Source organism: Prevotella sp. AGR2160, from assembly GCF_000424185.1.
Classification (GTDB): Bacteria; Bacteroidota; Bacteroidia; order Bacteroidales; family Bacteroidaceae; genus Prevotella.
Genome location: NZ_AUJK01000009.1, coordinates 1 through 56,579 on the forward strand (window position 1 = coordinate 1; position 56,579 = coordinate 56,579).

Here is a 56,579-nt window from a genome sequence, read left to right on the forward strand (position 1 = left end):
GAACAGGGAAGTCGTATATCATCCTCTCTTCACCGAAGCCGTTTGACTTGACGCCATCAAAGCCCTCTGGACGATTGTCCTTCTCATCAAGATATATGTGAAGCTCGGTCTTGTAAAGCTTCCCGTGATCTTTGGCTGGCTGCTCGTTGAAGTCCACCACGTCAAAGTAGTTAGTCACGCCCTCGGGGAGGATATATATCGCTAAACCTTTGTAGAAGTCTATCTTTTCTTGTTCCATGACCGCAAAGGTAAGCAAAAAAAATAGTTTTAGCACGCTATCATATCAAGTTCTTTGGTTAGGCAGCGGCATCCGCCTGCCACGGACAATCCCCCTTGGGCCGACAAAGGGACGTATTTCCATTCTCGTCTTTCCACAACTTGAATCCCGATCCGAACAGCCCGTCTATAAACTCGCCCGCACTCCTGAGGATGTCCGTCTCTATAGAACCGAAGGCAACATCATCTTTTCTTCGTACGGGCTGATCCATACAGTCGTCAAAATGATGGCTGTCCCATTTGTCCGCGTTGTCAGCCTCTTTGGAGTGGTCAGCCTCAAGTGCATGACCTGCCTCGTCCGCATATTCTGCTTTCGTGGCGCCACCCGCCTCGTCTGCTTTTTTCGCATGGTCAGCCTCCTTGGCATGGTCAGCTTCCTTGGCCTCGTCGGCCAGATCAGCCCGGCCGGCATGGGCTGCCTCTGTCACGGCCATGCTGCTATAAGAGGTACTGCCTGTGCCAATGGCAGCCGTACCGCCTGTATTCTTGGGTTTGCTCAGTATCTTTACTTCTATCATTAGTCTGTCTCTTTTAGGTTCAACTCGGCCGATCCCTCCTCAAGGTTACGGCTCACTCCCTGTACAAAGAAAGTCCTTCCCATAGCAGGATGACGGTAAAGCGCGAATGCGTCGATCAGCCCGTTGTCTCTGTCTTCCATCGTTTGCGTCATGAGGATGTGAGGAGAATGGAACTCTGTGTAGTAGCTGTCTACATAAAACTGTTCCGCCTTTGCGCTCGTGCCTCGGTTGTAATCATATATTTGGAGCACCGGCTCACTTGTCGTAGTGTTTACCGGAGTGCTCATTTTCACGCTTTCCGTTATGCCCAGGGCATGGCATTCGTCTGTTGTCAGATCTGAGCTGATCTTGAATTCTATATCGTCCTTTCGGTTCACGAATGTCTCCTTCGTGTCGCTCATATAGACAAGATCCTTGTCACCCGTATTGTTCACCAGTCCATTGTCACTGTAAACCTTCATCTCAAACTGCTCTATGATGATGTCGCTCACATGAGGCAGAAGGGGAACGCTCGTACTTCCCCATTTCGTATGCCGAAAAAAGGTCGGATGCCGTCTCGTTACCACGTCCCATACCGTATTCACCGGACCGAGTATCATAAATCTTACTTTGCCGTTCACCTTGTCACTCTTCTTGATAGGTATGGCTATGCCCTCGGCATCCACGCCCATCTTATAGGTGATATTGTTCTGCAGGCTGAATAGCGTGCCGATGAGCTTGTCTCCGATCTTGGGGTCAAAGCCGATCGTAAAGCACTGTTGGTAATACTCATCATCACTACTGCATTTGTCACGCTCCTTAAACTTGCGCCACTGGAAATCCTGAGGCTGGCCGCTCGTGCCCGTCTCCACAACACACTGGTCGCCGATGATCAGCATGCATGCCAGCACGGCCACCTTGGAGATCTGGTCGCTACTGTCGCCGATGGCACTGTATTGAAACTCATATTCCTGAGGGCCTTTGTCCGTGAAAGGCATCAAGCCAACATCAGTCGACTGATCCCATACAGGTTCAGAACCGGGGGTGGACGCCTTCCACCATTTTCTTGTATAATACCGGCCATCGCTGTTGTCACGGCTCGGTACGGTATCATGCCACCATTGCCTGATACCGGTCTTATAGATCGGCAGCGAGATAACTCCCGCCGATGGCTTATAGTCATATATCGCTTTGTAGGTATCCGTCTCTGCCATCACCGGGTTCAGGGCAATCTTTCCGCTCAGTACGATGTAGTTCGTTGTCTGGTCGTCGGTAGGAGAGAATACGCCGCCCGTCGTCTGCCCCGTGTATATGGCGCAGGGTATGCCGGCCTTGATGCTTTCCGTGTTGGGATAGCTCTTGCTCTCATCATTGTCTACTCCGTTTCCGTTGATGCTTACCACCAGACAGTTCGTCATCTCCACCTTTGACACGGGAGCGTTGTCCTTGCCGTCCGTCTGCCGCTCTACCTTTCCAAATGAGAGGATGGCTGCTCCGGGTTGTTTCGCGAGCTGGTTGGGCAAGGCCTGCTGGTTGGTGTTGTCCTGACAGTATTTCTCCATAAGGCTGCCGCTACCACGATCCGGGAATGACCATTCTGGATTATTCATCACCTGCAAGTACCAGTCTGTAATGCGCCCTCCTTCAAAATCAGTCTCTCTTCCATGAGTCATGGCGTCAAAGGCATCTATGGCCTTGTTGCCCTCGCCGTCACTACTGTATTCCGTCATGTATTTCTGTTTGTTCGAATAAGGGCTCGTCAGCAGGTCATCGTCGAGGGGGCTCTTGATCATGCTCTCTATCTTCTTGATGTCGCACGTAAGCAGGATCTGGCTGAATGTCTCCCCGACACTGATACTCGTGTCGGTGCCTATCACGTTCTCAGTCTTGATGTCTATCGTCTTGCGTATGGTTGTCAGACGGTCGCTCGTTATCAAGTCCCGCCAGTAGATGTCCTTTCCTCCCTTTATGCTTTCCCATGAGAATATATAGCAGTCCAGTCCTTCCTGAACGATATGGAGGTTCAGATATTTCAGGATCTCCTCCAGCACGTCATCCTGCTGCCACACGTCGTCCTCTTCCTCACCGAGGAAAAGAAGCTCGTTGATGGATAGCTGGCCGAAGATCGCATGGCGGTTCGCCGTCAGGTTATCCACTGCCTTGCTTCCGTCATACCAGTAGTGGCAGCTCTCCTTACCGGATATATCCAGCCCCGTCATCACACCGCCTAACAGTTCCTTCATAATATCCAGGAAAGTACGCTGCATCGCCTCTCCCTTCACCGCGGCATATATCACGCCTTTGGCGCCGATACTGCGGTATTTCGCATACTTCAGCGCCGTCAGCGCGTCTATGCAACTCAGCTCCACCTCGTCAAGATCCTCGTTGTAATCCTGCGAGTAGGTCTGAGGCTCTATATATCCCGCGAACAGGCAACGGCCACCTCTGCGTATATTGATCACCGCATCCTTGCACGATGCGCAGAAAAAATCCTGCACAAAGTTGCTGGTCAGCAGCCTCACCGTCGCCTGGTGATACAGAAGATGGTCAAAGGTATCGTTCACCTCGCTCGTTATGTCCACAGGATCGTCGGTAAAGTATATGCCGGAGCCCGCAGCGCCGATTTCCGTCTCTGTGCCGCGGTCCCCGTGGGTCAGGATGCTCACCTCCACCACTTCGTCATGCTCGTTGTAAAAGCTTCCGTGTATGTACATCGTTCAGAGTCTTATGTTCGTTTTCCGTCTGTTGATGCGTGTCTCGTTGGCCATGGCCATCACGATGTCACGGCCACGCACCTTCGCTTCCAGCCTGCCTCCGAATGTTCCGCCCGTATCACCTATCAGGCTTTTCAGCTTGTCAAGGGGAGCTACAACCTCAGGATTCGATTTAGCGCCCGCATACTCGCCCATAAGGGCCAGTGTCGGACCATACAGAATACCGCCGTTCGCAAATGGTGTCACAGCAACAGCACCTACCAGAGCCTGCATTGTAGCTATAAAACCTGCGGCAATGCCAGCGCCCGCAAAGGGTATGTAGGCGTGCGCTGCCATAAACTCGCTCGCCGCCAGTTCCCTGTAAGCCATGGCTTCTGCCTTCGTGGCGATGGTCGAGGCTGTCGCTGCCGCCACTTCCTCCGGAGCTGCCGCCACCTTGGCTGCTGCCGCTTCCGTTGTCGTCACCGAACTGACGACTGTTGCTGCGTTGCTCGCATGGGTCACGGCCGTCAACGCCTCTATGATCTGGATCACTGAATTGATACCGTGGTAGATCTGTATTGCCGCATCTACTACCCCGGTTACCGTCTCCCATGCTCCGCGGTTGCCCTCAAGGGCATCTGTCATGGAATTGATGCCACTGCCAATCCCCTTCATAGAACTCCAGGACTTCTCTAATGTCACATCGTTCTTCCTCAGTACCTTCTGATAGTCCTCATAACTTGCTATCAGTTTGTTAACTTCAGCACGTTGGGTGATGCTCATAGGGTTCTTGGTATCTGCCAACATGTCCTGCAGTTGCTTAATACGCTTTCTGATACCGTCGAAACCGATGGCCTTGAGTTCCACCTTCAGTTCCTGATGGTCCATTTGTCCGAGTTTCCCAACTTCCTCCTGCATCTCCGGGATCTTAGCCAGGGATTTCATCGCGTCCCGTTTCTTTTCCAATTCCTGGATCGTCTCCTCTATGTCCGTAATCTCAGAGGCACTTGCTTTCTTCTGCTTTGACTCGTAATAGCTGATGGCTTTATCCAGAGCGTCTATCGTATTCAAGCGTGATATGTCCTCGGGCATTTTCAGATCATCCAACGCTTCATCCCAATTGGCACGTAACTCGTTAAGCGCGTTGATCTGCTTCTGGATCTCAATTCTTTCGCTGGCCGTCGCCGTTTTCAGCAGATCACTGTAATACTGGAGTTCCTCGTCCAATTGCCTGTAGGTCTTGATTTGGTCAATTCCGATACTGACATGAGCACTGCGTTCAAACGCTGTTTTAAGGTCGTTCAAACGCCGTATTTCTTTATCAATACCCGATATGTTCGAGGCTGTCGCTCGTTTACGCAAGTCCTGTTGATAGGAAATTTCCGCATCGATAGCCTCAAGGGTATTCAACTCTTTTGGCCGTGAAGCGGCATCCTGCAACTCGGTAATGGCATTCTGCTGTTCCTTCAACTGTTGTATCTTTCGGGCATAGAGAGCGATGGTGGCTGTCTCGGCTCCTTTTGTAGTTTCCAGTTTGTTCTGATAATACTGGATATTATTGCCAAGCTCCTTATATGAGGTCGCATTGGCAATGAGAGTCTTGCCGCCGTATTTATCCGCCGTTGTATTACCGGTCCTCTTAGGTGTGCCGCTCTTAGTCCCGGATGAAGAAGTTGAAGTCGAATCTGGCGCGTTTTGCTTTTTATTGAGCTTCAATGCTTCTACAGCATTCTGGGTCTTTGCCTTCGTGTTGGCTTTCACGGCCTTCGTGTTCTTGTCAACGTCGGCAGTCTGCTTGCTGATGCCACTATCACCTATGCCAAAGAACTTTTTCACCCACTCCCAGGCTTTCTTGATAACTTCTGAGGCTTTCTCGAAAGCTTTGACCAGATACCCCCAGATGGCAGAGGCAACATTCTTTACCACACTCCATACCTTATCACAGATATTCCTGAAGGTCTCACAATGATTATAAGCCGTAATAAGTACGGTGACTAAGGCTGCTATGGCCATGATGACAATGCCAATAGGATTGGCACTGAGCACGAAATTAAGGGCAATCTGGGCGACTTTCCATGCATTGGAGGCTATGGCAACGATTTTAGATGCTGCTGCCTGGGCAAGGGTGGCCACTTTTACGGCCTTCAGGCCGGTGATAACTGTCATCAATCCGGTTCTGAACTGCGTAAGGCTCGTAATAGCCAAACCTGTGTTGGCAATCAGTTCGATATATGGAGCCGAGGTGCTTGCAATAGATCCGGCCCAGTCCATCATGGATGCAACCTGGTTCTTCAGCATCTGAGAAACACTTTCCCCGGTACTTGACATCTCGTTGAAAGCATTGTCTATCGTTCCGGCACTATCTGCCATGGCACCGATATTCTCAGCGAACTTGTCTTTCTGTTCTCCTGTCAGACTGCCCAGTAAGCGCAGGGCCTCCGCGCTTCCGAACAATTGGCCGTAGATGGTCTGCTTCAGCTGTCCGGTTTTCGCAGAGTACTCACTGATGCTCTGGTCCAAACCGAGCAGGAAATTCTGCAAGCCACCGGCAGCCTGTACACTGGCGGCATTAAAGCCGATACCCATCTCGTTGGCCGCCTTGGTGGCCTCGGCGCTTGGCTTGATGAGGGCATTTAACACTGCTGCCAACTGTGTGGAGACCTCTGCCGTGTTACCAGTTACTCCAGTCGTCGTTGCGAATACCGCCATCAACTCATCCATCGACACGCCCAGCTGTGACGCGCTTCCACTTACCATGGGGAGTGCCTGACCAAGTTGTTCGAAACTGGTAACGCCATTTTTAGCGGTCATCTGTATCTTATCCTGGATGGCACCAGCCTGGTCCCAGCTAAGGCCATAGTTCTTGATAAGGGTGGAGGTAACGGTTACAGTTTGTCCAAGATCGGCAAGACCGCCTACTGCGGATTTGCTCGACTGCTCCAGGAACTGCATCCAGTTACCTTCCGGCACGCCGTTAGAGATAACCTGATAAAGACCATTGGCCAACTCTTCTCTTGCGAGAGGAATATTCTTGCTGAGTTCTTTGACCTGATCGGTCATTGCCTCAAAGTCCTCACCGCCTTTTCCGGCCATGGTGTTGACACTGCGCATGGACTTCTCGAAGCTGTCAAATGGAGCGACTATACTGCCAACAATTCCCTTCAGGTTATTCAGGGAGCTGATAATGCCATCGAAAACCATACTCTTGGCTGCCATCTCCTTAATCCGGTTTCCAGCCTCTCCGGCGTTTTTGCCGACCTTGGCAATGACGTCTTCAAGGTCGGAGGATTCGACGATGAGATCCTGAAGGACATTACCTCCATCATTCTTTATCTTGATATGAAATTCTACCGCATTTGACATTGTACAGTCTATTTTAATCCGTTTCTTTTCTTTGCCGCAGCATAGCGTTCCATCACCTCAGCTCGGCTCAGCCGATGGCTCTCGCTGCTGTTCTCCTCTTTGTCCCACGGGAAGGGTAAGAGCTCGTGGGCCGTAAGACCATGCTTCGTATAGGGCTGAATGAAGCCAAATAGCAATGTCCGCGTCCGCTCCCATTCCCCTTGCATGTCACGCTCTGTCAGGTCATGCCATTGTCTCCACGTCTCGTAAAACTCTGATGGGGTGCAGCGTTCAAAGTCGTCACGGCTCATTCCGATGCACCCCACCGCTATGCCGATGAGCTCTTCTATGCTTGCTTCCTTACCGCTGCCGGTCCCGTTTTTTTTTCATCAACGGCCGCCTGGGCATAGAAGGCATTCATACTCTCCGGCTCCATGCTGTCCGCGAACGTCTCAAAGTCCATGTCGAAGGGCTCCTTGTCCGCGTTGCAGGCGCTCTTCACGCAGCAATAGATGAAGAGCACAAGTTCAGATATGTCGCTTTGGTCCAGTTTGCTCACATCTTTGCCGCTCGCGTTCTTGAAACGCGTCATAGCGCCCATTGTCACACGGCAGGGATATTCCTTATCCCCGATCCGTAGTCTCATGAGTTTCTTTCCTTCCATATTATGATCCTGCCTGAGTTGTTGATCCCTCTGTCAGGCCCGTTCCCTGCTTCGTCACGGCACCGCTGTTCTGGAGGGTAATTGAGTACTTAGCGTCGTCACCGGCCTGGCCATCAAGCTCAAGACTGGTAATGATATACTTGCCACTGTAGCCGCCTGCAGACTTGCCAGTTCGCTTGTCGCCGTCGCGAAGGTTATAGGCCACGTCGATGGGCTCTGCTTTCAGCATTGCGTCTTTCAGCTGGTCGTAGGTCGGCACTTCGCTCGTTCCGTCAGTCAGAACGAGGCCGTCAGCCGTGATCTGCTCCGAGAAGGTCTTTACATACTGCTCCTTCCATTTACCGGTGCTCGCCTCCTTCGTCTTGCGCTCGCCGGTCTCCGCAGAAGTAGACACCTTGCATCCCGTAGAGAAGCCGAGGGCTGAGCCCATGGCTGAAAGGATAAGATCTGTTCCGTCTAATACACTGTTTGCCATATTTTCCTGATTAAAATTGTTGTTATGATTCCGGTTATAAGACCGGCAATGAAGATTTGGAGGGTCGTCCAAAGCGTGTTCGAATGCTGTTCTTTCTCCGTTTGGACGGTGCTTTCTAAGTGAGAGTTGGCCACCGACAAACGCTCATTTTCTTTACTGTAGTAAAGACACAGCCTTTCCAGAGAGTCACATTCGCTCTCCACCACGATCACAGGTGTCTTGCCCGGGCTCTTCGTCAGGCTCATCCGCGTTCTCGATCTGCCTTGAGAGGCCGTATATGTCGCACCTTGGGGAAGTTTCAGCAGAGAGTCAAGCGGCACCGCCAGCCTCACGCTGTCCTTCCTCACCGGCTCCTGCCATACAAGGCTTAGTCCGCTCTGCCTCTCTGCGGTGCTGTCTACGCTCCTTGCGCTCACTGACCGGCTTTCCGTCGTCACCGTCTTCGCTGAGCGACAGCTCACTGCTGACAGGACAATTGCCAGCATGAGGACAAAGCTGAATGGCCTCGATAGCACGCGAAAGACGGTTGAGGGCCCTACGAGTGAGATTGTTTTCGGAGACAAGTTTCTCCGTGAGTTTTGTCGATTCGTCATATTTTGTCTGTGTCTCTACCAACAACCGCGAAATATCCTCGTACATCACCTTGTAGGTGTCGTGTACGCTCTTGGCTTGTTTGGCGTCGTTGGCCTTTCTGTTGGCGACCCAGGCGATGGCTGCGCCTATGCCACCCGAGGGGATCGCCCACTGGAGTATCTGTAAGATCGTGTCCATCGTCTGGGTCTTTATGGTTTGATTACTATTGTCTGATACCGATGGAGCGCAGCCAGGCAGCTACGTCAAAACTCGGACATGCCTTCCCGGGATTCAGTTCATGGTGTCCCACGATCTTTACCTGGGGGAAACGCTCATGGAAGTCTCTCACATAGCGTTTCAGAGCTTCCTTCTGAGCCTCCGTACGTGTATCCTTCGGCTTCATATGCTTGTCACATCCGCCTACATACACGATATGACGGCTGACGCTGTTATAACCGGCGGCACCATTGGTCACCTCCCACGGATCCACGTTCGCGTCCTCGTTGTTGTCAACCATGCGCTCCACACGGCCGTCAAGATGGATCATGTCCGTATAACCCACCTGCTTCCAGCCGCGACCTGATGGAGGTGGGGAGGTATGCCACCGACGTATCTCAGAGCTGCTTACTTCCCTGCCTTCAGGCGTTGCCGTGCAGTGGATAACGAGATATTTCATTGGCTTTCCCATCATACTGTCTCCTTATATCCGCTTCTCATCACAACTCCTGCGTCTTCCTTTTTGGGCATGCAGATGAAGTAGTGGCGGAAGTTGATCAGGTTACGCTGATACTCCGGGTCGGTCTCGGCCAAACGGTAATACATCTTGGTAGAACCCGTTGCCTTGAAAACACGAGGAGTGTAGAATGCAAAGGAACAGTTGAACTCGCCCTTGCTGGCGGCGGTGCCAAGATCCTTCTTCACTCCGGCTGCCGTATACAGAGGAGTATTGACAAACTCGTAAATATCGAAGCCGTACAGTGAGCCTACCTTGCCGGTGTTGCGGTCAATGTTGTACTGCTCGCGGAAGTTCTGGCTTGCAAGCAGCAGATCGTTCGCATGGTCCGGGCATAGCACCAGGCGGCGGTTCACAGCCGGTACCTTCAGCTTATCAAGAGAACGCTTCATCTCCACGAGATCCTCCGGTCTCAGGCGCAGACGGCCTGTTTCTGAGTCACGCTCGCCGGTGGTGGTCAGTACTGGCGTGGTCTTGGAGTCCTGCTTAGCGCAAAGGGAGTGCGCTGCCTTGGCAAACTTCGAATCGTTGATGGCGTTGGCATGGCTCTCTTTCACACGGGCCATCTTATCATAGCTCAGCGCAAAAAGCTCGTCATCCGTAATGGGTGTCGGTTTGCTCTGGAACTTGTCAAGACTGATGGTCAGGTCCTTGTCGTCAAGCGCCTGGAGGGGGATGGGATAGGTAGTATTGTTCACCAATACGTCAGGGTCAACGCCCACCTCTACCAGATGGATCACGTCATTGTCCACAATGCTGCTTTGGTCGGGCACTCCGTCCAGCCAGCTGCCTTCCAGACCACTGCGCAGAGCTTTCACGAGCTCGCCGGTCCATACTTCCTTCAGCACGCCGGCGTTCAGTGCCTCCTTGGGCATGAAGCCACCGGCAAGCAGGGCAATCACATTGGCGCCCACAGCTCCCATGATGGGAGAAAAACCGAGCACTAAGGCGGCCGTCACGCCCATCAGGCTGTTGAACAATACGGCCATGAGGCTCTTCGTCATTTCTTTTCTCATTCTTTTGTCGTTTTTATTGGGTTATTCGTTCTATTCCTCCGGCAGTTCCATGCCGTATTCGGCCTTGTAAAGGCGGGCATATTCCTCGCGGTGGTTGTCCCGAAGCTCCAGCATCTGAGACGCAGGGACCTCACTCAGTTTCTTGTAGGCAGCATAGCCCTGCTGCGAAGGGGCGCCGCCCTGATGGCCGACAATGGCCGACAGCTTAACCTTCGGTGTCATCGCCTTAAGTGTCTTGTCGAGATCCTCGGCTCCGATCTTCTTGCCAAGGCTAATAAACTGTTCCTTACTTTCCGCGCCTAAGCGGTGGTCGGCGATGGCACCTTCCACAAGGCCGGTAATCTGAGACAGCTCCAGGGCTGCCTTCTCTTGCTGCAGATGCTCGTTCTCTGTCTTTGCCGACTGGAGCTCTTTCAGCTTCAGGGTGATCATCTCATCCGTTGCCGTCTCCGGAAGCCCTAACTGAAGGGCAATGGCTTTCTGTTCCATGTTCTCGTTCTTTTTGTTGTTATTGTTTTTATTGAGCAGGGGCAGAGGGCAATAGCCGTCTGTGCCCAGATTGATCTTCTTTCCTTCATAGTGCAGCACAAGGGCGTCGTCATTGGCACCGATGTCTGCCACGCTGACCTCACGCAGGATGCTTTTCGTTATCGTCGGACGCGTCTGGCCCTCCACGAGCAGCTCTTTCTTGTCGCTCGTTCCCACCACGTCAAGACCCGCGCTTACCATCCGCAGACTGCCAAACTCAAACTGTTTCTTGCAGCGGGAGCTCAGCTCGCTCGCGTCGTCAAACATGAGCTCGCCCGTCACCTCGCCGTTCTCTGCCTTCACGTTTTTCACGTAGCCGATCACGTTGCCGCGTTCGTGCATATAAAGCAGTACGGGGTTACGCGCATACTGGCTGATGTCCATACCGTCCGTAAGCACCCGGGTGCCGTAGCTGTTCAGACGGTCATTGCTGATTCTTACTCTTTTTCCCATTGTCGTCGTTGATGTGATTTCGGCTGCAATATTACAGGTTTATTCGCTGACCTCCAAAAAAGTGTGCAATCCTTGCAGACATGTCTGCAACCATTGCACACTTTTTTTGTAGACCCGACAAAAACTGCCAATTTTGCAACATAATATTTATTTTTCATTTATGACAAAAGCAGATACTGAGAAAAAGAAGAGCCTGGCACGCACCCTTTATCTTGCCGGCATGGAACAGGGAGAGATCGCCGAGAAAGTCGACGTCTCACGAGTCACCATCTCCAAGTGGTGCACCGCTGGCGGATGGAAAGAGGCACGAGCGGCCAAGAACGTCACGAGACCCGAACTCGTCAACAAGCTCCTTCTTACCATCGATACGTTGATCACGCAGGTCAATGAGTCGGGCGATCCGGATTTGATGGCAGGGTTGGGCGACAAGCTCGCTAAGCTATCTTCAGTCATCGAGAAGCTTGACAAGAAAGCCAATGTAGTAGACACCATAGAGGTATTCATGGCTTTCTCCAAATGGCTCGAATACCGCTCACAGACCGACCCGGACGTTACGCCGGAGCTTATGAAGGTCTTCAACAAGTACCAGGATATGTATATCACTGAACAGATGGGAATCAAGTAGTATGGCAACAGCAGCAGAAAAGAAACAGGCGTATGAGCTTTGGCGCGAACGGTGCAAGCAGGTTCAGGCCGTCACGGATGTGGCCTTGCTCAAGCCGGAGTCTAAAGAGGAGAGGGAACGGCGAAAGAAAAGGCTGCTCTCCAACTATGCTGCATTCTGCGAGTACTACTTCCCGCACTTCCTGCAGCTGCGCGACAAGACTACGGGAGAGGTCTTGCGTACCATTCATAATGCGCCCTTCCATAACGATGCCGCACGGAAGGTCAGGAATACGCCAAACCTCAAGGCCGTATTCATGTGGCCGCGTGGACATGCCAAGTCCACACATTTCGACATCTTTATGCCGCTATGGCTCATGTTCCAGCCTAAGAGGCTCATCAATTTCATGGTCATTGTCGGCAAGTCGGAGGATTCTGCCAACCGCCTCCTTGGCGACATCCAGGCTGAGTTGGAATACAACCAGCGTATTATAGCCGACTTCGGTGAGCAGCAGTCCGATGGTGATTGGCAGGGGGGTGAGTTCAAGACCAAGTCGGGGGTTAAGTTCCTCGCTTGTGGACGCGGACAGTCGCCGCGTGGTCTTCGTGACCGTGAGGCAAGACCGGACTATATCGTTATCGACGACCTCGACGATGATGAGCTCTGCCGCAACGAGAAGCGTGTGCACGATCTGACCGACTGGGTCAAGGAAGCGCTCTTCGGCTCGCTTGATGTCGGCCGCGGACGATTCATCATGGTCGGAAACCTTATCTCAAAGAATTCCGTCCTCTACAATCTCGCCCATACTCGGGGCGTATATCTCTCCAAGATCCAGGCCGTCGACAAGGACGGCAATCCTGTATGGAAAGATAAATGGACCAGGGAGGAAGCCAAGGAGTATGCCGATTTTGTCGGCTATAGGGCATGGAACAAGGAGATGATGCACAACCCCATCGTCGACGGCACCATCTTCCGCGCTGAATGGATCCGGTTCAAGAGGCTGCCGCCTCTACGCAAGTACGATGAGCTCATCTGCTATACCGACCCGTCCTTCAAGTCCACCACGGCAAACGACTACAAGGCTTCCAGACTTTGGGGAAAGATCGGGCCAGAACTCCATCTCATAGATTGCTATGTCCGGCAAGACACGGTCTCGGGAATGGTCAGGTGGCTCTACGATCTTTATGAACGTACATGTGATCAGGCATCCGTGCAGTTCTTCATGGAGGCGAACTTCATGCAGGACATCATTCTCGACGAATTCGAGGCTGAGGGAAACATCCGTGGATATCAGTTGCCGATCATGCCTGACAAACGGAAGAAACCGGAAAAGATCCAGCGCATCGAGGCGGTAAGCCCGCTGTGGGAAAGGGGATTCGTTTTCTACAATGAGAAGCTGAAAGATTCGCCTGATATGCAGGTGGGCATCGAACAAACGCTCGCCCTGGAGCGTGGCAGCCGGGTACATGATGATGCGCCGGATGCTGATGAGGGAGCTATCTGGATGCTGCAGCGCAACTCAAGGCAGGAGAGCATCCAGCCCGTAATAGGCAGACGGCCAACCGCCAAAAATTCATGGTAATTCAATTTCAAAATCGCATAGCTTATGTTTATCACAGATGAAGACTATCGGGTAGTCATTGGAGACAGCGCCCTGAAGGTCGTTTCGCAGACGTCGGACGAAAACCGGTCTAACGCAGAGGCTGAGGCGCAGGAGGAGATCGCGTCCTATCTGCGGCCTGTCTACGACTGTAAAAGCATTTTCTCCGCTGAGGGTGCCGCGCGCAACAGGCTTATTGTCATGTATACTTGTGACATCGCACTCTACCACATGGTTTCCGCAATGCCGCAGAAGCTTGGGTCGGAAATCCGTAAGGAGAGGTATGAAAGGGCTGTCAAATGGCTCGAAGGCGTACAGGCCGGTAAAATCGTGCCGGATCTTCCTTTGACCGTCAATGAGGATGGAGAAACAGTTTCTCCGGGAATAATCCTCTCCTCACAGAAACCGTTAAGACATAATTGGTGAGCAAATGAGAGCAGAGACAAAATTCATTTTGGCTATGCCGAGTGCAGCCACCATTCAACAAAGTTAATTGGTAAGAAAGATGAATATAAAAGGCATTTTCAATAAGATCAGAGGGCAGCAGGACTATGTGCTGCGTACCCCTTATGGCAATTTCAACCTGGCTAAGGCCAGTAATCCAAAGCAGGTCAAACATGTCATCATTGATCTGCAGCGTACCACCGACGCCCTCACGCGCAAGGACATCGCCGACTGGAGAGCGGCTTGGCAGATGGCCATCAATGTTGACAGTCCCAACAGACAGAGACTCTATGACATCTATCGGGACACCGAGGTGGACGGTCACCTCTCTGGATGTGTCGCTCAGCGGGAAGGCTTCGTTATGGCGAAATCCTTTAAGCTCGTGGATGCTTCCGGAAAGGAAGACGAGGATGCTCATCACTATTTCGACCAGGCTTGGTTCAAGCACCTTTGCCGCCTTTGTCTGGACTCCGTTTACTGGGGGCACTCGCTCATAGAACTGGGCGATGTCATTCAGGACGGCGACGGATGTCCTTGCTATGCCGATGTGAGGCTCATTCCCAGAAAGCATGTCATTCCTGAATACGGCAGGGTCATCACGGATCTTGGACAGGATTGGACGACCGGCATCGACTTTCACGAGGCGCCTTTCGCCGAATGGCTCATCGAGGCGGGACGACCGGATAACCTCGGACTATATCTCAAGGCTGCACAGCATACCATTCCTAAGAAAAACATGCTCGCCTTCTGGGACGCTTTCGGCGAGATCTTCGGCATGCCCATAAGGGTGGCTAAGACGGCCACACGTGATGAGAAGGAGCGTAACCGTATCAATGAGCAGCTGAAAAGCCTCGGATTCGCAGGTACCGCCATTCTCCCTCTCGACACCGAACTGGAGTTCATCGAGTCCACGAGGGGAGACGCTTACAATGTCTTTAATCAGAGGGCTGACCGTGCCAACTCCGAACTCTCCAAGCTTGTCATCGGCCAGACTATGACCATCGAGGATGGCAGCAGCCTCTCTCAGTCACAGACGCACCTGCAGGTCTTCCAGAACCTCATCGAGGAGGATGCCGGTATGCTGCGAGACATCATCAACAATCAGCTCATCCCCAGAATGGCAAAGCATGGATTCCCCGTCAAGGGGCTGCGCTTCGACTGGGACGACAGCGTCGACTATACTCCGGAGCAGCAGGTAGCCTATGAGACGATGATTGCCGACCGCTATGATGTAGATCCCAAATACTTTGCCGAGAAATACTCCATGCCGGTAGGAGAGCGACGCAATAACACCCTCCCTGCTTTGGAATCCGGAGAGGAAGAGGAGGATGATAATAAGAAGACAAAGACGGAAGAGGATGAAGACAAAAGGAAGACGGGGAAAAAACAAAACAACGCTCACCCTTTTTTCGACTAAGCCCCACCGACTACGTGGGGCTGCACAGCCGATATGAAGAGATCCTCAAGGGGTACTCGCCGCATCTTACGTTGGCAAAGGATGCTCAGGACAAAATCCGCGAAAAGCTTTCCAATGCCTTCCATGGCATGATGTCCGCGCTCTTCAAGCAGAAAGGAGCAACTCTCGACATCAATATCCTTGCCTCCGATGAGGCGCAGCAGTTCATCTCCACACATGCCTCTGTTCTCGACTCTTCGTTTGAGAAAGTCAGGATGAGTGATAAGATGCGGCAGAGGCTCACACGCTCCGACTACATCTTCTCGGGCATGAAGACTTTTCATGAACTCAATGAAGCCTTCCCTTCTCTCCTGGATGAGAACGGCAATAGAAAGTCATTCGAACAGTTTTATAACGACGTTCAGAAGATAGACAAAACCTACAATCAGAACTATCTCCATGCCGAATATAACTTCGTGCATGCCTCTGCCGAGATGGCTGCCAAGTGGGATGCTTTTGCTGAAGATGGTGATAGGTATAATCTGCAGTATCGCACGGCAGGTGACAACAAGGTGAGGCCAGAGCACGCTACCCTCAATGGGGTTACCCTGCCGCAGTCGGATCCTTTCTGGGAAAGCTATTATCCACCCAATGGATGGAACTGCCGTTGTACCGTTGTACAGGTGAGGAAATCTAAATTTCCTGAAACTCCACGGGAGGAAGCAATGTCTCGTGGAGAGGAAGCACTGCAGAAGGACACAAAGGGCATCTTCCGTTTCAACTCAGGAAAGCAGCAGAAGGCTGTGCCAGACTACAACCCTTACACTATTAAGCGGTGCCGTGACTGTGACATTGCCCAAGGGAAAGCCAATCTTGCATTTGTGCCTGAAAATGAACTCTGCGAAGCTTGCAAAATTATTCGGAAAGCCCAAAATGCAAGGAAGAGTAAACAACTCACTACAACTGAATTTAAAGATGTCACGAGTAAAGTAAAGCAATGGACAAATAAGAACCTTCCTACAACAACCATACGAGGTGTTGATGCAAAAAAGGATTACATCTTTACTGCAGACAAGCATCATATCGGAATCAGCAAGCGATTTTTCAATGAGACCGCAGCTAAGAATAAAAGAAATGCCGACATTGTGCATGTCATGAAAATTGCTACAGAATATAGAACTTGGATGAAAAAGGCTATATTTGTCAGAAGTGAAATTGGTCGACATCATCCATGTACCTTTAATGTCTATAATGTACAATACCAAGGGCAGATCATTGAGTTTAAGACTATGGTCACAATCGAGGAAAACTTGTATACAATGAGACTCATATAAAAAAGAGACAGAGCAGCAACCCGAAGCCTGCGCTCATACGAGCCGACATGTGAGTTGGTACCCTGTCTCTGAATGTGGGGTCCAAACCTCTTGCGAGGAATGATCCGTTGCAAAGATAATAATTTATTTCAATACACCAAAATAAAATGAAAGATTTTTTTCATTCAAGGCTTGAAGAGGCTCTAATAATGGCAGCTTTGACACGGAAACAAGGCCAACGAGACCCTTGGCAGGCTTATTCGGCTATAGCCATAAAGCTACCAGTAAAAGTAGAAGCCCTGAAGCCAACAAGATGGGGCAGGATCTGGCAGAGAATCCGTATAGTATTGGGGCACGCTCACCGCCTGCAAAATCATATTCTTGATCCACGTACGCTTGGGCCAGACGCTCAAGAGATCTTCGTCTCTGTCTGTGACCCTGCCACATACAATAGAGGCCACACAAAAGCGACAGAAACAATAGTACACTACCGCCGACCATCAACCCATGAGTACAATTGTACAGTCCGCGCTCGTCATGGAAAACAGACAATAGCGAGAGTACAGTTGCATCTATCATTGTCTGATGGCGAAGCAACGATAAAAGTTCGAGCTCCAGCTGCTCTTTTAGCTCGTATAATTGTGAGAGGAACTGCGAGTCCTTATCTTTATGGTCCTCAATATGAATAACTGACATTTTTTTGCCACAAAATTAATTGAAATATATGGTTCTACACAAGAAGCCGAACGATTTTTCGTAACTTTGCGCCTTGTTCAAGGTGGAACCTCCCATATCCCGTGTGGTTTATCGCGGCAACAACAACGCGAATGCGAATGGCGGTGTGTCGAATGCGAATGCGAATAACGATGCTTCGAACTCGAACCCGAATGTCGGGTCGCGGCTGGCAAACTATCAATCGGCGTACAACAACGGGGACGGGTCCTCATCGTCGTGCCGAGGGAGGTGAACCGCAGCAACATCACTCCTGGAGTGAAACGCTGAAAAATCAAGGATCGGGTGGAGTTTGGTAGGCCGTTAAGGCGGTTCGAACAACTTAGGCCCGGAGAAAGGAAGGCTCACCCTTCATGCTTTGTAACACTATTAATGCTTATGCGTAGAGACGGACACATCATCGAGGAAATAGTCGACTATTCCAACATGGCGGAATCATTCGATCAAGTACTCCGTGGTACTGACAGAAAGAAAAGCCGGCAAGGACGGTATCTGATCAAGCACCGCGAAGAAGTGCTGCGGGAACTCACCGGGCGTATCAGCGATGGTTCTTTCCATGTAAAGGACTACCGCGAGCGTCAGATCACTGAAGGTGGCAAGGTAAGGCATATCCAGATTCTTACCATGAGGGATCGGATAGCCGTCCATGCCATCATGGCCGTCGTAGACAGGCATCTGCGTAAGAGGTTCATCCGTACTACATCGGCAAGCATCAAGCAAAGAGGGATGCACGATCTGAAGAATTATATCCGGCGCGACATCAACGATGACCCGCGGGGCACGCAGTTCTGCTACAAGTTCGACATCTCCAAATTCTATGAGAGTGTAGACCAGGAATCTGTGATGAAGTGCGTACGTAGGGTGTTCAAGGATGAGAGGCTCATCACTATGCTCAACGGCTTTGTGCATATGATGCCTAAAGGGATTAGTATCGGATTGCGTTCGTCTCAAGGACTTGGCAACCTGCTGCTCTCCGTCCACATAGACCATGTGCTGAAAGACCGGCTCGGGGTAAAACATTTCTACCGTTACTGTGATGATGGCGTTGTCCTGGCATCCTCGAAGAAGCAGCTGTGGGAGATAAGGCAGATCATACATGAGCTCGTAGAGAGCATTGGCCTGAAGGTGAAAGGTAATGAAAGGATATTCCCGATTACCGAAGGCATCGACTTCCTCGGATATGTGATCTATCCCAACCATGTGCTGCTGAGAAAGCGCATCAAGAAAAACGCGGCGAGAAAACTCGCTAAGGTGAGATCGAGAAAAAGACGGCGTATCCTGATTGCCTCTCTTTATGGAGTGGCTAAGCACGCCGATTGTAGTAATATGTTTATTAAATTAACAGGCAAACAAATGAAAAGTTTCAAGGACCTGAATGTTTCTTACCAACCGGAAGATGGCAAGAAACGGTTCCCCGGACAGGTAGTGAGTATCCGGGAACTCGTAAATCTTCCTATCATCGTCAAGGACTTCGAGACGGGCATCAAGACCGAACAAGGCGAAGATCGGTGCATCGTCTCCATTGAGCAGGGCGGTGAGATGAAGAAGTTTTTCACCAACAGCGTGGAGATGAAAAATATCCTCGCGCAAATCCGTCAGATGCCTGACGGACTGCCCTTCGAGACCGTCATAAAGACGGAAAGCTTCGGAAAGGGCAGAACCAAATATGTATTCACTTAAAAACATTTGCGTATGCATAGAGTTCAAGGATCAAAAGAGGTACAGCTCATTGAGTGTGTCAATCCCGTAAAAAACAAATGGCGTGTAAGATGGGACGTACAGGAAAGCAAAGATGGCTCCGCTACTTTCATGGAAGCGGAATTCCTGCATAAGCCGACTGTTGCACAGATTAAGGAGGTCATCATTCCTTGGTATAATAGTCTGATCGACCAGCAGATCCTCTCCGGATTCTCTTATGAGGGAATGAAAGTCTGGCTCTCTTCCGAAAATCAGTTCAATTACAAATCGGCCTATGATCTGGCTGTACAAACTTCTGGAGCAACCCTCCCCGTCACGTTCAAGTTCGGTACGGATGAGCAACCGCAGTACCGTAAGTTTGAGACGCTCAGTGAGCTCTCTGACTTCTATACCAAGGCCATGACTTTCATTCAGAACACGCTCGCCAACGGATGGAAACAGAAAGACTCCGTCGACTGGTCCAAGTATGGAGAGGAGGCGGACAATGGCTAATGGATGTGGATGTCAGACGGGCATCTTTCGGTGGGTAAAACCGCCTTATGCCAGCTTCTTCTATGCCGCTTGCTGCATTCATGATGATGACTACGACAAGGGAGGAAACGAGGAAGACCGGAAGAATGCTGATCTGAGACTCTATATGAACTGTTTCCGAAAAATAGCAAAGGCTGGATTCGCTCCGGCTAAGACATGGTGGCTCACAAACGTCGCGCTGCTCTATTACTGCAGTGTAAGACTCATGGGCTCGAACTACTTCAATTATGTGAGGTAGATGCATAAGAAAAGCCCCGGCGATAGCTGTATCGTCGGGGCTTTTTCATGGCCATGTTTTTGTCATTCTGCCAGCAGGTATCTCACGGCATAGGTGTCTATGCTCTCTAAGATCTCCTCATGGTTGTGGTTCGTGTCCGTCGCTATGAGTGAAAGACTGTCAAACTCGTCGCCGTCTATTCCTTCAAGCTCCGTGTGGATCTTGCGGCATAAGGCAAAAGCGGTCTCGTATTCCCCTTCGCTCCAGTCGGTCACAAGATGGATCAGCACCGTGCCCTTGCCTCGGCGACCCTTGCCGTTGAACGGTCCCCATGTGATGGTACCGAACTCTACGAATACGGCGGGACGTGCCCAGGCGTCCTCCTGCTCGATAAACTCTACGTTGTGGTTCCACAGGTCGATATGCTTCACCTCTGGAACATCCTTCTCAAGGATGGCTTTCACCATCGAAAACAATTCTTGTCTCATCATTTCCCTGATAAATTGATATGATTGAAATATTCTTTCAAATTCTCTTCTATGATCTCACGCACCGCGCTCTCCACTTCCGGTGAAGCTCCTAAGAACTGGCGCTTGGGAATCTTTATGCTCTTGCCTACTTTCATAAGTGCCATAAACTTCCAAAACTCTGCTTCCGTGCTCAGTTGCACCGTCCGTTTGTCCTTGCGGGGGCTGCCGTCTTTCCGTCGACCGAAACTGCCGCTCGCCTCATAGTACTTGTGCCAAAAATAGGCTTTCATCTTCTGAGTCACTTTGATCTCGCCACCCTCGTTGTGAATGGCGGCATAAGGCAGATCGGTGAAGAAGCGGATACTGTCTGATGTGCTCTCGCTCCGGATGCTCCTGCGAAGCTTACCGGTATCTATAAGAATGCTTCCGCCAGGGCGTAACGGGCTCTTTCTCCGAGCCCAGGCTTCACTGAAGAAAGACTGACGCTCGAAATTCTTGTCAAACTCGTCGCTCAGCTCTACCTTGATGTCACGCAGTATGTTGCGGATCACCGTGCTAAAATCCGTTCCTTGCATAGGCTATAAGAAGTCTTCATCATTGAACAGTAATAGCTGACGGGTGTCGTCAGCTATCACGTTCTTGATGTCAGCACTGGCATTGAGCATGTTATAGAACGTGCGCTCGGATATGGCATAGCGGGGATAGACGTACCGACGCCATATCTCTCGGTTCGGTACGCCTTTCTTCGCCCAGTAGTCGTAGATGTTGTTCACCTCCTCCACGCGCTTCTGATAACTCACTCCATGCCTTGCTGTCATTGTTCCTTAGTTTATTCTATCCTTTATAGGGTTTGATGTCAAATTCCATTACCGCGCTCACCTTCACCCGGCCGCTGCCCTCACATTGTGGGCATTGGCGTTCATATTGGTGACCGGCGGCGTCCTTGTGCCGCAGAAGGCCCGTGCCGTGGCAGAGGCGGCAGAGGGCTATCTTGGCCTTCTTTTCTACCTTGCGTTTCATGCTGTCTCTTCTTTTTTGGGTTCTACATAGAATGCTTCGTCCTGCACCACCTGGATGCCGCAGCGAGCCATCTCTACTGAGAGCTTCTCCTGCTGCTCCTTACCGTCTCTTGTGGCTGTGATCTCGGTATCGCGGTCAGCAAGGAGCTTGTCTTTCGCGATCTCCTCGGTCTTGCGCACATAGCCGGGGAGGAACTCCTTCACCATCTGCAAGGCACTGGCCCATGTGAAGCCTTTCAGCGTCTTCAGTTTCGGCGTGCCGGTGCGGAAACCGATGGTGCCGTGAGCCATGTCCAGGCTCTTCTTCTTGGCGAACAGCTCTGTCTGGTTCTCCGTCGCGAAGCTCTGCAGCGTATCGAAGGCAAGGTCGCGCTCCTTGGTAAGGTCAGCCAGCTGATTCTGGTATTTCTCGCGCACCTTGGCACACTGCAGCTCAATCTCTGCCTGGATCTTGCTGATACTCGCGTCTGCCTTCGCATAGCTTGCGAAAGCCTCGTCGGCTGCCTCGCGGGTCACGCCGGTAATAATCACTTTCTTTACTCGTTTTGCCATTGTTCTGTAAATTTTGAATTGTTGTTATTGTTTCTTCAAGCTCCCGTGAAAGGGGAAGATGATCACTTGGGTCTCAGATTTCTTTTCGGCTTCCGGACAGTCTGCCTTTTCCTTCAGACCGCCTTTGCGCTCGATAGTACGGAGTTTCACCTGCAAGGCTTCAAGTTCCTTGATGCCGAGCTGGGCGAAGCGCTTGCCGCAGATCCGGGCGTTAAGACAGAAGTTATCGATACGCGCCCAGTCGCTGGTGTCGATGCCGAGCTTCTGCATCAGGTGAAGGCAGAGGCTGCGCTTCCTCTTCCGCTCCATGAGCCAGGCTGCCTTGCGCTTCTCATAACCGCTCACCAGTTCCATCTGGTCGCACATCCGGCGGTATTCGCTTTCCGTGGTCTCATGGAGGTGGGTGGTCCTGCCGTTGGTGAACTGCTCCACAAGGGTCTCTTTGTCTGCGCCGGGCATCTGCTTCAGCAAATTGTAGAACCGGCTGTAGTTCCTCACTGCTCCCATAACTTCTCCTCCTGCCAGTCCTTGAAGTTCTTTCTTCCGTTCTCTACGGCCTTCGCAAACGTGTCCTTGATGTCGTCCTCACCAAAGAGGGGAATGCCATACACGCAAACGTACAGGTTGCCGTTGAATTCCATTACCTGGATCTTGCTGCGGGCTTCTGCGTCAAGCTCTGCCTGGCGTTGGGCCTCAATCTTCTCGGCATGCTCCTCATGCCAGATCTGAATGCGTTTCTTCAGCATCTCATAAAAATTCTTCATATTCGTCTTATGTTTAATGGGTTAATATTCATTTCCTCAATTCCTCCGGGGTCCCGTAGGTGATGGCTACTGCGGCATCAACGCTCCCACTGCCTTTGCACAGGGGGCAGGGGTCTTTCACGCTCCCGCCGAAACCGTCGTCTTTCCAGAACCAGCCGTTACCCTGGCAGTAGCCGCATTTCAGACCGTGGATCAGAAGCCGCTCCGTGCGGTACTTGCCATGGGGACCGCTCACTTTGATCATTCTGCACTCCTCGCTCATTCCTCGCCTCCTTTCGTCTCTTCAATCATGTACTCGGTCTTCAGGGCTTCCATGCCCAGTTCGTCAATGCGCCGCCCGGCTTCTGTCAGCAGCTCATACTGGTCACTGTAGCCGAAATCCTTTGCCTTCTTCTTGGCATAAGCCACGATGTCTTCTATTATTCCGTCCATATGCTTTGTTGTTTGTTGGTGATTGCCTGTTTATAGGTTGTTGCTCGTTTGGATGATGCCGTCTTCCCATACGGTGTAGTATTCGCCTGCCTTGCCGATGGCACGGCCCTGGCAGTAGGCCTTGTAGCCCATCACGCGCACCTTCATGTCGCAGATGTATTTCAGCCTTACTGCACCGCCGCCCAAGGGCTGGCTCTTCTTCTCCTGGCTGATCCAGATGAAGCAGCGCTTGGGAAACATCTTCATAAGTTGTACAGCCTGAGGATAGTCCCAGTCACTCACCTGGAAGGAGTCGATGATGATAAACTTGGCGTTCTTGGGTTTCTTGAGCCTTGCGATCAGATCCTCGTAGCTGTCTTCGGTCACTACGCGGAAACGTCCCTGGACCTCGTTCATGTGGAGATATTCCAGACGGTGCTGAAAACTCTGGTTCACGCCTTCCTCATAGCTGCAGTACAACACCTTGCCGTAGTTGCAGAGCTCTTTGGCAAGCTGCATCACAAACGAACTTTTGCCACTGGCGCTCGATCCGCTGATAAACCAGCTCGCGTTGTCGGCGGGATGACCGAAAGGGGCACTCCATTTCTCACCCCAGGGCAGCGTCTCCCACTTCTTCGACTCGATGTCGCGCACACTGTATGCTCGCTTACTCATTGCTTAGTCTTTTTGCTGGCTCTTCAGTTTCTCTATTTCCGTGTATACCCGGCGCAGGCCGCCCTGGGTCTTGCGCACGATCTCGCCGATATTGGCGTCCTTGGGGGCGTTCACTCTCGCTACGATGTCGGCTTGCTTGCAGAGGAAGGCCTTGCGCTCTCTCGCGTCGTCCGGCGTCACCTTGGAGTAGCGGTCACCGTAGCGGCTGAACATCTCGGTGTAGCCCACCATCTTCAGCTCGATGCTCCGGCGGATGCGTTCTTTCAGGCCGTCGGCACCCATCATGTACCAGGCGCAGCAGCGCTCAGTGGCGTTCCAGAGGGCTTTCAACTCCAGCATGGCTTCATTCTTCAGATCTCCGGCCTCGTCAAGGATGATGATCGGGTGGTCGATACTCCGAAGGTAGTAGCACAGGTCTTCATACACGTTGTGGTACCAGCCGCCGCTGCTCACGCCAAACTCTGAGGCGATGCGTCTCACAAGCTGGGTCTTCGTCTTCACCTGGCTGCAGTCCACGTATACGGCATTCTTGTGGGTCTTCACGTAGTGGCGGGCGGTAAAGGTCTTGCCGATGTTCGGGATGTCGCAGAGAATGGCGCTCTGGCTGCTTCCCTGGGCAAACTCCAGTTGGGCGGTGATATACTCAAAGGTCATCGTCTTCGCGGCCTTCCATTCCATCTCGTCCCGGAGGCTCACGCCGAGCTTGCGGGCTATGCTGATCCAGTTGCCTTGGCTGAGGGCCTTGTCGGTCTGACCGTTCTTCAGACTGCTGTACACGCTCGTGCTGATGCCGAGACTCGCGGCGTGCTTCGCGTCGCTCGGGTAATTGGAGCGGTTGGCTTTCACCGCTGCCAAAATCTTCTTTTTCTGTGCTTCTGTAATCATAGTTCGAAGTATGTTATAATGTCGTTTGAATATGCTTAAAAATCGGACAATGCCTTGTTGCCGTCAAAGTCGAAGTCGTAGTTTTCTTCTTCCGTGTCTTCAGTATCGACGGGATCTGCCTCCAACGCTGTGGGCTCTTCTTCCGTGGTCTCCATAGGCTTTTGTATGCCAAGGGCGTGGACGCTCTTGTCTTTCACGTATTTGTTGAACTTGGCGATCTTCTTCTGCTGCTCAAGCATCACGGCCTTGTCTTCCTCGGTCTGCTCGGCATCGGCGGTGTTGAAGGTGCCTACGTCCTCAAGATGGTCAACGTAGTTGTCGCCCTGATAGATGAATACGTCGGTAGGTGCTCCCGCCTCGTCGGTCAGGTAGTAGGCATCCACCTTCCAGTTGTTGGGCTCAAGGCGCTCCAGTACACTCACGTCGCTCAGCCACCAGTCCTTGTATGCCACCCTGCAGTAGCTGTTTCTCCGGATCGTGGTCGACACGTGCTCGCCGATGTAGCGGGCAAGGACGGCTTTGTTCAGTGGGGCAAGGGTCGGATTGAGGTTGGCTACAAGCACGTCCCAGCGGGTCATGCCCTTGTATTTCTTCTGGTTGGGGTGAAGCGTGTGGTTGAACTCCCAGATGTCTTTCCTGTCGTCGGCGATAAGCTCGTCCCAGGTGTAGTACTGTTTGTCCTCATAGGTGTCATTCTTCTCGTCGAAGATCTTCTTCGACTCCGTACGGTAGTGGCGGTCCTTGGCGTAGAAGCGGCCGATGCCGAGGTGGTTCTTGTGCTCCACGCTCTTCTTCTTGGCGCCGTTCATCTGTTCGGCGTATTTCTCCTGTGAGTTCTGAGGGGCGCAGAATCTTACAAAGGGAAACAGCACGCCGGCTTTCAGGAAGCTCTCTTTCCACTGGCTCATCAGGTGGTTCTCTACTTCTACCTGTGCCGGACAGCCCCAGCCGTTGCGGTCCAGGAGTCTGAACATGTCCCTGAAGCAGTCCACCACGAGGTCCACGTTCTTGTTGCGGTTATAAGCGGCGCCGATCACGCACTGACTCGCTACGTCGTAGGCGTAGTAGGCTTTCGGACGCAGCTTCGTGTCCTTCAGCTTGCGGGGCAGGTCGCGGTCATCAAAGCTCACCTTGCTCAGAGAGAATTCCGGACTGTGCCGGTGTACGTGGGGCATCTGCTCGTGCATGAAGGTGGTGAAGCTCTCCAACGCGTGGCTCACCAGTACCCGGTTCTTGGGTTTGTTCAGGTAGTTGGTGATGGTCGTCTCGCTCAGCTCCTTCGGGTCGCCGTTCTTGTCTGTGAAGTCATCGGGATTGAACAGCTCGCCGGTCTCTGGATCATACACGTCAAGACCTCCGGTCACAAAGTCGTTGTACATCTCCAGTACGCTCGTGTTGAAGGGCTTATTGGGCAGGCAGGCGATGCCGAGAATCAGACGCTCGGTCTTGTGGTCCACCTTGCGGGCACTTTGGTTGCCGAACTTGCCGCTGATAAGGCAGCGGTAGCCTTCCTTTCTGTACTCGTTCACCTTCTTTCTGAATCGCAGCACGCTCGCGGGCAGCGTGTGGCCGAGCTCCTCTCTCAGCGTCTCGATCACGCTCGCCATCATGCTCCAGTCATATTTCTCGCCCATGAGCTTCCGGTAGTCCTTGGCTCGGGAGTAGAGCTTGATGCAGGTGTTCAGAACGCTCGCGTTGGTCACGTACTCCTGGATCTTCTCCTCGGGAAGGTCGGCGCCGGTCTGGCTGCGGTCGTGATAGAACACCACGGCGGCTTGGTCTACCTCGTAGTTCGAGAGAATCCAGCCTTTCAGACGCACGTCGTCACCACCGGGATATGTGGCTTCCACCTTTTCCTTGTACTGGCTCGGAAGACTGTCTACGGCAATCAGGGCACAGCAGCCACTGGCGCCTCCGCCACGGCGTACCACGTCCACCGTCCTGCGGGTCACCCAGTTCCGGTAGTTAGATACGCTCACGATACCGCCGCCTACAAGCTCCTGGTAAGAGATGCATAGTTTGTTGCCGTAATACTCCATCTCTCCTCCTTATCTTAGCGTCTGTGCCCAGCTCTGGATCGTAGGTATCTCACTTACCGCCACGTGCTCGTAGCGGCGGGCCTTCTCGCCCTTCAGCAGTACGTCGCAGCTGCCGTCCTTCAGGTTGAACTCAAGCAGCACGCCATTGGCAAGATACTGGCGCATGTAACCATCTGCGTCAAACAACGTCTCACTCTCGGGGACCTCCACCATCACGATGCCGCCTCGCTGCATGGCAAGACGACGGATACGTTTCGACAGCTCGCTGTTGCTGCGCTCCGTGTCAAAGTGCAATGCGTTATACACGCTGCGGGCGGAAATGCCGAAGCTCTTCATCACAAACTCTCGGTCTTCCTTCTTCAAATGAATGTACTTCTTCATATGCCTTACTTATTAACATTTAACTTGAAACTTTCTTTACTCTCGCCCTTTTTTCGTATCTTTGGGCGCTCGTTCTAAATGGAACACGCTGCAAAGATACAGAATTTCTGTAAACAAACAAAATTATTTTCAGATTTTCTGAATAAAATTATTCGAATAATGGAAAAAACAGATATAAATAGACGATTTATAACCGCCATCAATACCCTTTTAAAGGATAAAGGTTTGACTAAAACAGGAATTGCGCAAAGCTTAGGCATCAAGCCTTCTAAATTTTCAGAAATTCTGAATGAAAGAATGAACGTTGGCACTGATACCCTTGCTTTAGTATGTGAGCTATATAGTTTTAATCCATCGTGGCTTTTACTTGGGGAAGGTTCTATGTTAATTCCCGGGCCAATAAAAGGACGCTCTAAACCAGCTATTTCTGTGGAAAAGTTACCTGACTTCCCTTTGGATTCAGAGGGCGTTTGTAAATTCTTCATTCAAATAATGAGGGACAAAGACCTTAGATTTGCAGAACAGGCCGAAGAAATTGGAAAGCTAAAGGCACGAATTGAGGAACTTGAAAGGCACAGGGGGGCAGATGCTTCGGATGCCGGGATTTCTGGCGTTGCTCATGCAGGCTAAAGTCGATGAATGTAATATTTGGAGGTAAATACAAGTAAGCAGAACGAAATTCTCTTAGTTAGTAGCCTCGTCCGCCTGGTTTAGCTATGATGAGCCCGGGGAGTGCTGGGTTCTGTACGCTGCTGCTGTGCAGCAGCCCCGTCGTCTCCATTCCGTCCCCTCCCAAACACCCCTCGCGACCCCTCCTGTACCCCTCCCGTACCCCTCTTGCACCCCCTTTTCCGGGTTTCCCCCTCCCTCAAAACGGCGTGAAAGCCTGTGAAACCCACTGTTTACGGCACTTTCCGCTATATATAATAAGGTGTATTTCCAAAAGTGGGGTGCATTTTAGGGGGGTGCTATTCGCTGTTTTTGCCGTTTATGATAAAAAAAACTGTACGTTTACCCCCTCTGCAACGACCCCCTCATTTCCTTGTTTTGAATATCCAGTTTTCAAAAAATGAATATCCAGTTTGAATATCCAGTTGAATATCCAGTTGCCAAAAACACCCAAAATGGCACGAAAAAAGGGTGGAAAGACCTCTCTGATCTTACCACCCCTTCTGACGCCATTTTAAGGCCGTTAAAGCCCGTTTCTCCTCAGTCCTTATACGTTGCCCCTGAGCCCCCGGAAATAAGCGTAGATTGCTTGATTACAGCCCGTTTCGTGACGATCGTGCCATTGCCTGATAGCCCCGCATGGAGCAAATAATTGCGTGTAGCGCCCACCTGTTCGGGCGTAAATACAGTATAAACCGCCGAAATACTGCTGAAATACCAGTCTTTCCGCTTCGTTTCCTTCAATCCTTGAATCAAATGTACGTGTATAACCTTTGCCATATTCCATAAAATTAGACTGCAAATATACTAAATAATAGTTATATGGAATAAAATGGCACTTTATTTTTTCAAAATATCAAAAGAAAAATCGGTCACCGCACCTTCATCTTACCTCTCCATGCTCATGATAACCCCACATAAAACCGATGTAAACGTCTCGATAACCTCTCACCCTTCAACACCCCACTGATGTAAACCAAAATTAAACCAATGTAAACGTTTCGTTTTGTGCCGCTCTTTTCACCTCTTCATCATAACTCGCTGATCATCAACCATCTCACCAACATTCAGCCTCATCAACAAAAATACGCTTCGTTCTGTGCCCCATACCGTTGTGGAACTCATGGCAGAGATTCTGCAGCCACAACCTGATGAGAGTATTTATGATCCGACTTGTGGTTCTGGCGGTATGCTCGTGAAGTGTCTCGACTATCTTCGTAACCAGGGCAAGGAATGGCAAGGGGTGCATGTCTATGGTCAGGAAATCAATGGCCTTACGTCGTCTATTGCCCGAATGAACCTTTATCTCAATGGTGTGGAAGATTTTTCCATCGCTTGTGCCGACACGCTGTCAGCGCCTGCATTTACTGAGGATGGAAAGCTCCAGACTTTTGACGTAGTGCTCGCCAATCCGCCTTACTCTATTAAAGAGTGGGACCGGACTGCATTCGAGCATGATAAATGGGGAAGAAATTTTCTCGGGACGCCCCCACAAGCGCGTGCAGACTATGCATTCATTCAGCATATACTTTGCTCAATGGATAGACACAATGGAAGGTGTGCTGTACTTCTTCCTCATGGAGTATTGAATAGAAATGAGGAAAAAGAAATGAGGATAAATCATGTCAAGACAAATACGATAGAAGCCATTATAGGATTAGGCAGGAACCTATTCTATAATTCTGGTCTTGAAAGTTTTATTCTTATCTGCAGAAATAAGAAACAGCCAAATAGAAACGGGAAAGTTCTTTTTATTGAAGCAGAGAATTGTACTCATAAGGAAGGAAAGCAAGCATATCTGTATAGTGAAGACATAGACAAGATTATGCAGGCATATCATTCAGACGAAGATATCCCTGGCTTTTCTAAATGGGTAACCAACGATGAAATCCTCGATAATGACGGTAATCTGAATATCAAATCGTATGTTAAGCAGATTGATGAAGAGAATGTAAATGGTCAAGAAGCACTGCATGAATTTATCTCTTCTCAGAACGAGCTAGCGGATAGTCTTGAAAACCTGCAATTTGCTGCTGGCAATCACTGCCCACGTATGGAGCATGTTAGCATAAACTTCGATCTCGACAAAAGTAATTGGAAGAAGGTCAAGTTGTCTGATGTAGCCGAAGAGCATTCGATAAGGATTTCAAACCCTTCAGAATCAGAATATGATTTTTACATTGGCTCCAATTGTATAGATCAGTACGATTTCACTATTAATAGGCGAATGTTAGCTCAAACCGTAACCTCTGCCCAGAAAGGTTTTGAGAAAGGAGACTATTTGCTTGTTAGAAGGAGCCTTTATGGAAGTGATTTCCGAGAAAGAGCTCCTAGGGCAGAGTTTGATGGAGTATGTTCGGCAGACATCATAACCCTTCGTGAAAAGAAAAATGTCATTGCCGATGGATTCCTCATCTATATCTTGTATCAGAAGGATCTTTGGGATTTCATCGTTGCAAATTCAAATGGTGGATTAACTCGCCGTATTAAATGGAAACAACTGGCTGATTATGAGTTTTTGCTTCCTCCTCTTTCCGAGCAGAATGCATTGGCAGATAAGTTGTGGGCAGCATATCGACTCAAAGAATCATATAAGAAGCTCATCCTGGCTACTGATGATATGATTAAAGCGGAATTCATCAATAGATTCGGACTTCCTAATCAGACACATCCTGAAAGTAGCCTCGTATCCCTTCAGAGTGTATTGGAGACAAACTTCGTTGGAGATTGGGGTAAAGAGGATAAAGATGGTAACGGAACTAAAGTCCTAACTACCAAGAATTTTCGTAATGATGGCTTGTTAGACTATTCCGAAGTAGTGACTCGTAAAATATCAGATAAAAAAATAGATGACAAGAAGATATTAATTGGCGATATTCTCCTCGAACGTTCTGGTGGTACATCCGACAATCCTGTAGGTAGAACAACATACTTTAATAAGGAAGGACTATATTTATGCAATAACTTCGTCCAGGTAATAAGATGCAATAGCCAAGTAAATAGTTTATTCATTGCCAAGCAATTGAATATCATATATTCAACTCAAAAACGATTTATTCGCTCTATTGGTAACAAGACAACTGGCATTCAGAATGTCAACTTAACAAAATTCTTGGATATAAAAATCTGTGTTCCAGAGAAGAAGTTACAGGATGATTATGCAGATTTAGTTGAGAAAGCCGAACAGACGAAGTCCTCTCTTCGTCGTTCCATTTCGAGCATCGACAAAGTGATCAAGAGCATGATAAACAATTGAAAACGAAAATATTATGATACAGCAGATATTCAATGAAGACAATACGGTAGAACAGATGCTTATCCACGTGGCAACAGAACATGGCTGGGAATATGTCAAGACCAAGGAGATTGAACGACCTAACGACAGCATACTGGTCGACTCCTGGCTCGTTGATGCCCTCGTCCGTCTGAACCGTATCACCTACGATCAGGCAGAGCGAGTGATATATGATCTTCGTGCCATCATCTTCAGCGGAAATACCAAGGATGGACTCATTCAAGCCAATGATAAGTTCCGTAAGAAGCTATTCGAGGAGAACAGTTATCCATTCGGTCCAAATGGTGACAACGTGAATATACGCTTCTTTTCAGACAATCCTGCAGAGAACTACTGCGTTGTAACCAATCAGTGGGAATTCCCGAAGGCAAGCATCCAGGGCGGCAAACGTCTTGACCTCGTTTTCCTCATCAATGGCATTCCAATGGTCATCGGTGAGGCAAAGACGCCGGTGAAGAGTGCCGTGACTTGGGGTGACGGAGCCCAAGATGTCATCAACTATCAGAAGAGCATCCCAGAGATGTTCGTGCCAAACATCCTCTGCTTCGCCACTGAAGGCAAGGAACTGCAGTATGCTTCCATCGGTGCCGATCTTGAGCACTGGGGGCCATGGTTTGCCGATGAGGAGCGCCGACACGGCACGCTCGCAGATGTTGACCATAACTTTGTCTTTCTCATGAACCCTCTGAGACTGCTTGATATCTATCGTTTCTTCACGGTGTTTACGGCAAGCCCATCAGGCAAGAAAATTAAGATAGTTTGTCGCTATCAGCAGTATCTTGGTGGTGAGGCAATCGTGCAACGTGTACTCTCTACCTTTACCCATGGTCATGGACCAAAGAAGGGACTGATTTGGCATTTCCAAGGCTCGGGTAAGTCTTGGTTGATGGTCTTTGCTGCCCAGAAATTGCGACTGATGAAAGAGCTCGAAGCGCCGACGATTGTCATCGTCGATGATCGTATCGACCTGGAGGATCAGATCACAGGCGACTTTACCCGGGCAGAAATTCCAAATGTTGTCAATGCTCCGACTAAGGATGATCTTGAAAAGTTCTTTGAACAGGACCAGCGTAAGATCCTCATCACCACGATTTTCAAGTTTGGCGATGTCGAAGCAGGACGGGTACTCAACCGTCGACAGAACATCATCGTCATGGTGGATGAAGCTCATCGTACACAAGAGAAAGATCTCGGTATGAAGATGCGTCAAGCTTTGCCAAATGCCTTCTTTTTCGGATTGACAGGTACTCCTATCAACAAGCGCGATCATAATACCTTTGCTACATTCGGCGATAAGCAGGATGAGGGTGGTTATATTTCGAAGTATACCTTCCAGAACTCCGTAGATGATGGTGCTACTCTGGAACTGAAGTTCAAGACCGTGCCTGTGGAGATGCACCTCGACAAGGAAAAGCTCCAAGAAGCCTTTGACGAAATGACCGACCAGATCAGTGAGGATGAGAAGAATGAGCTAACGAAACGAGCTAATGTGGAAGCATTCTTCACAGCCGATAAGCGCATCAATGAGGTTTGTAAATACATCGTCAATCACTTTCGTACATACGTGGAGCCAACAGGTATGAAGGCACAGGTGGTGGTCTACAACCGCGCCTGCTGTGTGAAGTACAAGCGGGCCATCGACGCTCTGCTCGGAACTACTGATCAAACTACTATCGTCATGCATACGGGTGGCGATAAGGCTGACGAATATAAGGAGTGGAAGCGTGACCGTTCGCAGGAAAACAAGCTCCTCGATGAGTTCCGCGATCCTTTTTCACCATTGAAGATCGTCATCGTGACGAGTAAGCTGCTCACTGGCTTTGATGCTCCAATCCTGCAGTGTATGTATCTCGATAAGCCAATGAAGGATCATACACTGTTGCAGGCCATCTGCCGTACAAACCGTAAATATACAGTGGACAAGAAATGTGGTTTGATCGTTGACTTCGTCGGCGTCTTTGATGACGTAGCCCGTTCTCTCGCCTTCGATGATGCCACGGTGAAGAATGTCATCAAGAACATTGATGAAATCAAGGAACTGATTCCGAAACTCATGAAGGATTGTCTCGATTTCTTCCCGGGTGTCGACCGTACGATCGGTGGCTGGGAAGGTCTGACAGCTGCCCAACAATGCCTGAAAGATGAAAAGACAAAGACGGAGTTTGCTAAGCACTTCAATCGTTTGTCAAAGGCATGGGAAACAGTAAGCCCGGATGAATGTCTATTGCCTTATCAGAGTGACTATGCATGGCTCGCACAGGTTTATCAGAGCGTGAAGCCTGTAAGTGATTCTGGCGCACTGATTTGGACGTTGCTTGGCGCTAAGACCATTGAGATTATCCATCAGAACATAGACACCATAGATATCGGTCAACCTCTCGAAGACCTTGTAGTGGATGCCGACGTCATTGATGCAGTACTCAAGGATGAGAAGAATCGCGATAAGAAGATTGTTGAGATTGAAAAAATGCTCCGGCTACGTTTGAATGAGCATAAGAACGAACAGAACTTCAAAAAGTTTGCTGAGAAGCTCGATGAGCTCCGTCAACAGATGGAAGAAAATCTTATCTCGAGCATTGATTTTCTGAAAGGATTGTTGGAAACTGCCAAAGGGGTAGTTGAAGAGGAGAAGCGTCAGAATCAGCCGGAGAACAAGCATGCCAAAGCAAAGGCTGCCCTGACTGAACTCTTTGAGACTGTGAAGACAGAGAACACGCCTATCATAGTGGAGCGTGTCGTCAACGATATCGATGAGAACGTGACGAACATCGTCCGTAAGTTCAAGGATGCCTTCAAGAGTGTCGAAGCGCGCAAGCAGATCCGTCAGAAGCTCCGTGCCATCCTTTGGGTGAAATACAGCATCAAGGACAATGATGTCTTTGAGAAGGCTTATAGCTATATTGAACAATACTACTAAGTATGGCAGATATTAGCTTTGATAATGACTTTACCATAGAAGGCTTCTGGCATCTTCCAGAAAGTAATCATGAAGTTTATGGTCTCCTGCATCATAAAGTAGGAGATCATATGCTTTTACATGTAGTAGGCAGTATATCTAAGAGGACGAATTTTGACTTAACTCGAAATAGTGAAAGCTTCGATACGCTTTATGGTAAATCTCTTGATGGAAAACTATTTACTATCTATGGATGCGTTTTTAAAGAACAAAGAAAGACTGGAGATAATGCTCCGTCGGTTGATTATATATGCTCCTGTTTGTTGCAGGGTTTAAATATCAAAAAAGAGAGTGTTTTAATAAAACGAGCCAATGTAAACATAAGTGGTTTATCTACCTGGTGTCCCCCTGATTCCAAAGAAGATCTTATTCGTGAATTGAATTTTGATGCTATAGGCAAAGCTCAAATAGAATATCGATATAAACCAAATGAAATATGCAATGTTAAGATTAATGATCAACTTGATATTTCTTTAGGCTATAATGTTATTGAGAAGAATTCTATTCATGACGATCTTCTCTTTTCTGTTGACTATAGGACATCAGTATCCTTTTTGAACAACGGCACGGTTACTTTAGCAAAGCAATTAGATAATATTTTTTTATTCCAACAGTTCCTGTCTTTTGGAATGGCACAAGAATGTCATACAAAAGAGATACAATGTTACCTGTCTATTGAAGAAAGCTCAGGAGAGCCTATATATATTGTAACAGGTGAAAGGCATACACTAGAGCATGAATATTCCTATACACCTATTCTATTCACCTATAAATCATTAGGGGAACATTTTCGTATATTTTTATCTAACTGGTATAATATTAGTAATGAGCTAAAACCTATTAGAGATTTTCTTGTAGATAGTATATTATCAAAGGAGAAGTCCGAGACGGTAAAATTCTTGAATTTAGCTATTGCAGTAGAATCTTATTACTTAAGATTTGTGGGAGACGATAAATATAAAGATATAATAGACAAATTGGTCAACGCATTTCATGATGTTAACAAATTAGCTAAAGATAAGATCAATTCTGAAGAGATTAGAGATACTAGACATTATTTCGCTCATTATTTGAAGACACCCAAAAATCATACTGTTTCAGGAATGCAAATGTCGGAACAAGCATGGTATTTGCGAAAATTGCTTATTTGTTGCGTCTTATCATCATGCCTGCAAACAAAGGATAATAAAATTATTAATAGTATACTGGATAAAAGTAATTGCTGGTATTTAGAAGATTGGGATAAAGTTCATATATAAGACTTTGGAATTATTATGTTACCTTCTCCACTTCGCCCTTTGACTCTGTTCGTCGTCGATCTCGTTGAAGTTCATGCCGTGGCCGATTTCTGATTCACGGTTACTATCTTGAGAGCCACCTGCGTTAGCAAGCGGATTGTTGGTGCTGGTGGTTCTCTGAGAACGATGACGGGCTTGCGTGGTGGGGATGGTTGCACCATCGACATCAACAGTCTTCCCTTGTGAGGTTAGGTAATTCCGACGGAGTTGCTCGCACACAGAATCTTTGAGCGTGATAGTCTCGCCGTTCCATGAAATGTTACCTTGATGGATACGAGTACCAAACTGGCGATAGAGAATGCGGTTGATGTCGGCGGTCGTGAGATTGGGATTGTCAGCTAGAAGCACATCGATTGTTTGCTCTATCTTGGCAAAGCGGGTGGGTGCATCTTCAAACTGCAGCAACTCGCGGATGCTGATAAACTCACCGCCCTTGAAGACGGCCTTGTTTTTGTGGTCAACGATGGCATAGCCGTATGGACTGTCTTTCTGACCGAAGAACACCAGGCTGATGCCGAACTTCTTCTTCATCGCAGCTGCCAACTCTTCTTTGTTGGCTGACAAATCGCGATACTTCTTGAGGATAGTCTTCAACTGACGGCGACGCTGGTCATTAGGACGGTTGTCCTTTAGGGCATGCTGCATGATGAGCTGAGTCTGGATGGTACCCAACTCATCTCCATTTCTATAGATGTGAACGACAGCCTTGTCATCATCGTCCTTGCAGTCGAAGCCTTGACTTTCGAGGATAGCACAGAACTGAGACTTGGAGGTATACCTGTAGCCAAGAGCATCAGTGGCAATCTTCTGAATATCAGGACTCTGCTGTTGACCCGTATACTCTGCCATGATCCGCTCGGTAATCGTTCTGCTGCGTCGCTTCTCATGATTATGGTTGATCTTGTGACCATCCGGAGCAATGCGACTTGTAATAATATGTATATGGTTGTTGTCCGTGTCATGATGGGCATAAACCAATAGTGGCTGTCCTTCGTCTGCATAGCCCATCTCCTTCAGATAACGATGGGCAATGTCCAACAGCTGATCATGGGTATATTCGTGTCCCTTGCAGCTGATGGCCACATGAAACTGCCCGTTGACGATGTTCTCGTTCCTGGCAGTATACTCAATGAGATAATTCCTCAAGTTAGCGGCATTGTAATCCTGAGGAAGAAGCGAATCAAAGTTCTTCACCTCGATCAGTTCGGCAAGCCCCTCGCTGACCTTCTTTTCGTTATAGGCTACGGCATGAAAATCTGCGCTGCTATGTAGGATTGTGATAATCATATGATAATCAAAGTTTCAATAGGTGTTGGCGAAGCTGTTCAAGGTCGGACCGCATCTCACGAATCAACTGAAGGGTTTCTCCAACCCTTGGTTCTAGAATCTGGCGGATATAGTCAGACGACAACTGTCCTCTGATGGCCAGTTCGTTGGCACGATGTTGTGCCTGGTTGAGATTACTGCCAATCCATCCCAAACGCTGGTCAAAACGAACATAGAAGTTTTTCACCTCAGTTATCGACTCAAGTTTTCGCTTGGTGGCCTTGTCATCAAACAGTCTGACGGCATCACGGACCATGCCGGCCATCGTATGGTATCGCTCTGACTTCTTCCTGAACATCTCATATTCTTCCGGAGTCAGTCTGACCTTCCGTTCAATGGACCGTTTCTGTTTTTCCCTATGGTCTTGTTTCTGTTTCATCTTTCAAGTGATAAAATGGCGAGTTGCGAGCTATTTTCCCCAGCTTTGCTGGCAAGTGAACCCAAGGAGAGCTCTTTTCGGCCCGAGCCGGAAAGAGGGCCCGCAGGGTACAACTTGCTATTCCTAACAGACTGCCGTAATAGGCCGATTTTCGACCGATTATCGATATGTGGCTGCATAGGCTGTAATTTGGGTTGATTTTCGCATCTGGCTTAGTTGATAGTTATGATTTTCGATAAAATCCTCAGATAGTGAGATTTTCGACGGAGCCGCATAATGCGGAACAAAAAAGGCTAATGCTACATTGGATCCTAAGATAGAATGGATCCCAGGATACAATGTAGCTTTAATTCCTTCATCGGTCGTCACTGTTTATCGCTACAGATAGCCGGCTTTGATGACTGCAGATCGAAATTGAAGAAGACACCGTTCTTGCTGTAGTCATGCGTGAAGATGTTGTGGCAAGGCAGGTCCCACTCATGGATGTGCAGTAGGTCGAACTCTGAAATACCATCCATACTACCGTCGCCGAGTCGCCAGCCATTGGTGATGCCACCTTCGCAACGGATGAAGAGATTGTTGTCCTTTGAGGATATCTTGAGGTCACGGCAATGAACCGGATACTTCTTCGTGGTGATGCTAACTATTTTTAGTATATTTGCATATAATTACAGTATCAAGAGTTTACAAACATAGTCATTCACCCTCAAATAGAATTCATCATGGGACTCTTCTGCATCCTCGTTCTCATCACACTCGTAATCTCGGTGATTGTAGGAATCATGAAAGTGATTGGTTTCCTCATCATGTCGATTCTTGTCAGCCTGGGCTTCTTCATCCACTGGCTGCTGGGTAAGATCAAGAAGTTGCTTTTTCGCCCAATGCGTAATACCGTATAAAATTGTGAGAAAGTAATTGATCATGATCCTTTTTCTGCAAAGGTACGAAAAATCCCGCCTGTTTCATACAGACGGGATTAAACTTTATGACTTGTTCCCTTCCGGATGTGCTCCTTGGCGATGCAGCTCTTCATGTACTCGATGAAGCTGAGCCCCTGGTCATAGCCGTTGAAGGTACTTGTAGTTTGGTGAAGGATCTTCTTCATCGTTTTCTTCTCATAATGCTTGTTGAAGTTCTCAGCTGTGATCTCCTCACCGAGAGCACGCATGGCTGTTAGGATGAGTTCATACTCCCGAACTTTGTCCTGAACGACAACACTCTGGGCTACCGTCTCCCAGTTGGCTGGAGTTCCCTCACCGACAACGATGTACTTGCGTGAGTTGTGGCGGAAATAGATGACTATCTCCACTTTTCCCTTACCAGTCTTGGCGCAACGTTTCTTTCTGTCAAAGACAATCGTCACATTTTTCTTTTTCTCTTCCATTTGCTTTAAGAATGTTTAACACGAAGAAATGGAATCATACTCGAAAAATGCTCGTTTCAGCCTTTTTGGGTGGAAAAAGTGGGAAACCAAGTTGGCAGTGGAAAACCAAATTGGGAAACCACGATGTCCTATTTTGTCCAAAATAGCCCATTTTTGTCCTATTTTTCCAAGTCTCCGCGTGGGTTAACTATTTACCACAAACCCCTAAGACTGGCTTGGAAAAGCCGGAATAAACAACGTAAGTCCTTGATTATAAGACATAATTAAAGGGTGCTCGTTGGAGTACCCTTCTCATCGTCTTTTGGACGTCAAAACCTTAAAGTGACTCGCATGGGGTTCGAACCCATGACCCCAACATTAAAAGTGTTGTGCTCTACCAACTGAGCTAGCGAGTCTTGCCTTTTACGGCTGCTTTATTGTAAAATCGACTGCAAAGGTACGGATTATTTTTGATTCCACCAAATTTATTGCTCACTTTTTTGTTCCACGGTGGCTTTTTCATCCTCTGTGGTGGGCTTTGCTGCCGTCACGGCGGCCGGGCGTTGTTGCTCCTTCGTGACATAGCGTTGCCAGTAGGCCATGATGAGCGTCGTCAGGGGGAGGGCGACGATGAGGCCGATGAAGCCGAGGATGGCGCCCCAGACGGAGAGACTCAGCAGGAGGATGGCGGGGTTCAGGCCCATGGCCTTGCCCATGACCTTCGGCGTGACGACCATGTCGGTGATGATCTGTACGATGATGAAGACGAGTACGGCACTGCCGAAGATGATCCAGAAATTCTCTCCCGTGTCAGCGGCTTTCAGCATGGCCAGGAAGGCCGTGGGGATGAGGGCGAAGGTATGGAGGTATGGCACGAGGTCGAGGATACCGATGAGGATGCCCAAACCGATGGCCATCGGGAAGTCGATGATGGTGAATCCGACGCAGAACATAATGCCGAGGATGAGGGCCACCATGCCCTGTCCGCGGATGTAGTTGTTCAGCTCTTTCTCTACATCCTGTGCCAGCTCATGCCAGAAGGGCCGGTTCTTCTTCGGGAAGATGCGGATCCAGTTGGTCGTGAGGTACTCATAGTCCATGAGGATGAAGAACATATATAATAAGGTGATGAGTGAGGTGACGATGCTGATCACGACACTCGCCGTCTGTCCGAGGACGGCGAAGACCTTCGGCATGGCCGTCTTCAGGGCATCGCTGAAGTCCTTACTCTTCAGAAAATGCTCGATCTGCCATTGGTTTGCCGATATCCAGTTCTTCACCACTGCGGTGATATTATTCGTGTGGGTAGTATGATGCAGCCATCGTGTCAGCACGTCCTGGAATCGTCCGGCCTGGTCGATCATCGGTGGTACGATGAGGTAGAAGATGCCGCCGATGATGGCGATGACGAAGATGAGGGTGATGATGATCGACAGCGCCCGTACGTGGACATGGAGCTTGTTCTCCACGAACTTGACGATGGGGTAGAGAAGGTAAGCCAGAAACCAGGCGATGAAGAAGGGCAGCAGGACACTGCTCAGATATCTTACAATGAAGAATACGGCACCCACGAGGAGGGCGATGCCCACCCACCGTACGAGTTTATCCAATGTGATTTTCTGTTCCATCTTGATTCTTCTCTTTATGTTTATTCTCTTTGAGTACTTCCTGATAGCATTTGCGGCACAGCGGCTCATACTCCTGTTGCTCGCCGAGGAGCACGCGGGTCTTGTCGCTAACGAGGCGGTGGCTGACATAGGCCTGGGCACCGCAGCGCACGCAGATAGCATGGACCTTCGTCACCTCGTCGGCAACGGCGAGGAGGGCGGGGATCGGTCCGAAGGGCTGTCCCTTATAGTCCATGTCGAGGCCGGCGATGATGACACGCACGCCCTCGTTGGCCAGACGGTTGCAGACACTCACGAGACCCTTGTCGAGGAACTGTGCCTCGTCGATGCCTACGACGTCGAGGTCGGCGCATTTCTCAAGGATCTCACGGCTCGTCTCCACGGTGACGGAGGGAATGGAGCGGTGGTCATGGCTGACGACATCCTCCTTGGAATAGCGCGTGTCGATGGCCGGCTTGAAGATGCCGGTTTCCTGTTTGGCGAATTTGGCACGCCGCAACCGGCGGATCAGTTCCTCGGTCTTTCCCGAGAACATCGATCCGCAAATGACTTCTATTCTGCCGAACTGACGGCGTTCACCCATCCATTTTTCAATCATATCGACTGCAAAAGTAGGAAAACGTTTTAAAATTTGCAAAGAAAAAGCCGATTATTTTGCAATACACAAATAATTGACTACATTTGTACCACAAATGGGTATACTATATATTGTCCCCACACCAGTTGGGAATATGGAAGATATGACGCTGCGCGCCATCCGCGTCCTCAAGGAGGCCGATGTCGTGCTGGCAGAGGACACGCGTACGACGAGTGTTCTCTTTCATCATTTTGACATTCATACGCCGCTGATGGCCCATCATAAATATAATGAGCACGGTACGACGGCGGGCGTCATCGAACGGCTGCGGAGTGGTGCCACCATCGCCCTCGTCAGTGATGCCGGCACGCCGGGGATCAGTGATCCCGGGTTCTTCCTGGCCCGTGAGGCGGCAAGGGAGGGCATCTGCGTACAGACGCTGCCGGGGGCTACGGCCTGTATCCCGGCCCTGGTGTCGAGTGGGCTACCCTGTGACCGTTTCTGTTTCGAGGGTTTCCTGCCGCAGAAGAAAGGGCGGCAGAGCCGGTTGGAAGAGCTCCGGGAGGAGACGCGCACGATGGTGTTCTACGAGAGTCCCTATCGGGTGGTGAAACTTCTGGAACAGCTCGCTGCCGTCTTCGGTGCTGACCGCCAGGCCTCCTGCTGCCGTGAGATCTCGAAGATTCATGAGGAGAGTGCGCGCGGCTCCTTGCAGGAGTTGATTGCCCATTTCACGGAGACGGCGCCGCGCGGCGAGTTCGTTGTCGTCGTTGCCGGTAAGGACCCGAAACTCGTGAAGGAGGAACAGAAAGAGGAGAAACGAAACAAACGAGATAAAGACAAATAATCGTTCATAAGAACCAATAAAAAATCCGAATAAGATGAAAAGACTGATTTTGATAGCAACGCTGGGAGTACTGATCCTCACCGGCTGCAAGGATGAGAAGAAGACGGCGCCGAATCTTGTCACGATAGAGAAGACGGACTCGCTGAATAATCTCCTGTCGCAGAAGGACAGTGAAATCAATGAGATGTTGGGTACGCTCAATGAGATCCAGGATGGTTTCCAGCAGATCAATGATGCTGAGGGACGTGTGGAACTCGCGAAGTCGGGTGAGGGCGTCAGCCAGAAGCAGCAGTTGCGTGAGAATATTTCCTTCATTGCCAAGAAGATGAAGCAGAACAAGGCGCTCATCGCCAAGTTGAAGCAGCAGATGCAGGATGGATCCATCAAGAGTGAGGCATTGAAGAAAACCATTAACAGCCTCGTCAAGCAGTTGGCTGAGAAGGATCAGCAGTTGCAGCAGTTGCGTGTGGAGCTCGACGCGAAGGATATCCATATTTCCGAACTCGACGAGACGATCAACAACCTCAATACGAATGTCAGTAACCTCACTGCGGAGAGTGCAGCGAAGAGTCAGGCCATCAGTGCCCAGGATAAGCAGTTGAACACCGCCTGGTTCGTCTTCGGCACGAAGAAGGAGCTCAAGGAACAGCATATCCTCGAAGGCCGCAGGGTGCTGCAGTCGAGTTTCAACAAGGACTACTTCACGAAGATTGATATCCGAGTGGATAAGGTCATCAAGCTCTATTCCCGCAGTGCCACGATCCTGACGTCCCATCCCGCCGGCAGTTATACCCTTGAGCGTGATGCCAACAAACAGTATGTGCTGAAGATCACGAATCCACAGATCTTCTGGTCTACAAGCAAATACCTCGTGGTGTTGGTGAAATAGGGGGTAGGGACATGATAAATCATGTCCCTACAATATGTTTTTGTTTTCTCCGAGAGTGACGACATCACAGTCGGTAAACTTGCTGCCGTCGATGGTGAGGCGGACGAGCGTGCGTTCTTTCTGCCAGCCCATCATGCCCGCGGCACCGGGGTTGATATGCAACAGGCCGAGGGTCTTGTCGTATTTCACTTTCAGGATATGGGAGTGTCCGGCGATGAAGAGCTGTGGTGGGGCGGCATAGAGCATATTGATGACACTGCGGTCGTAACGGCCGGGATAGCCACCGATATGCTTGATCATCACGTCGACATCCTCACATTTAAAGCGCAGAATCTCACGGTAGCGGGCCCGCAGGTCGTAGCCGTCACAGTTGCCGTAGACAGCGCGGAAGAGGGGCGCCATCGCCTCGAACTTGTCGGCTACTTCCATCGTGCCGATATCGCCGGCATGCCATATCTCGTCGCAGTCGCCGAGGTATTTCTCATATTTCGGATCCCAATAGCCATGGGTTTCACTAATAATTCCTATTCGTTTCATCATTTTTTTATATTAATTTCGCGGAACATGATGAATCATGTCCCTACGTTAGAAGAACAGCAGGGTACGGCTGGCTCTGCGTTTCTGTTGGATATCGGCCTCCATCTGACGGATGGCAGTACGGAAGAAGAATAGAACAAGGTACTCATCCGTATTCTCCCTCCTGATTTGTTTCAAAGCACCGATATATTCTTCTCGATCCTCCTTGCGAATGATGATTTCAGGCAGACCGGCGCGGAGCAGGATGAAGTTGCTCAGTAGGCGTCCCGTACGGCCGTTGCCGTCACGGAAAGGATGGAGATATTCATAAAAGCCATGGAAACGGGCGGCAATTACCATGGGATGGACTTTCCCCTCAGTCATGGCATGGGCTGTAGAATCCATTAGCCGCGGAACTTGTGCGATGAGTTTCTTATGTTCTCCGAAGACGGTATCTCCGGCAGCCATATCCACGTTGGTGAACTCCCCAGGCGTGACGTCGGGAGCTTTATATGCCAGAGTATGGAGGGTGACGAGACGGTTGATGTCTTTCAACAGATCAACATCGAAGGGATGATCAAGGTGGGCATGCATCCACTCATATGCGGCGAAATGATCGGCCATTTCCTGACATTCGAGCAAGGACTTGCCTACAGGCTTGTAACCCAGTCCTTGTTCGAAGAGGGAACGCGTGTCGTCAACGCTGAATGTCGAGCCTTCTATGCCACAACTGTGACAAGAGAAGAGAATCTCGTTACGTTCCCGTTCCTGTGCTTTGCCCAAGGGACCGGTAACCTCCTTCTGAAAGGTTGTCACCGTCGCGTCATATTTCTTGATTTCGTTTTCAAACATATGTTGCAAATTTAGTGTTTTTTCCCGAATCGTCCAAACAAAATGACCGAGAAAATGTAGGGACACATGATAAATCATGTCCCTACGGCCTTTTACTTTTTTACTTTTACGAAGTATAGTCCGATGAACGTCAGGAGCCCGTTGAGCATGAGGAGCTCGTAGCCGAAGACATAACCCGTGAGGGCGCGCGTGCCGAAGTCGATGGCGAGACAGAGGAGGGGCGAGGCGATGCAGACGGCGGGCACCCAGCGGTCGTTGACCCGGCGTCTCGTGAACAGGCCGAAGACGAAGAGGCCGAGCAGGGGGCCATAGGTATAGGAGCAGAGGATATAGATGGCATCGATGACACTCGTGCTGTTGAGGATCTTGAAGGCGAGGATGAAGGTGATGAATACCACGGCGATGCCGATGTGTGCCCGTCTCCGCAGTCGTTCATCATCCTCCCTTCCAATGATATCCACGCAGAAGGAGGTCGTCAGGGCCGTCAGTGCCGAATCGGCGGAGGAGAAGGCGGCGGCGACGACACCAATGGTGAAGAGGATGACGACGGTGGTGCCGAGGCGGCCCGACGCCGCGAACATCGGCAGGAGGTCATCACCCATCTCCGGCAGGGAGATCCCCTCTTTGTGGGCGAGCATGATCAGCAGGATGCCCAGGGCGAGGAACAGCAGATTGGCGGGGACGAAGGCGAAGCCGTAGGTGCACATGTCCTTCTGCGCGTCGCGGAGCGTCTTACATGTGAGGTTCTTCTGCATCATATCCTGGTCGAGGCCCGTCATGACGATGGCTACGAAGGCACCACTGAGAAACTGTTTCCAGAAGTTCTGTGTCGACACCCAGTCGTCGAAGACAAAGATGCGGCTGTGGGCATCCCGGGCGATGGCCGTCACGGCATCGCCGACGGAGAGGCCGAGAGCGTTGATGACATTGAAGATGATGAGGATCAGTGCCACAAACATGCAGAGGGTCTGGAACGTATCCGTCCATACGAGCGTCTTGATACCGCCCCGACGCGTATAGAGCCAGATCAGTGCCACCATGCCGATGACGGTGACGGGGAAGGGGATACCGAAACTGTCAAGGACGAATTTCTGCAGGATGATACAGACGACATAGAAGCGTACGGCGGCTCCTGTCATCTTCGAGAGGAGAAAGAAGGCGGCGCCGGTCTTATACGACCGTTGTCCGAGACGTTCACGGAGATAGGCGTAGATTGTTGTCAGTCGCAGCCGGTAGTATACGGGCAGGAGAATAAAGGCGATGGCGAAATAGCCGATGATGAATCCCAGGCACATCTGCAGATAGGTCATGTCGGTCTTCATCACCATACCGGGGACGGAGACGAAGGTGATGCCGGAGATGGAGGCGCCGACCATGCCGAAGGCAACCATATACCATGGTGACCGTCGGTTGCCGCGGTAGAACGTGTCGTTGTCGGAGTGGCGTGTCGTGATGCGGCCGATGACGAGCAGGGCCAGGAAGTAAATGAGAACGGTGATCAGGATAATCATGTCTTTCGTATTCTAAAATATGAATGCAAAAGTAGAACATTTTATCCGATCATGCAAAAAAAATGAGGGATTTTGTCGGGACATGATTTATCATGTTCCGACAAATAGCAATCATTGAAAGACAGACTAACAGAAAAACATATACTGCGCAGTGTATGTAAGATCTGTTACTCTGTCTTTTAGAATAGCGGATCATGATGAATCATGTCCCTACATCGGATCATGATAAATCATGTCCCTACTGCAGTTCGAGCACATGGCTCGTGCCCTCATTGGCGGTGAGGATGTTCAGACCGACCTTCATGAGGAAGTCACCGGTGTACTGCTGACCGTCGCAGTCGAGCGTGGAGGCCTTACCGGGCATGAGGTTGATCTCCTTGACGGTATACGTCTTGTTGGGATCGAGGCCTTGGAGGCGTACGTTCAACAGCGGCTCCTGGAAACGTGGATGGAGGTCATAGGCGAAGACGACGGCTTTCTGTTTGTCCTGAGAGACATAGTTGACAGCCATGTGGTTGCCCTCATAGGGAGAGATGAGGCGATACTGCTCACCGTTGAGGATGACATCCTGCAGACGGCGCCAGTTGGCTACGGCTCCCTGGGTGTATTTGTAGTCATCGGGTGACATCGTCTTGAGGTCGATATCGAAGCCGAGCTTGCACATTGAGGCAACATCGGTACGGAACTTCACGCTGGTGTTCTTATTCCAGTTGGTCACGTGGGCAGCGAGAGCCTTCACGGGGAAGAACTTCGACATGGACCACTGGATATAGAGGCGCTCGTAAGGATCGGTGTCATCACTCGGCCACAGCTCACCGAAATATTTCAGTGCGGCATAGTCGCAACGTGCGCCACCACCGGAGCAGAGCATCATCTCCAGTTTCGGGTATTTATTATGGATGCGGTCGAGGACCTTATAGAGCCCACGGACGTAATCGATATACAGATTGCCCTGCTTCTCCTTCTCATAGGGAGAGAAGATGTTCGTGATCGGAGAGTTGCAGTCCCACTTGAAGTAAGTGATATTCGGGTTCTGTGTCATCAGCTTGTCAACGATGGAGAACACATAGTTCTGTACCTCGGGGTTGGAGAGGTCGAGGACGAGCTGGTTGCGATAGTAATATGTCTTGCGGTTCGGCTGTTCGATGACCCAGTCATGATGCTTCTCATAGAGCTCACTCTTCGGGTTCACCATCTCCGGCTCAATCCACAGACCGAACTTCACGCCGGCGTTCTGCGCGGCCTTTACGAGGGCGGGGATGCCACCGGGGAGTTTCGTGTGTGTCGGCTCCCAGTCGCCGAGACCGGCATGGTCGTTCTTACGGGGATACTTGTTGCCGAACCATCCGTCGTCGAGGAGGAACATCTCCACGCCGAGGTCCTTGGCATCCTTCATCAGCTGGGCCAGAGACTCCTGGTTGAAGTCGAAGCCGGTGTTCTCCCAGTTGTTGAGGAGCGTCATGCGAGTACCCTCACCATTCCACAGCTGATATTTGCGGGCCCAGTCGTGGAGGTTACGGGAGGCCTGCGACGTACCGTTGTTGCTCATCGTGAAGACAAACTCGGGTGTCTTGAAGGTCTCGCCGGCCTTGAGGATATAGTCGGAGGCATAGGGGTTGATGCCCGGGATGACACGGAGGCAGTTGACATTGTCAACCTCGAAGGTACAGCTGAAGTTACCCGTCCAGTTGACGGTGCCGAGCATCACCGTTCCCTCGTTCTCACGGGCGGGTCCGTCGATGCCGAGCTCGAAGAACGGCTCACTCTGTTCGGCGGCGCGTGTGCCGAGCTTCGTGTCGATGATCTTCTTGCCGAACTGGAGCTGCTGGGTCGCGGGCTGTCCCTCACGTGCCCAGTCGCTGTGGTAGTTGGTCAGATAATACTTGCTGGCGTTGAGATAGAAGATGCCACTGGCATAGCGCCACAGCGTGACGGGCTTTTTCTCGTTGTGCTTGATCTCACTCCAGGTCTTGATAACATTCTCTTTCTGATAGGCGACATAGTGGAGCGTCACCTCGTCGGCATACTGGTCGTCGGCAAGCCGGATGATCGTCTCCGTACCGCCATTGACGGCTTTCTGCTGAACACTCTTATAATAGAGGTAAGTGGTGAGGTTGCCGTCGGCATGAGTGATGGCGAGGGCGGGCTCGAAGCTGTCCTCGGTGCCGGAGCAGGCGTAGGCCTCATGGCCGCGCTCGCCGTAGCTGCCGTCGGAGCCCGGTTTCACCTTCCAGTCGAACTTACTGAAGTCGGCGGAAGAGGAGAGTTTCTCTCCAAAGTACACTTGGTAGAGGCGGTTGGCCGGAGAGGTCTGGAGAATCAGGTCGATGTCGTTGGTGCTGATACGGATGGTTTTCTTCTCAGCAGCCTGCAGTCCAAAGCAGAGCATCAGTGCGGCAATGAAGGTTAAGATCTTTTTCATCGTTCAAAATGTTTATGAGGGTTTGTTAGAATCTGAGAGAAGCGGAGAACTCCACGGTGAAGGGACGGAGGTAGCTGCCGCTCATGATATATCCGGCATATTTCTTCGCGTCATCCTTCGTGACGAGCTCAGTACCGTTGATGGTTCCCTTGGCACCGCTGACATTGAAGATGTTGACGACGTCAGCGCCGAGGGAGAGGTGCTTGTTGACCTGCCAGTTGATACCGCCGAAGGTCTCCCAATGGCCATTGAAATAGAAGGCTTCCTGAAGGTTGGCGTAGGTCTTGCCGAAGTAGCGGAAGCTCGTCCACAGACGGACATCCTTCGTGATGTTATAGCTCGGGTCAAGCTCGATGAGGACCTGCGGGATCTCCTTGACGATCATCTTGTCGGCATTGACACTCATCGTGTTGCCGTTGTTAAAGGTCACGCTGGCGTTGTAGTTGCTGTACTGCGGTTTCTGCCAGGTAAAGAGGGCATGGAGATGGAAGCCCTTGAAGGGGTCGATCTCTGCCGATGTCGTCCAGCCGAGGGTGTGGATGTTATAGATCAGCAGGACGGTCTTCGACTCAGAGGTGCCGGGGTTCGTGAGGTTCTGCTGGTCAATGTTGTTCGACTTAGAGATATAGGTGATCATGGAGGTGAGGTCGATCCAGTTGTTCTTGAAGTAGACACCGCCACGGATCAGAGGGATCGTCACACGCTTATACTGCTCTTCCGTAGGACCGGTACCGGCATAGTCGCTGATTCTCGGGAAGCGGGTAGCCACGGTAGCGTCAGCGAGGAAGCCGAACTGGCGTGTCAGCGCGTAGGAGCCCTGGATAGTAGCGGCATAGTTGAGCTTGTTCTTTGTCACGTTGGCCGGGGTGATGACGTCACCGGCAGCATTCGTGCCACCGATATAGAAGCCGTTATAACGGGAGGCGCTGATCTGGTCGGCCGACATGCGATAGTATTCGAGACGGGCACCATAAAGCAACTTGAACTTCGGCGTCACCTGCCAGGTATCGGTGAGGTAGACAGCGAGCTTGTTCTCCGATCCTTTCGTATATTCCGGACTGAGCTCATTGAAGTCGTAGGTCTGTGAGCGCTTCGTCAGTCCCGTGAAGGGATTGTAGTAGTTTCCGTAGAGGATCGTGGGATACTCGTTGACAGAGGCATACCACTGGAAAGAGGAAGAATGGTAGTTGAGGTGATAATACCACTCGTTGAGTCCGAGGCGGAGGTTATGATTGCCGAGCTGCTTGTTGAGCTCTGTGGTGAGCATGAAGCTGCGGACCTTTCCGAAGTGGAGCCATGTACGGCGTCCCTCGACATAACCGGAGTAGGGCAGTGTGCCGGCCTCGTCGGTCGTCAGCATATAGTTGCCGAGGTTACCATCGGTGATTTGTGAGATCGTGGAGCCACCGAAGTCAACGTAGTTGGCGCGCGGGGCATCCATATATTTGGCGTTGAGGGTCCATTTCAGACCGTTGCTGAAGGTGTTCTCGAAGAGGAAGGCGAGCTCATTGGCGTGGTTGTCCATAGCCTGCTGGAAATCCCAGCTCTTGGCCTTGCCGTCCATGACATCATAATAGGTGAGATGGCCGCCATTGGGGACATAGGAGTAACGGCCGAGCTTGAAGCCCTGGAACTCACTCACGGAGCCGTCACCGTTATAAATGAACGGGCCCTGGTTGTTGAAGTTGCCGGGATTCTTACTGTAACTGTATTTATAAAGGAGGGTGGCACGTCCGCGGCCCTCGTTGAAGACACGGGTGATGCCTGCGTGGAAGATTTGGGTGCGATCGGCGAAGTCGGTATAGCGTTGTTTCTGTGTGCCAGGGTCGTAGTTCTGATACATGCTGGCGGTCCAGAACCAGTTCTTGGCCAGACGGCCGGAGAGGTTGAGGTCGAAGGTGTTCAGTCCAAAGTGGTTGCCGTGCCAGTTGACGACGCCTTGAAATTTCTTGTCACTGATACCAAGCTGACTCTCGGCGTTGACGGCATAGGCGATATTACCCGTGGCGATGGCAGACTCGGAAGGTGTCATGAGCATCGTGCCTTTCAGACTGGCATCGTTACGCCAGTGGGCAGAGAGCTTATGAACACTGGAAGAATAGACGGCGGGGAGGCCATTCTCGTAGACGTTGACATCCTCAGAGGGGAGACCGATCTGAATCTCACGCGGCTTATAGGAGTCAGCGGCATTGAGCATGACATTTCGGTTGTCACCGCTTTTCGACGTAGCGACGGTGTCCTTGACCTGAGTCTGTGCAGCGGCTCCCATCGGAGTAGCGAGGATAGCACTGTACAAAAGAAATTTGTAATAACTCATTTTAATATAGGTTTTGGTTTTATTGAAATTTATTATTGTTTCAGCGAAGGGATGCGTGCGGATCATGATGAATCATGTCCCTACGTTGGTTTTCGGTGCAAAGTTACGCATTGTTTTCGCTCATGAGAAGAATAAGTATGACCTTGGTAGACGATTAGAAAAGGATGATTTTTGCAACTTTCTGATTTTCTGATAGAAATAAAATAAAAATAGTCTGCCCAAAGTAGATGTTTTTGAATTATTTTTCTTAAATTTGCAGCAATAAAAATCTATCATTATGCGCTATCTGCTCTCCCTCTTCATCGGTTTTATCTTCTTTGCCCTACCTTGTTCAGCGGCCGAGGATACGAAGGCTCTCTTCCATCGGTTGGACTCCTGTATTGAACTGCGCCCGGTATTTATGGCCAGGAAGGAACAGAGACTCCGGGAGGTGAAACGGCAGTTGGATCGTGCTCGTGGGGAGCAGCGGCTGGCAGTACTTGAAAAGTTGTATTGGGAGTATTATACCTATCGTTTTGACTCCGCCATGAGTTATGCCCGTCAGGAGGAAGCCCTTGCCCGGCGGCTTGGCAATGAGCGGGAGTTGTATCAAGCACAGCGGCATATCGCCATGCTCTTTGTTATCGGCGGCTACTACAGTGAGGCGGAGAAGATGCTTTTCTCTATTCCGTTGGATAAAGATGACAAGCAGGCTTGTTATGAGCAGAATATCACGGCATACTGGTTGTATCAGTATTGGAGTGCCTACTGTGGTGACCAGCTTTTCTCCCCACAATATGAACGGAAGAAGATGGTATACCTCAAGGCGGCGTTGGTAGATTATCCCCAAAAGGGAAATGCTCATTATCAATATCTGAAGGGAGAGTATGCTTTCTATACCAAACAGCCGTTATCGTTATCGTCAGCTTATTATCTGATGGCAGTCCGCATGTCACCCATCAACACGCGTACCTATGCTTCCGCCGCTTATGGCGTAGCCCGTAACTTTCTTCTGGAAGGGAAAACGAAGGATTATGTCGACTGGCTCATCCGCTCTGCCATCTCCGATCAGGTTAACCCGCTGAAGGAGAATCTGGCCTTGCAGGAACTGGCGATGTATCTCTTCAAAAAGGATGAGAACAATGCCGCGAAGTCGACGAAATATATTTACTGTTCCATGGAGGATGCCCAGTTCTATAATGACCGTCTGCGTATGCTGGAGATCTCCCAGCGTCTGCCGGCCATCGTACAGGTCTATCAGCAGCAGATCAATGCCAAGCGCCATGCTGTGACAATTCTGAGTTTGGCCATTGCCCTCATCGCTGTCGTGCTGGTCTTCGGTATCCGTTATACCTACAGGCAGAACCGGTTGTTGCACCACCGTGGACGGGAGATCAGTCGGCACAACAAACAACTTGCTGTGCTGAATGACCGGCTGCGGAAGACGGATGAGACGAGAGGAAAATATATGCGGCTGTTCCTTGATCTCTGTGCCGTATATATCACCAAACTCAATAACTATCGCAAACTCGTCACCCGTAAGGTGAAGACGCACCAGACCGATGACCTGCTCCATGACGCACAGTCGGCAAAGATCACGGAACAGGAGGCAGCAACATTCTATTCTCAGTTCGACAGCGCCTTCAAGGAACTCTATCCCTCTTTCGTGGAGGATTTCAACAATTTGCTCTTGCCCGACAAGCAGATCACGTTGACGAAGGAGGGCGCTTTGCCGACAGAGCTTCGCATCTATGCCCTCGTCTGCATCGGTGTCACGGAGAGTGCCGAGATCGCGACGCTTCTCTTCTATTCTCCCCAAACAATCTATAACTACCGCACGTCTGTCCGCAAACGTGCCATCAAGCCCGAGACGTTCGAGGATGATGTGAGGAGACTGGGGAAAAAGTAGGGACATGATTCATCATGTTCCTACGAGCGTAGAGTCTTCGCGGCGGCTACCATGTTGGTGAGGGCGGCCTTCGTTTCGGGCCAGGCGCGCGTCTTCAGGCCACAGTCTGGGTTCACCCAGAGGCGTTCTTTCGGGATGAGTGTTGCGGCTTTGCGCAGAAGGGCGACCATCTCGCCGACACTCGGCACACGGGCGGAATGGATGTCGTAGACGCCCGGTCCTATCTCATTGGGATACCGGAACTGCCGGAAGACATCGAGGAGTTCCATCTGTGAGCGCGAGCATTCGATGGTGATGACGTCGGCATCCATGCGGGCGATCTGTTCGATGATATCGTTGAACTCAGAATAGCACATATGGGTATGGATCTGTGTCTCGTCCTTCACGCCCGAGGCGGTGAGGCGGAAACAATCGACAGCCCACTGCAGGTAGCCGTCCCACTCGGCATGGCGCAGGGGAAGTCCCTCACGGATAGCGGGCTCGTCGATTTGGATCACGCCGATGCTGGCCCTCTCGAGGTCTACGACCTCGTCACGGATCGCCAATGCGATCTGCCGGCAGGTTTCGGAGAGTGGCTGGTCGTTACGGACGAAGGACCATTCGAGAATCGTTACGGGGCCCGTCAGCATGCCTTTCATCGGCCGCTTCGTCAGACTTTGCGCATAGCGCGACCATTCCACGGTCATTGCCTTCGGACGGGAGACGTCACCATATATAATAGGTGGCTTGACACAGCGGCTGCCATAGCTCTGCACCCAGCCCTTACGGGTGAACGTGAAGCCCTTCAGTTTCTCCCCGAAATATTCCACCATGTCATTGCGCTCAAACTCCCCATGGACGAGGACGTCGATGCCGGCTTCCTCCTGCCATTTCACGCAGCGTTTCGTCTCTTCCTGCAGCAGACGGATATATTCCGCCTTGCTGATTTTTCCTTTTCTGTAGGCGGCGCGCCAGGAGCGTACCTCTTTGGTCTGTGGAAAAGAGCCGATGGTCGTTGTGGGGAAAAGGGGCAGATGGAGGCGGTCATGCTGCAGTTTGCTGCGGTGGGCATAGTCGCTGTGGCGGTTATAATCCTCGGCCTTGATTTGTTGCAGTCGCTCCTTGACCTTCAGATCGTGGATCTCTTCCGATTTCTGTCGTGCGGCGATATCCCGTTTGTTGGCGACGAAGGCTTTCAGGCACGCGTCGGTCTCGATACCCTTACTGATACCTTTCAACAGTTCCACTTCTTCCACTTTCTGTTTGGCGAAAGCCAGGAAGCGCTTGATGCTCTGTGGCAGCACCTGCTCGTCATCCTCCTGCTCGAGATCGTAGGGAACATGGAGCAGTGAACAGCTCGTGGCTACAAAGACGTGCTCATAGCCAAGTTGACAGATGGCCTGATGGGCGAGCTGATGGGAGCTTTCGAGGTCGTTCTTCCAGATATTCCGTCCGTCGATGAGGCCAAGGGAGAGGATCTTATCCTTCGGGAACTTCTTCAGGATATTGATCTGTTCGGGTCCGCGGACGAGATCGATATGAATGGCGTCGACGGGGAGGCTGAGGGCAAGGTCCTCGTTGTCGCCGAGAGCGCCGAAGTATGTTGTGAGAATTAGACGGGGATGGCTGTTGGCGGCGAGGTAGTCGTAGGCTCTGCGGAAGGCCTCACGGGCACGGTTATCAAGATCGGTGACGAGAAATGGTTCGTCAATCTGTACCCACTGGGTGCCGGCCTTCTGCAGTTCAGCGAGCTGACGGGCATAGACGGGGAGGAGGCGGTCGAGGAGATCGAGGCGATGGAAGCCTTCCTCTTTCTCCTTACCAAGGAGGAGGAAACTGACGGGGCCGATGAGCACGGGTTTCGTGATGATGCCGAGGGCCTTGGCCTCGTTGAACTCGTCGACGGCTTTCGTGTCGAAATAGCTGAAGGTCTGGTCGCGTGTGAATTCCGGTACGATATAGTGATAGTTGGTATCGAACCATTTCGTCATCTCCATGGCAATGACATCCTCTCCGTCTTTCTGATAGCCGTGGGCCATGGCGAAATAAAGGTTCAGTTTGTCATCTCTTAGCGCATGGTAGCGGGCGGGGATGGCACCGACGGCGAGCGCTTGGTCGAGGACGGTGTCATAATAGGAGAAGTCATTACTCGGGATGAGGTCGATGCCGGCCTCACGCATGAGGGTCCAGTTCTCTTGTCGCAGCTGGCGGGCTGTGGCGGCGATTTCTTCACGTGTGGTCCGTCCGGCCCAGTAAGCCTCGAGGGCGCGCTTGAGTTCACGGTCCTTTCCGATGCGGGGATAGCCCAGGATGTTGGACAACAGTTCTTTCTTGTTGAGTTTAATCGTCATATCTTTGTTCGTTTTTATTCCTTTCCTTGCGCTTGCAAAGCGCAAGCACCCGACGGCAAGCCATGATGGAGGCGCTGGGTGGATGATTCTGGGTGCAAAGATAGGCCATAGAAATTTATCCTACAACTTTTGGCTTGATTTCAGAAAAATATGCTAAATTTGCAGGATATTAGAATTGTCAATGGAATATTATTCTATGAATTTTAAGATATAACGTATGGAAAATAAGGAAACACTGGATGCTACGGACATTCAGATATTAAGAATTTTGCAACAGAACGCCCGGTTGACGGTAAAGGAACTGGCGGCGATGATCCATCTCTCGCCGACGCCGACGTTTGAGCGGCAGAAACGGTTGGAACGGGAGGGGTATATCCAACGGTATACGGCTATCGTGGATCATCACAAGCTTGGGAACAATGTCATCGTGCTCTGTAATATCCGACTGAAGCAGCATACCCATGACCTCATCCAGCAGTTCATGGATGCCGTACAACATATTGATCAGATCACGGAATGCTATAATACCACGGGCGACTACGACTTCCTCATTAAGGTCTATGCCCGTGACATGCGCGACTATCAGGACTTTATGCTCAACACGCTTGGTAATATCGATTGTGTCGGCAGTCTTCATAGCATCATTGTCATCGGAGAGATCAAGGACTCCCATGTCATACCGGTAGCGAGGCAGAAAGAAGTAAAAAAGTAAAGAATTAAAAAAATAAAATTGCCGTAGGAACATGGTGAATCATGTCCCTACGGCGGAGCTTTGTCTTTCCGCTGTCATCCGTCGTTCCGACGGCGGGCCGCCACAAGGGACGGCCCCTGCAGAGGAGGTGTTGAGATTTATTTCCCTATTCTTTCCAGCACCTGTGTGGCGATGGCCTTCATACCTTTGACGGTGGGGTGGCCGTTCTGCTTGTCGATGTCGTGGAGGGTGATGAGGGGGATGTTGTAATGGTGGCAGATCGTGCGGACACTCTCGTTGATATCCTCTTTCAGTTCCGTATTGAGGATGAAATAGATCTTCGTGTTCGGATAATGTTGTAGGAGGTTGACGAACATCTTTGCCAGGGCCGGACGGAAATAATAGAGGTCGGCGCAGGTCCAGTTGTCGTACTGGTAGTCGCCCATCTTCACATTCGCCCAGTTGTCATTCGTGGCACCGCAGACGAGGATAATGTCGGGGCAGCCGAGACTGCCGAGTTGTGCGGAGCGTGTGACGAAAGAGCGTGGCGTATAGTCGTCATCGTTATAGCCGGTATTGCAGATCGTGGCGCCGGACCAGGAGTTGTTGACGCCGAGCTTGTAGCCGGCGTTCTTGATGACCTGCCACCACCAGGTCTGTTCCACCTCGTGGACATCCGTCTTCTGCGTGTCGAGTTTATTGAAATACCATATCTCATTCTCTTTCGGTATGAAGCCCTCGAACGTGGAGTAGCTGTCGCCGAGGATGGAGACGGTCGGGCGGATCTGAGCCAGAGATGGCAGCAGAATACTGAATAGGAACATTAGAATGGAAATAATTTTCTTCATATGGTACAAATATTTGTAGTAGAATTAGTTAGAATAAATTTTTCTATTCAGGTTTGTGACTAAAGAAGTAAAGGTTATCATAGAACTCATTCATAACTTGTCTCGCATAAGGATTATCATTTCGGGTGATAACAGCAAAATAGTTATCCACTCCCTCTTCGTCTACAATAGAAGATTGATAAATAGAATATTTCCCTTTATCAGCCAATGTCGTGAACCAATAACTGAATAGTCGACTTCTCATGGCCTGTTTCCCATCTCCTGTTTCGCAGATATAAAGCATGGTAACATTATTTACGCGGAAAAATTCATTTACAATAGAAAATATTGTATCTCTGACTTTTTTGTCATTAGGAGAATGCTTTCCATTGGAGTTGACAATAATGAATTGGTAGGATTCTGAGGTAATAAAATGATCCTCATCGAATCCTACAGCAAACTCTGCACCAGACTTAGAGATGAATCTGAAGTAATTAGGGTGGTTGGCCTTTATAACCTTATACGGTGCACAAGCATTGATTCTTGATAGATCCAGCTCTTTCATAAAACAAAAAATGAAGTGGGCTTCTTGCCTGTGCGCTTCTCGCAACTTTCTGATAGTTCTTTTTTCAGCTCTTCGACAACAAGGCGCTTGCGATCGCGAGCTTCTTTAAAACGCTTGAATGCTTCTTCTTTTGTATGATTCGTTGTTTCCATAATTTTCGTTTTTCTTTATGTGGCAAATATACGATAAAATGTTGGAGTAACCAAATTTTACGGCATAAAAAAAACGGCCAAGAGTGTGACCTCTTGTCCGTTTTTTTTAGGATCGCGCCTCACGGTGCAAAACCTAATCATGTGTTATCCTAACTAATGAAACAATCTTTACCTGAACTAAAACCTAAATCTCTGAAACAATCTTAAACCTAAAAACTAAAAACCTAAATCTATTACTACTAACCTAAACAATCTATTAACCTTTTGACACTGCAAAGGTACGCATTGTGTTCGAAC

Annotated in this window: 57 protein-coding genes, 1 tRNA gene and 1 pseudogene; 17 read left to right on the plus strand and 42 right to left on the minus strand. The window is 50.3% G+C overall.

Annotation, left to right across the window (positions count from 1 at the left end):
• The 11 genes and pseudogenes from G604_RS0107260 to G604_RS0107315 form a co-directional block, all read right to left on the minus strand.
• A pseudogene (locus tag G604_RS0107260) lies at nt 1–238 on the minus strand (DDE transposase); the annotation flags it as partial.
• A gap of 58 nt (nt 239–296) precedes the next feature.
• The gene (locus G604_RS0107265) at nt 297–794 is read right to left on the minus strand and encodes a hypothetical protein (protein ID WP_028909998.1); all 498 of its coding nucleotides are present in this window, start codon (nt 792–794) and stop codon (nt 297–299) included.
• On the minus strand, nt 794–3,487 hold the full coding sequence (locus G604_RS0107270; RefSeq protein WP_028909999.1) for a hypothetical protein: 2,694 nt from the start codon (nt 3,485–3,487) through the stop codon (nt 794–796). Before G604_RS0107270 ends, G604_RS0107265 begins: the two co-directional genes overlap by 1 nt.
• A gap of 3 nt (nt 3,488–3,490) precedes the next feature.
• Nucleotides 3,491–6,832, minus strand: a complete 3,342-nt coding sequence (locus tag G604_RS0107275) for a phage tail tape measure protein (protein ID WP_028910000.1) — start codon at nt 6,830–6,832, stop codon at nt 3,491–3,493.
• An 8-nt stretch (nt 6,833–6,840) separates the two neighbouring features.
• On the minus strand, nt 6,841–7,137 hold the full coding sequence (locus G604_RS13795; RefSeq protein ID WP_155941880.1) for a hypothetical protein: 297 nt from the start codon (nt 7,135–7,137) through the stop codon (nt 6,841–6,843).
• A 20-nt stretch (nt 7,138–7,157) separates the two neighbouring features.
• Nucleotides 7,158–7,475, minus strand: coding sequence for a hypothetical protein (locus G604_RS13800; protein ID WP_051220276.1), 318 nt, complete (start codon nt 7,473–7,475; stop codon nt 7,158–7,160).
• Nucleotide 7,476: 1 nt separating this feature from the next.
• Complete coding sequence (locus tag G604_RS0107290) at nt 7,477–7,950, minus strand: phage tail tube protein (RefSeq protein WP_081657698.1); 474 nt, start codon at nt 7,948–7,950, stop codon at nt 7,477–7,479.
• A gap of 309 nt (nt 7,951–8,259) precedes the next feature.
• Complete coding sequence (locus G604_RS13805; RefSeq protein WP_081657699.1) at nt 8,260–8,721, minus strand: hypothetical protein; 462 nt, start codon at nt 8,719–8,721, stop codon at nt 8,260–8,262.
• A 25-nt stretch (nt 8,722–8,746) separates the two neighbouring features.
• Nucleotides 8,747–9,211, minus strand: coding sequence for an N-acetylmuramoyl-L-alanine amidase (locus tag G604_RS0107305; protein ID WP_028910003.1), 465 nt, complete (start codon nt 9,209–9,211; stop codon nt 8,747–8,749).
• Entirely contained in the window at nt 9,211–10,245 is a 1,035-nt protein-coding gene (locus G604_RS0107310) for a hypothetical protein (protein ID WP_410524368.1), read from the minus strand. Before G604_RS0107310 ends, G604_RS0107305 begins: the two co-directional genes overlap by 1 nt.
• 57 nt (nt 10,246–10,302) lie before the next feature.
• Entirely contained in the window at nt 10,303–11,253 is a 951-nt protein-coding gene (locus G604_RS0107315) for a peptidase (protein WP_028910005.1), read from the minus strand.
• Between the two features lie 160 nt (nt 11,254–11,413).
• Here G604_RS0107315 and G604_RS0107320 point away from each other — a divergent pair, with 160 nt between their 5' ends.
• The 8 genes from G604_RS0107320 (at nt 11,414) to G604_RS0107360 (ending at nt 19,809) form a co-directional block, all read left to right on the plus strand.
• Nucleotides 11,414–11,878, plus strand: coding sequence for a terminase gpP N-terminus-related DNA-binding protein (locus tag G604_RS0107320; RefSeq protein ID WP_028910006.1), 465 nt, complete (start codon nt 11,414–11,416; stop codon nt 11,876–11,878).
• 1 nt (nt 11,879) lies between these two features.
• Nucleotides 11,880–13,439: a hypothetical protein gene (locus tag G604_RS0107325; RefSeq protein ID WP_028910007.1), complete on the plus strand. Its 1,560-nt coding sequence runs from the start codon at nt 11,880–11,882 to the stop codon at nt 13,437–13,439.
• 24 nt (nt 13,440–13,463) lie between these two features.
• Entirely contained in the window at nt 13,464–13,883 is a 420-nt protein-coding gene (locus G604_RS0107330; protein WP_028910008.1) for a phage protein Gp36 family protein, read from the plus strand.
• 79 nt (nt 13,884–13,962) lie between these two features.
• Complete coding sequence (locus G604_RS13810; protein WP_036904903.1) at nt 13,963–15,318, plus strand: DUF935 family protein; 1,356 nt, start codon at nt 13,963–13,965, stop codon at nt 15,316–15,318.
• 128 nt (nt 15,319–15,446) lie between these two features.
• Complete coding sequence (locus G604_RS13815; RefSeq protein WP_081657705.1) at nt 15,447–16,631, plus strand: phage minor head protein; 1,185 nt, start codon at nt 15,447–15,449, stop codon at nt 16,629–16,631.
• A gap of 1,089 nt (nt 16,632–17,720) precedes the next feature.
• A complete protein-coding gene (locus tag G604_RS0107350; RefSeq protein WP_028910010.1) occupies nt 17,721–19,022 on the plus strand; it encodes a reverse transcriptase domain-containing protein in 1,302 nt (433 codons plus the stop codon).
• Nucleotides 19,023–19,034: 12 nt separating this feature from the next.
• Nucleotides 19,035–19,532, plus strand: coding sequence for a hypothetical protein (locus tag G604_RS0107355; RefSeq protein WP_028910011.1), 498 nt, complete (start codon nt 19,035–19,037; stop codon nt 19,530–19,532).
• Nucleotides 19,525–19,809 (plus strand): hypothetical protein, encoded by a 285-nt coding sequence (locus tag G604_RS0107360; protein ID WP_028910012.1) that lies wholly within the window; start codon nt 19,525–19,527, stop codon nt 19,807–19,809. Before G604_RS0107355 ends, G604_RS0107360 begins: the two co-directional genes overlap by 8 nt.
• Nucleotides 19,810–19,871: 62 nt before the next feature.
• On the opposite strand, the gene G604_RS0107365 is transcribed toward G604_RS0107360, so the two are convergent.
• Genes G604_RS0107365 through G604_RS0107425 form a run of 13 tightly spaced genes read right to left on the minus strand, consistent with a single transcriptional unit; the run spans nt 19,872 to nt 26,984 of the window.
• Nucleotides 19,872–20,279, minus strand: a complete 408-nt coding sequence (locus G604_RS0107365) for a hypothetical protein (RefSeq protein WP_231376088.1) — start codon at nt 20,277–20,279, stop codon at nt 19,872–19,874.
• Nucleotides 20,276–20,833, minus strand: a complete 558-nt coding sequence (locus G604_RS0107370; protein WP_028910014.1) for a phage virion morphogenesis protein — start codon at nt 20,831–20,833, stop codon at nt 20,276–20,278. Before G604_RS0107370 ends, G604_RS0107365 begins: the two co-directional genes overlap by 4 nt.
• Before the next feature lie 3 nt (nt 20,834–20,836).
• Entirely contained in the window at nt 20,837–21,076 is a 240-nt protein-coding gene (locus tag G604_RS0107375) for a hypothetical protein (RefSeq protein WP_028910015.1), read from the minus strand.
• A 16-nt stretch (nt 21,077–21,092) separates the two neighbouring features.
• Nucleotides 21,093–21,278 (minus strand): hypothetical protein, encoded by a 186-nt coding sequence (locus G604_RS0107380; protein ID WP_028910016.1) that lies wholly within the window; start codon nt 21,276–21,278, stop codon nt 21,093–21,095.
• Entirely contained in the window at nt 21,275–21,829 is a 555-nt protein-coding gene (locus tag G604_RS0107385; RefSeq protein ID WP_028910017.1) for a host-nuclease inhibitor Gam family protein, read from the minus strand. The genes G604_RS0107380 and G604_RS0107385 overlap by 4 nt, the downstream gene beginning before the upstream one ends.
• A 24-nt stretch (nt 21,830–21,853) precedes the next feature.
• Nucleotides 21,854–22,336, minus strand: coding sequence for a hypothetical protein (locus G604_RS0107390; protein WP_028910018.1), 483 nt, complete (start codon nt 22,334–22,336; stop codon nt 21,854–21,856).
• Entirely contained in the window at nt 22,324–22,593 is a 270-nt protein-coding gene (locus G604_RS0107395; RefSeq protein ID WP_028910019.1) for a hypothetical protein, read from the minus strand. Before G604_RS0107395 ends, G604_RS0107390 begins: the two co-directional genes overlap by 13 nt.
• Before the next feature lie 28 nt (nt 22,594–22,621).
• Nucleotides 22,622–22,837, minus strand: a complete 216-nt coding sequence (locus tag G604_RS0107400) for a hypothetical protein (RefSeq protein ID WP_051220292.1) — start codon at nt 22,835–22,837, stop codon at nt 22,622–22,624.
• Between the two features lie 14 nt (nt 22,838–22,851).
• Complete coding sequence (locus G604_RS15200; protein WP_155941881.1) at nt 22,852–23,025, minus strand: hypothetical protein; 174 nt, start codon at nt 23,023–23,025, stop codon at nt 22,852–22,854.
• 30 nt (nt 23,026–23,055) lie between these two features.
• Nucleotides 23,056–23,679: an ATPase AAA gene (locus tag G604_RS0107410; protein WP_028910021.1), complete on the minus strand. Its 624-nt coding sequence runs from the start codon at nt 23,677–23,679 to the stop codon at nt 23,056–23,058.
• A gap of 3 nt (nt 23,680–23,682) precedes the next feature.
• Complete coding sequence (locus tag G604_RS0107415) at nt 23,683–24,564, minus strand: ATP-binding protein (RefSeq protein ID WP_028910022.1); 882 nt, start codon at nt 24,562–24,564, stop codon at nt 23,683–23,685.
• A gap of 35 nt (nt 24,565–24,599) precedes the next feature.
• Nucleotides 24,600–26,603 (minus strand): hypothetical protein, encoded by a 2,004-nt coding sequence (locus G604_RS0107420; RefSeq protein WP_028910023.1) that lies wholly within the window; start codon nt 26,601–26,603, stop codon nt 24,600–24,602.
• Between the two features lie 9 nt (nt 26,604–26,612).
• Nucleotides 26,613–26,984, minus strand: a complete 372-nt coding sequence (locus G604_RS0107425; protein WP_028910024.1) for a hypothetical protein — start codon at nt 26,982–26,984, stop codon at nt 26,613–26,615.
• 159 nt (nt 26,985–27,143) lie between these two features.
• On the opposite strand from G604_RS0107425, the gene G604_RS14760 reads away from it, so the two are divergent.
• Entirely contained in the window at nt 27,144–27,614 is a 471-nt protein-coding gene (locus G604_RS14760; RefSeq protein WP_051220278.1) for a helix-turn-helix transcriptional regulator, read from the plus strand.
• Nucleotides 27,615–28,053: 439 nt separating this feature from the next.
• Entirely contained in the window at nt 28,054–28,305 is a 252-nt protein-coding gene (locus tag G604_RS15400; RefSeq protein WP_196801101.1) for a hypothetical protein, read from the plus strand.
• Here the strand turns inward: G604_RS15400 and G604_RS15525 are convergent.
• Nucleotides 28,194–28,433, minus strand: a complete 240-nt coding sequence (locus G604_RS15525) for a hypothetical protein (RefSeq protein WP_028910026.1) — start codon at nt 28,431–28,433, stop codon at nt 28,194–28,196. The genes G604_RS15400 and G604_RS15525 overlap by 112 nt on opposite strands.
• A 334-nt stretch (nt 28,434–28,767) precedes the next feature.
• Here G604_RS15525 and G604_RS14765 point away from each other — a divergent pair, with 334 nt between their 5' ends.
• From G604_RS14765 to G604_RS0107455, 3 genes are read left to right on the plus strand one after another with little or no spacing between them, the layout of a single operon-like run.
• A complete protein-coding gene (locus G604_RS14765) occupies nt 28,768–30,909 on the plus strand; it encodes an N-6 DNA methylase (RefSeq protein WP_051220279.1) in 2,142 nt (713 codons plus the stop codon).
• A gap of 13 nt (nt 30,910–30,922) precedes the next feature.
• On the plus strand, nt 30,923–33,865 hold the full coding sequence (locus G604_RS0107445) for a type I restriction endonuclease subunit R (protein ID WP_231376090.1): 2,943 nt from the start codon (nt 30,923–30,925) through the stop codon (nt 33,863–33,865).
• Between the two features lie 2 nt (nt 33,866–33,867).
• A complete protein-coding gene (locus G604_RS0107455) occupies nt 33,868–35,163 on the plus strand; it encodes a HEPN domain-containing protein (protein WP_036904908.1) in 1,296 nt (431 codons plus the stop codon).
• An 18-nt stretch (nt 35,164–35,181) separates the two neighbouring features.
• Here G604_RS0107455 and G604_RS13830 read toward each other — a convergent pair whose 3' ends face one another.
• The 8 genes from G604_RS13830 to G604_RS0107495 form a co-directional block, all read right to left on the minus strand.
• On the minus strand, nt 35,182–36,489 hold the full coding sequence (locus G604_RS13830; protein ID WP_051220280.1) for a relaxase/mobilization nuclease domain-containing protein: 1,308 nt from the start codon (nt 36,487–36,489) through the stop codon (nt 35,182–35,184).
• Nucleotides 36,490–36,496: 7 nt separating this feature from the next.
• Complete coding sequence (locus G604_RS0107465) at nt 36,497–36,907, minus strand: hypothetical protein (protein ID WP_028910029.1); 411 nt, start codon at nt 36,905–36,907, stop codon at nt 36,497–36,499.
• A gap of 365 nt (nt 36,908–37,272) precedes the next feature.
• Nucleotides 37,273–37,425: a hypothetical protein gene (locus G604_RS15205; RefSeq protein WP_155941883.1), complete on the minus strand. Its 153-nt coding sequence runs from the start codon at nt 37,423–37,425 to the stop codon at nt 37,273–37,275.
• Between the two features lie 150 nt (nt 37,426–37,575).
• Nucleotides 37,576–37,830, minus strand: coding sequence for a hypothetical protein (locus tag G604_RS0107475; protein WP_028910030.1), 255 nt, complete (start codon nt 37,828–37,830; stop codon nt 37,576–37,578).
• Nucleotides 37,831–37,883: 53 nt separating this feature from the next.
• Nucleotides 37,884–38,291 (minus strand): hypothetical protein, encoded by a 408-nt coding sequence (locus tag G604_RS0107480; RefSeq protein WP_028910031.1) that lies wholly within the window; start codon nt 38,289–38,291, stop codon nt 37,884–37,886.
• A gap of 322 nt (nt 38,292–38,613) precedes the next feature.
• A tRNA-Lys gene (locus tag G604_RS0107485) sits at nt 38,614–38,686 on the minus strand.
• A gap of 69 nt (nt 38,687–38,755) precedes the next feature.
• Nucleotides 38,756–39,898: an AI-2E family transporter gene (locus G604_RS0107490; protein ID WP_028910032.1), complete on the minus strand. Its 1,143-nt coding sequence runs from the start codon at nt 39,896–39,898 to the stop codon at nt 38,756–38,758.
• Nucleotides 39,873–40,496: a thymidine kinase gene (locus G604_RS0107495; RefSeq protein ID WP_028910033.1), complete on the minus strand. Its 624-nt coding sequence runs from the start codon at nt 40,494–40,496 to the stop codon at nt 39,873–39,875. The genes G604_RS0107490 and G604_RS0107495 overlap by 26 nt, the downstream gene beginning before the upstream one ends.
• A 94-nt stretch (nt 40,497–40,590) precedes the next feature.
• On the opposite strand from G604_RS0107495, the gene rsmI reads away from it, so the two are divergent.
• Nucleotides 40,591–41,322, plus strand: coding sequence for a 16S rRNA (cytidine(1402)-2'-O)-methyltransferase (rsmI, locus tag G604_RS0107500; RefSeq protein ID WP_036904910.1), 732 nt, complete (start codon nt 40,591–40,593; stop codon nt 41,320–41,322).
• Between the two features lie 34 nt (nt 41,323–41,356).
• Nucleotides 41,357–42,211, plus strand: a complete 855-nt coding sequence (locus G604_RS0107505) for a hypothetical protein (protein ID WP_028910035.1) — start codon at nt 41,357–41,359, stop codon at nt 42,209–42,211.
• Between the two features lie 27 nt (nt 42,212–42,238).
• Here G604_RS0107505 and G604_RS0107510 read toward each other — a convergent pair whose 3' ends face one another.
• The 5 genes from G604_RS0107510 to G604_RS0107530 form a co-directional block, all read right to left on the minus strand.
• Entirely contained in the window at nt 42,239–42,748 is a 510-nt protein-coding gene (locus G604_RS0107510) for a metallophosphoesterase family protein (RefSeq protein ID WP_028910036.1), read from the minus strand.
• Between the two features lie 48 nt (nt 42,749–42,796).
• Nucleotides 42,797–43,579: a Fic family protein gene (locus G604_RS0107515; protein WP_028910037.1), complete on the minus strand. Its 783-nt coding sequence runs from the start codon at nt 43,577–43,579 to the stop codon at nt 42,797–42,799.
• Between the two features lie 92 nt (nt 43,580–43,671).
• Nucleotides 43,672–45,090, minus strand: coding sequence for a sodium:solute symporter (locus tag G604_RS0107520; protein WP_028910038.1), 1,419 nt, complete (start codon nt 45,088–45,090; stop codon nt 43,672–43,674).
• 238 nt (nt 45,091–45,328) lie between these two features.
• On the minus strand, nt 45,329–47,512 hold the full coding sequence (locus G604_RS0107525; RefSeq protein WP_028910039.1) for an alpha-galactosidase: 2,184 nt from the start codon (nt 47,510–47,512) through the stop codon (nt 45,329–45,331).
• Nucleotides 47,513–47,537: 25 nt separating this feature from the next.
• Entirely contained in the window at nt 47,538–49,835 is a 2,298-nt protein-coding gene (locus G604_RS0107530; protein WP_028910040.1) for a TonB-dependent receptor, read from the minus strand.
• Nucleotides 49,836–50,106: 271 nt separating this feature from the next.
• Here G604_RS0107530 and G604_RS0107540 point away from each other — a divergent pair, with 271 nt between their 5' ends.
• Nucleotides 50,107–51,717 carry a DUF6377 domain-containing protein gene (locus tag G604_RS0107540; RefSeq protein ID WP_051220281.1) on the plus strand — a complete coding sequence of 537 codons (1,611 nt, stop codon included), beginning with the start codon at nt 50,107–50,109 and terminating at the stop codon, nt 51,715–51,717.
• A gap of 20 nt (nt 51,718–51,737) precedes the next feature.
• On the opposite strand, the gene metE is transcribed toward G604_RS0107540, so the two are convergent.
• The gene (gene metE / locus G604_RS0107545; RefSeq protein WP_196801102.1) at nt 51,738–54,047 is read right to left on the minus strand and encodes a 5-methyltetrahydropteroyltriglutamate--homocysteine S-methyltransferase; all 2,310 of its coding nucleotides are present in this window, start codon (nt 54,045–54,047) and stop codon (nt 51,738–51,740) included.
• A gap of 217 nt (nt 54,048–54,264) precedes the next feature.
• On the opposite strand from metE, the gene G604_RS0107550 reads away from it, so the two are divergent.
• Nucleotides 54,265–54,759, plus strand: a complete 495-nt coding sequence (locus tag G604_RS0107550; RefSeq protein WP_028910043.1) for an Lrp/AsnC family transcriptional regulator — start codon at nt 54,265–54,267, stop codon at nt 54,757–54,759.
• A gap of 137 nt (nt 54,760–54,896) precedes the next feature.
• On the opposite strand, the gene G604_RS0107555 is transcribed toward G604_RS0107550, so the two are convergent.
• The 3 genes from G604_RS0107555 to G604_RS15210 are packed head-to-tail and all read right to left on the minus strand — an operon-like array spanning nt 54,897 to nt 56,282.
• Nucleotides 54,897–55,586 carry an SGNH/GDSL hydrolase family protein gene (locus G604_RS0107555; RefSeq protein WP_028910044.1) on the minus strand — a complete coding sequence of 230 codons (690 nt, stop codon included), beginning with the start codon at nt 55,584–55,586 and terminating at the stop codon, nt 54,897–54,899.
• 43 nt (nt 55,587–55,629) lie between these two features.
• Complete coding sequence (locus G604_RS0107560) at nt 55,630–56,130, minus strand: DUF6169 family protein (protein WP_028910045.1); 501 nt, start codon at nt 56,128–56,130, stop codon at nt 55,630–55,632.
• Nucleotides 56,127–56,282, minus strand: a complete 156-nt coding sequence (locus G604_RS15210) for a hypothetical protein (protein ID WP_155941884.1) — start codon at nt 56,280–56,282, stop codon at nt 56,127–56,129. The genes G604_RS0107560 and G604_RS15210 overlap by 4 nt, the downstream gene beginning before the upstream one ends.
• Nucleotides 56,283–56,579 lie beyond the last annotated feature (297 nt).

Bases quoted from the DNA above. Each gene is read 5' to 3' on its own strand.
- G604_RS0107305 (WP_028910003.1), bottom strand. From the start codon at position 9,211: ATGGGAAAGCCAATGAAATATCTCGTTATCCACTGCACGGCAACGCCT.
- G604_RS0107275 (WP_028910000.1), bottom strand. From the start codon at position 6,832: ATGTCAAATGCGGTAGAATTTCATATCAAGATAAAGAATGATGGAGGT.
- G604_RS0107265 (WP_028909998.1), bottom strand. From the start codon at position 794: ATGATAGAAGTAAAGATACTGAGCAAACCCAAGAATACAGGCGGTACG.
- G604_RS0107375 (WP_028910015.1), bottom strand. From the start codon at position 21,076: ATGACAGCAAGGCATGGAGTGAGTTATCAGAAGCGCGTGGAGGAGGTG.
- G604_RS13810 (WP_036904903.1), top strand. From the start codon at position 13,963: ATGAATATAAAAGGCATTTTCAATAAGATCAGAGGGCAGCAGGACTAT.
- G604_RS0107355 (WP_028910011.1), top strand. From the start codon at position 19,035: ATGCATAGAGTTCAAGGATCAAAAGAGGTACAGCTCATTGAGTGTGTC.
- G604_RS0107325 (WP_028910007.1), top strand. From the start codon at position 11,880: ATGGCAACAGCAGCAGAAAAGAAACAGGCGTATGAGCTTTGGCGCGAA.
- G604_RS0107465 (WP_028910029.1), bottom strand. From the start codon at position 36,907: ATGAAACAGAAACAAGACCATAGGGAAAAACAGAAACGGTCCATTGAA.
- G604_RS0107385 (WP_028910017.1), bottom strand. From the start codon at position 21,829: ATGGCAAAACGAGTAAAGAAAGTGATTATTACCGGCGTGACCCGCGAG.
- G604_RS0107540 (WP_051220281.1), top strand. From the start codon at position 50,107: ATGCGCTATCTGCTCTCCCTCTTCATCGGTTTTATCTTCTTTGCCCTA.
- G604_RS0107365 (WP_231376088.1), bottom strand. From the start codon at position 20,279: ATGATGAGACAAGAATTGTTTTCGATGGTGAAAGCCATCCTTGAGAAG.
- G604_RS0107445 (WP_231376090.1), top strand. From the start codon at position 30,923: ATGATACAGCAGATATTCAATGAAGACAATACGGTAGAACAGATGCTT.
- G604_RS0107400 (WP_051220292.1), bottom strand. From the start codon at position 22,837: ATGATCAAAGTGAGCGGTCCCCATGGCAAGTACCGCACGGAGCGGCTT.
- G604_RS13800 (WP_051220276.1), bottom strand. From the start codon at position 7,475: ATGGAAGGAAAGAAACTCATGAGACTACGGATCGGGGATAAGGAATAT.
- G604_RS15200 (WP_155941881.1), bottom strand. From the start codon at position 23,025: ATGGACGGAATAATAGAAGACATCGTGGCTTATGCCAAGAAGAAGGCA.
- metE (WP_196801102.1), bottom strand. From the start codon at position 54,047: ATGACGATTAAACTCAACAAGAAAGAACTGTTGTCCAACATCCTGGGC.
- G604_RS0107455 (WP_036904908.1), top strand. From the start codon at position 33,868: ATGGCAGATATTAGCTTTGATAATGACTTTACCATAGAAGGCTTCTGG.
- G604_RS0107520 (WP_028910038.1), bottom strand. From the start codon at position 45,090: ATGATTATCCTGATCACCGTTCTCATTTACTTCCTGGCCCTGCTCGTC.
- G604_RS0107370 (WP_028910014.1), bottom strand. From the start codon at position 20,833: ATGCAAGGAACGGATTTTAGCACGGTGATCCGCAACATACTGCGTGAC.
- G604_RS0107410 (WP_028910021.1), bottom strand. From the start codon at position 23,679: ATGAGTAAGCGAGCATACAGTGTGCGCGACATCGAGTCGAAGAAGTGG.
- G604_RS0107270 (WP_028909999.1), bottom strand. From the start codon at position 3,487: ATGTACATACACGGAAGCTTTTACAACGAGCATGACGAAGTGGTGGAG.
- G604_RS13830 (WP_051220280.1), bottom strand. From the start codon at position 36,489: ATGATTATCACAATCCTACATAGCAGCGCAGATTTTCATGCCGTAGCC.
- G604_RS0107525 (WP_028910039.1), bottom strand. From the start codon at position 47,512: ATGAAAAAGATCTTAACCTTCATTGCCGCACTGATGCTCTGCTTTGGA.
- G604_RS0107480 (WP_028910031.1), bottom strand. From the start codon at position 38,291: ATGGAAGAGAAAAAGAAAAATGTGACGATTGTCTTTGACAGAAAGAAA.
- G604_RS0107490 (WP_028910032.1), bottom strand. From the start codon at position 39,898: ATGGAACAGAAAATCACATTGGATAAACTCGTACGGTGGGTGGGCATC.
- G604_RS15525 (WP_028910026.1), bottom strand. From the start codon at position 28,433: ATGGCAAAGGTTATACACGTACATTTGATTCAAGGATTGAAGGAAACG.
- G604_RS0107495 (WP_028910033.1), bottom strand. From the start codon at position 40,496: ATGATTGAAAAATGGATGGGTGAACGCCGTCAGTTCGGCAGAATAGAA.
- G604_RS15210 (WP_155941884.1), bottom strand. From the start codon at position 56,282: ATGGAAACAACGAATCATACAAAAGAAGAAGCATTCAAGCGTTTTAAA.
- G604_RS0107475 (WP_028910030.1), bottom strand. From the start codon at position 37,830: ATGATCAATTACTTTCTCACAATTTTATACGGTATTACGCATTGGGCG.
- G604_RS0107425 (WP_028910024.1), bottom strand. From the start codon at position 26,984: ATGAAGAAGTACATTCATTTGAAGAAGGAAGACCGAGAGTTTGTGATG.
- G604_RS0107310 (WP_410524368.1), bottom strand. From the start codon at position 10,245: ATGGCCGTATTGTTCAACAGCCTGATGGGCGTGACGGCCGCCTTAGTG.
- G604_RS15400 (WP_196801101.1), top strand. From the start codon at position 28,054: ATGAATATCCAGTTTGAATATCCAGTTGAATATCCAGTTGCCAAAAAC.
- G604_RS0107560 (WP_028910045.1), bottom strand. From the start codon at position 56,130: ATGAAAGAGCTGGATCTATCAAGAATCAATGCTTGTGCACCGTATAAG.
- G604_RS15205 (WP_155941883.1), bottom strand. From the start codon at position 37,425: ATGGATGGTATTTCAGAGTTCGACCTACTGCACATCCATGAGTGGGAC.
- G604_RS0107290 (WP_081657698.1), bottom strand. From the start codon at position 7,950: ATGGCAAACAGTGTATTAGACGGAACAGATCTTATCCTTTCAGCCATG.
- G604_RS0107515 (WP_028910037.1), bottom strand. From the start codon at position 43,579: ATGTTTGAAAACGAAATCAAGAAATATGACGCGACGGTGACAACCTTT.
- G604_RS0107390 (WP_028910018.1), bottom strand. From the start codon at position 22,336: ATGGGAGCAGTGAGGAACTACAGCCGGTTCTACAATTTGCTGAAGCAG.
- G604_RS0107320 (WP_028910006.1), top strand. From the start codon at position 11,414: ATGACAAAAGCAGATACTGAGAAAAAGAAGAGCCTGGCACGCACCCTT.
- G604_RS0107510 (WP_028910036.1), bottom strand. From the start codon at position 42,748: ATGAAACGAATAGGAATTATTAGTGAAACCCATGGCTATTGGGATCCG.
- G604_RS0107550 (WP_028910043.1), top strand. From the start codon at position 54,265: ATGGAAAATAAGGAAACACTGGATGCTACGGACATTCAGATATTAAGA.
- G604_RS0107395 (WP_028910019.1), bottom strand. From the start codon at position 22,593: ATGAAGAATTTTTATGAGATGCTGAAGAAACGCATTCAGATCTGGCAT.
- G604_RS0107315 (WP_028910005.1), bottom strand. From the start codon at position 11,253: ATGGGAAAAAGAGTAAGAATCAGCAATGACCGTCTGAACAGCTACGGC.
- G604_RS14760 (WP_051220278.1), top strand. From the start codon at position 27,144: ATGGAAAAAACAGATATAAATAGACGATTTATAACCGCCATCAATACC.
- G604_RS0107415 (WP_028910022.1), bottom strand. From the start codon at position 24,564: ATGATTACAGAAGCACAGAAAAAGAAGATTTTGGCAGCGGTGAAAGCC.
- G604_RS13815 (WP_081657705.1), top strand. From the start codon at position 15,447: ATGATGTCCGCGCTCTTCAAGCAGAAAGGAGCAACTCTCGACATCAAT.
- G604_RS0107505 (WP_028910035.1), top strand. From the start codon at position 41,357: ATGAAAAGACTGATTTTGATAGCAACGCTGGGAGTACTGATCCTCACC.
- G604_RS0107350 (WP_028910010.1), top strand. From the start codon at position 17,721: ATGCGTAGAGACGGACACATCATCGAGGAAATAGTCGACTATTCCAAC.
- G604_RS0107380 (WP_028910016.1), bottom strand. From the start codon at position 21,278: ATGAAACGCAAGGTAGAAAAGAAGGCCAAGATAGCCCTCTGCCGCCTC.
- rsmI (WP_036904910.1), top strand. From the start codon at position 40,591: ATGGGTATACTATATATTGTCCCCACACCAGTTGGGAATATGGAAGAT.
- G604_RS0107330 (WP_028910008.1), top strand. From the start codon at position 13,464: ATGTTTATCACAGATGAAGACTATCGGGTAGTCATTGGAGACAGCGCC.
- G604_RS13805 (WP_081657699.1), bottom strand. From the start codon at position 8,721: ATGGACACGATCTTACAGATACTCCAGTGGGCGATCCCCTCGGGTGGC.
- G604_RS0107555 (WP_028910044.1), bottom strand. From the start codon at position 55,586: ATGAAGAAAATTATTTCCATTCTAATGTTCCTATTCAGTATTCTGCTG.
- G604_RS0107360 (WP_028910012.1), top strand. From the start codon at position 19,525: ATGGCTAATGGATGTGGATGTCAGACGGGCATCTTTCGGTGGGTAAAA.
- G604_RS0107420 (WP_028910023.1), bottom strand. From the start codon at position 26,603: ATGGAGTATTACGGCAACAAACTATGCATCTCTTACCAGGAGCTTGTA.